General features: G+C 66.6%; 49 protein-coding genes and 2 tRNA genes (2 of these 51 only partly in view). 26 read left to right on the top strand and 25 right to left on the bottom strand.

Annotated features, from left to right (window positions below; translation table 11 throughout):
* The 8 genes from alr to BLQ77_RS17505 all read left to right on the top strand — a co-directional run.
* On the top strand, positions 1-543 hold the 3' portion of the coding sequence (alr, locus tag BLQ77_RS17545; protein WP_089961561.1) for an alanine racemase. It extends 495 nt beyond the left edge of the window; 543 of the gene's 1038 nt are visible here — the last part of the coding sequence; its start codon lies beyond the left edge, outside the window; its stop codon occupies positions 541-543.
* Complete coding sequence (locus tag BLQ77_RS17540; RefSeq protein WP_089961559.1) at positions 540-1322, top strand: MlaE family ABC transporter permease; 783 nt, start codon at positions 540-542, stop codon at positions 1320-1322. Before alr ends, BLQ77_RS17540 begins: the two co-directional genes overlap by 4 nt.
* Before the next feature lie 17 nt (positions 1323-1339).
* Positions 1340-2086 (top strand): ABC transporter ATP-binding protein, encoded by a 747-nt coding sequence (locus BLQ77_RS17535; protein WP_089961556.1) that lies wholly within the window; start codon positions 1340-1342, stop codon positions 2084-2086.
* Between the two features lie 72 nt (positions 2087-2158).
* Entirely contained in the window at positions 2159-2542 is a 384-nt protein-coding gene (locus BLQ77_RS17530) for a hypothetical protein (protein WP_089961553.1), read from the top strand.
* Between the two features lie 52 nt (positions 2543-2594).
* Positions 2595-3026: a paraquat-inducible protein A gene (locus tag BLQ77_RS17525; RefSeq protein WP_207545854.1), complete on the top strand. Its 432-nt coding sequence runs from the start codon at positions 2595-2597 to the stop codon at positions 3024-3026.
* A gap of 154 nt (positions 3027-3180) precedes the next feature.
* A complete protein-coding gene (locus tag BLQ77_RS17520; protein ID WP_089961547.1) occupies positions 3181-4059 on the top strand; it encodes a DNA repair protein in 879 nt (292 codons plus the stop codon).
* Between the two features lie 186 nt (positions 4060-4245).
* Positions 4246-5610 (top strand): DNA repair protein RadA, encoded by a 1365-nt coding sequence (gene radA / locus BLQ77_RS17510; protein WP_089961543.1) that lies wholly within the window; start codon positions 4246-4248, stop codon positions 5608-5610.
* Positions 5611-5644: 34 nt separating this feature from the next.
* The gene (locus tag BLQ77_RS17505) at positions 5645-6217 is read left to right on the top strand and encodes a CvpA family protein (protein ID WP_008883643.1); all 573 of its coding nucleotides are present in this window, start codon (positions 5645-5647) and stop codon (positions 6215-6217) included.
* Positions 6218-6281: 64 nt separating this feature from the next.
* Here BLQ77_RS17505 and BLQ77_RS17500 read toward each other — a convergent pair whose 3' ends face one another.
* The 3 genes from BLQ77_RS17500 to BLQ77_RS17490 are packed head-to-tail and all read right to left on the bottom strand — an operon-like array spanning position 6282 to position 8876.
* The gene (locus BLQ77_RS17500; RefSeq protein WP_089961540.1) at positions 6282-6386 is read right to left on the bottom strand and encodes a DUF2474 family protein; all 105 of its coding nucleotides are present in this window, start codon (positions 6384-6386) and stop codon (positions 6282-6284) included.
* A complete protein-coding gene (gene cydB / locus BLQ77_RS17495; protein WP_089961539.1) occupies positions 6386-7402 on the bottom strand; it encodes a cytochrome d ubiquinol oxidase subunit II in 1017 nt (338 codons plus the stop codon). Before cydB ends, BLQ77_RS17500 begins: the two co-directional genes overlap by 1 nt.
* A 13-nt stretch (positions 7403-7415) precedes the next feature.
* Positions 7416-8876: a cytochrome ubiquinol oxidase subunit I gene (locus BLQ77_RS17490; protein WP_089961537.1), complete on the bottom strand. Its 1461-nt coding sequence runs from the start codon at positions 8874-8876 to the stop codon at positions 7416-7418.
* A 242-nt stretch (positions 8877-9118) separates the two neighbouring features.
* Here BLQ77_RS17490 and purF point away from each other — a divergent pair, with 242 nt between their 5' ends.
* From purF to BLQ77_RS17460, 6 genes are all read left to right on the top strand, one after another.
* Positions 9119-10588, top strand: a complete 1470-nt coding sequence (purF, locus tag BLQ77_RS17485; protein WP_165617144.1) for an amidophosphoribosyltransferase — start codon at positions 9119-9121, stop codon at positions 10586-10588.
* A gap of 174 nt (positions 10589-10762) precedes the next feature.
* Positions 10763-11026 carry an amidophosphoribosyltransferase gene (locus BLQ77_RS17480; RefSeq protein WP_089961532.1) on the top strand — a complete coding sequence of 88 codons (264 nt, stop codon included), beginning with the start codon at positions 10763-10765 and terminating at the stop codon, positions 11024-11026.
* A gap of 40 nt (positions 11027-11066) precedes the next feature.
* Positions 11067-11729, top strand: coding sequence for an SDR family NAD(P)-dependent oxidoreductase (locus BLQ77_RS17475; RefSeq protein WP_089961529.1), 663 nt, complete (start codon positions 11067-11069; stop codon positions 11727-11729).
* A 200-nt stretch (positions 11730-11929) separates the two neighbouring features.
* Positions 11930-12715: a 5'/3'-nucleotidase SurE gene (gene surE, locus BLQ77_RS17470; protein ID WP_089961528.1), complete on the top strand. Its 786-nt coding sequence runs from the start codon at positions 11930-11932 to the stop codon at positions 12713-12715.
* Positions 12712-13356 (top strand): protein-L-isoaspartate(D-aspartate) O-methyltransferase, encoded by a 645-nt coding sequence (locus BLQ77_RS17465; protein ID WP_008883741.1) that lies wholly within the window; start codon positions 12712-12714, stop codon positions 13354-13356. The genes surE and BLQ77_RS17465 overlap by 4 nt, the downstream gene beginning before the upstream one ends.
* A gap of 60 nt (positions 13357-13416) precedes the next feature.
* On the top strand, positions 13417-14634 hold the full coding sequence (locus BLQ77_RS17460; protein WP_008884547.1) for a peptidoglycan DD-metalloendopeptidase family protein: 1218 nt from the start codon (positions 13417-13419) through the stop codon (positions 14632-14634).
* Between the two features lie 139 nt (positions 14635-14773).
* Here the strand turns inward: BLQ77_RS17460 and BLQ77_RS17455 are convergent, their stop codons facing one another.
* The 4 genes from BLQ77_RS17455 to tatA are packed head-to-tail and all read right to left on the bottom strand — an operon-like array spanning position 14774 to position 17264.
* Positions 14774-15568 carry an ATP-binding protein gene (locus BLQ77_RS17455; protein ID WP_375360210.1) on the bottom strand — a complete coding sequence of 265 codons (795 nt, stop codon included), beginning with the start codon at positions 15566-15568 and terminating at the stop codon, positions 14774-14776.
* Between the two features lie 41 nt (positions 15569-15609).
* On the bottom strand, positions 15610-16560 hold the full coding sequence (tatC, locus tag BLQ77_RS17450; protein WP_008886317.1) for a twin-arginine translocase subunit TatC: 951 nt from the start codon (positions 16558-16560) through the stop codon (positions 15610-15612).
* Positions 16557-17039: a Sec-independent protein translocase protein TatB gene (tatB, locus tag BLQ77_RS17445; protein ID WP_008885830.1), complete on the bottom strand. Its 483-nt coding sequence runs from the start codon at positions 17037-17039 to the stop codon at positions 16557-16559. Before tatB ends, tatC begins: the two co-directional genes overlap by 4 nt.
* 6 nt (positions 17040-17045) lie before the next feature.
* Positions 17046-17264: a twin-arginine translocase TatA/TatE family subunit gene (tatA, locus tag BLQ77_RS17440; RefSeq protein WP_008885031.1), complete on the bottom strand. Its 219-nt coding sequence runs from the start codon at positions 17262-17264 to the stop codon at positions 17046-17048.
* Positions 17265-17472: 208 nt separating this feature from the next.
* Between tatA and BLQ77_RS17435 the strand changes: the two genes are divergently transcribed.
* Positions 17473-18144, top strand: coding sequence for a helix-turn-helix transcriptional regulator (locus tag BLQ77_RS17435; protein ID WP_008884175.1), 672 nt, complete (start codon positions 17473-17475; stop codon positions 18142-18144).
* 301 nt (positions 18145-18445) lie between these two features.
* Here BLQ77_RS17435 and BLQ77_RS17430 read toward each other — a convergent pair whose 3' ends face one another.
* Entirely contained in the window at positions 18446-19021 is a 576-nt protein-coding gene (locus tag BLQ77_RS17430; protein ID WP_089961522.1) for a YceI family protein, read from the bottom strand.
* Between the two features lie 704 nt (positions 19022-19725).
* Here BLQ77_RS17430 and rpsF point away from each other — a divergent pair.
* From rpsF to BLQ77_RS17410, 4 genes are all read left to right on the top strand, one after another.
* Positions 19726-20082, top strand: coding sequence for a 30S ribosomal protein S6 (rpsF, locus tag BLQ77_RS17425; protein WP_008885383.1), 357 nt, complete (start codon positions 19726-19728; stop codon positions 20080-20082).
* 25 nt (positions 20083-20107) lie between these two features.
* On the top strand, positions 20108-20335 hold the full coding sequence (gene rpsR / locus BLQ77_RS17420; RefSeq protein ID WP_008883620.1) for a 30S ribosomal protein S18: 228 nt from the start codon (positions 20108-20110) through the stop codon (positions 20333-20335).
* A 12-nt stretch (positions 20336-20347) separates the two neighbouring features.
* A complete protein-coding gene (gene rplI / locus BLQ77_RS17415) occupies positions 20348-20959 on the top strand; it encodes a 50S ribosomal protein L9 (RefSeq protein WP_089961519.1) in 612 nt (203 codons plus the stop codon).
* Positions 20960-21287: 328 nt separating this feature from the next.
* A complete protein-coding gene (locus BLQ77_RS17410; RefSeq protein WP_089961518.1) occupies positions 21288-21617 on the top strand; it encodes a helix-turn-helix transcriptional regulator in 330 nt (109 codons plus the stop codon).
* 98 nt (positions 21618-21715) lie between these two features.
* Here the strand turns inward: BLQ77_RS17410 and tig are convergent, their stop codons facing one another.
* Positions 21716-23047 carry a trigger factor gene (tig, locus tag BLQ77_RS17405; protein WP_089961513.1) on the bottom strand — a complete coding sequence of 444 codons (1332 nt, stop codon included), beginning with the start codon at positions 23045-23047 and terminating at the stop codon, positions 21716-21718.
* A gap of 198 nt (positions 23048-23245) precedes the next feature.
* Between tig and BLQ77_RS17400 the strand changes: the two genes are divergently transcribed.
* The 3 genes from BLQ77_RS17400 to BLQ77_RS17390 all read left to right on the top strand — a co-directional run bounded on the left by BLQ77_RS17400 (position 23246) and on the right by BLQ77_RS17390 (position 27139).
* A tRNA-Gly gene (locus BLQ77_RS17400) sits at positions 23246-23319 on the top strand.
* 86 nt (positions 23320-23405) lie between these two features.
* Positions 23406-24536: a metallophosphoesterase family protein gene (locus BLQ77_RS17395; protein ID WP_089961509.1), complete on the top strand. Its 1131-nt coding sequence runs from the start codon at positions 23406-23408 to the stop codon at positions 24534-24536.
* The gene (locus BLQ77_RS17390) at positions 24533-27139 is read left to right on the top strand and encodes an AAA family ATPase (protein WP_089961506.1); all 2607 of its coding nucleotides are present in this window, start codon (positions 24533-24535) and stop codon (positions 27137-27139) included. The genes BLQ77_RS17395 and BLQ77_RS17390 overlap by 4 nt, the downstream gene beginning before the upstream one ends.
* 281 nt (positions 27140-27420) lie before the next feature.
* Here the strand turns inward: BLQ77_RS17390 and BLQ77_RS17385 are convergent, their stop codons facing one another.
* The 7 genes from BLQ77_RS17385 to purC form a co-directional block, all read right to left on the bottom strand.
* Entirely contained in the window at positions 27421-28755 is a 1335-nt protein-coding gene (locus BLQ77_RS17385) for a sigma-54-dependent transcriptional regulator (RefSeq protein WP_040384003.1), read from the bottom strand.
* Between the two features lie 44 nt (positions 28756-28799).
* Entirely contained in the window at positions 28800-30566 is a 1767-nt protein-coding gene (locus BLQ77_RS17380; protein WP_089961503.1) for a sensor histidine kinase, read from the bottom strand.
* 37 nt (positions 30567-30603) lie between these two features.
* Positions 30604-31272, bottom strand: a complete 669-nt coding sequence (purQ, locus tag BLQ77_RS17375) for a phosphoribosylformylglycinamidine synthase subunit PurQ (RefSeq protein ID WP_008884103.1) — start codon at positions 31270-31272, stop codon at positions 30604-30606.
* A 227-nt stretch (positions 31273-31499) separates the two neighbouring features.
* Positions 31500-32537 (bottom strand): zinc-binding dehydrogenase, encoded by a 1038-nt coding sequence (locus tag BLQ77_RS17370; protein WP_089961500.1) that lies wholly within the window; start codon positions 32535-32537, stop codon positions 31500-31502.
* Positions 32538-32621: 84 nt separating this feature from the next.
* Positions 32622-34532: a methyl-accepting chemotaxis protein gene (locus tag BLQ77_RS17365; protein WP_089961497.1), complete on the bottom strand. Its 1911-nt coding sequence runs from the start codon at positions 34530-34532 to the stop codon at positions 32622-32624.
* Positions 34533-34612: 80 nt separating this feature from the next.
* Entirely contained in the window at positions 34613-34843 is a 231-nt protein-coding gene (gene purS / locus BLQ77_RS17360; RefSeq protein WP_008885718.1) for a phosphoribosylformylglycinamidine synthase subunit PurS, read from the bottom strand.
* Positions 34844-34930: 87 nt separating this feature from the next.
* Complete coding sequence (purC, locus tag BLQ77_RS17355; protein ID WP_008884775.1) at positions 34931-35692, bottom strand: phosphoribosylaminoimidazolesuccinocarboxamide synthase; 762 nt, start codon at positions 35690-35692, stop codon at positions 34931-34933.
* A gap of 160 nt (positions 35693-35852) precedes the next feature.
* Between purC and BLQ77_RS17350 the strand changes: the two genes are divergently transcribed.
* The gene (locus BLQ77_RS17350) at positions 35853-36167 is read left to right on the top strand and encodes a DUF1476 domain-containing protein (RefSeq protein WP_008883998.1); all 315 of its coding nucleotides are present in this window, start codon (positions 35853-35855) and stop codon (positions 36165-36167) included.
* A gap of 407 nt (positions 36168-36574) precedes the next feature.
* On the opposite strand, the gene BLQ77_RS17345 is transcribed toward BLQ77_RS17350, so the two are convergent.
* On the bottom strand, positions 36575-37855 hold the full coding sequence (locus BLQ77_RS17345; protein ID WP_089961494.1) for an ATP-binding protein: 1281 nt from the start codon (positions 37853-37855) through the stop codon (positions 36575-36577).
* 42 nt (positions 37856-37897) lie between these two features.
* On the opposite strand from BLQ77_RS17345, the gene BLQ77_RS17340 reads away from it, so the two are divergent.
* The 3 genes from BLQ77_RS17340 to BLQ77_RS17325 all read left to right on the top strand — a co-directional run bounded on the left by BLQ77_RS17340 (position 37898) and on the right by BLQ77_RS17325 (position 41176).
* Entirely contained in the window at positions 37898-38812 is a 915-nt protein-coding gene (locus BLQ77_RS17340; RefSeq protein WP_089961492.1) for an MBL fold metallo-hydrolase, read from the top strand.
* Between the two features lie 81 nt (positions 38813-38893).
* Positions 38894-38968 (top strand) — tRNA-Asn (locus BLQ77_RS17335).
* Positions 38969-39889: 921 nt separating this feature from the next.
* The gene (locus BLQ77_RS17325) at positions 39890-41176 is read left to right on the top strand and encodes a site-specific integrase (RefSeq protein ID WP_089961487.1); all 1287 of its coding nucleotides are present in this window, start codon (positions 39890-39892) and stop codon (positions 41174-41176) included.
* A 98-nt stretch (positions 41177-41274) separates the two neighbouring features.
* Here BLQ77_RS17325 and BLQ77_RS17320 read toward each other — a convergent pair whose 3' ends face one another.
* From BLQ77_RS17320 to BLQ77_RS17290, 8 genes are all read right to left on the bottom strand, one after another.
* Positions 41275-41715 carry a hypothetical protein gene (locus tag BLQ77_RS17320; protein WP_131822033.1) on the bottom strand — a complete coding sequence of 147 codons (441 nt, stop codon included), beginning with the start codon at positions 41713-41715 and terminating at the stop codon, positions 41275-41277.
* A gap of 76 nt (positions 41716-41791) precedes the next feature.
* The gene (locus BLQ77_RS17315) at positions 41792-42199 is read right to left on the bottom strand and encodes a hypothetical protein (protein WP_089961483.1); all 408 of its coding nucleotides are present in this window, start codon (positions 42197-42199) and stop codon (positions 41792-41794) included.
* A 270-nt stretch (positions 42200-42469) separates the two neighbouring features.
* A complete protein-coding gene (locus tag BLQ77_RS28460) occupies positions 42470-42880 on the bottom strand; it encodes a hypothetical protein (protein ID WP_131822032.1) in 411 nt (136 codons plus the stop codon).
* Positions 42881-43059: 179 nt separating this feature from the next.
* The gene (locus BLQ77_RS17310; RefSeq protein ID WP_207545853.1) at positions 43060-44523 is read right to left on the bottom strand and encodes a hypothetical protein; all 1464 of its coding nucleotides are present in this window, start codon (positions 44521-44523) and stop codon (positions 43060-43062) included.
* Positions 44520-46463, bottom strand: coding sequence for a site-specific integrase (locus BLQ77_RS17305; RefSeq protein WP_242661766.1), 1944 nt, complete (start codon positions 46461-46463; stop codon positions 44520-44522). The genes BLQ77_RS17310 and BLQ77_RS17305 overlap by 4 nt, the downstream gene beginning before the upstream one ends.
* Before the next feature lie 232 nt (positions 46464-46695).
* Positions 46696-47073, bottom strand: coding sequence for a helix-turn-helix domain-containing protein (locus tag BLQ77_RS17300; RefSeq protein ID WP_089961479.1), 378 nt, complete (start codon positions 47071-47073; stop codon positions 46696-46698).
* A 921-nt stretch (positions 47074-47994) separates the two neighbouring features.
* A complete protein-coding gene (locus tag BLQ77_RS17295; protein WP_089961477.1) occupies positions 47995-54087 on the bottom strand; it encodes an ICP22 family protein in 6093 nt (2030 codons plus the stop codon).
* A 19-nt stretch (positions 54088-54106) separates the two neighbouring features.
* A protein-coding gene (locus tag BLQ77_RS17290) for a DEAD/DEAH box helicase (RefSeq protein WP_089961475.1) crosses the window boundary here: on the bottom strand, positions 54107-57671 show its 3' portion. The gene runs 1376 nt beyond the window's last position; 3565 of the gene's 4941 nt are visible here — the last part of the coding sequence; its start codon lies beyond the right edge, outside the window; it ends in the stop codon at positions 54107-54109.

Here is a 57671-nt window from a genome sequence, read left to right as displayed (position 1 = left end):
AACGCGTTCCAGCTGCGGACCTTCCGCGAGATGACCGATGGGCTCGACGTGCCGCGCTCGCTGTCCGCGACCGGCGGCATCCTGCTCGGGCCGGACTATCATTTCGAGCTCACCCGCCCCGGCGTCGGGATCTACGGCGGCCAGCCCTTCGCCGACGCCCGGGCTGTGGTCGAGCTGATGCTGCCGGTGATCCAGGTCCGCGACGTGGCCCCCGGAGAATCCGTGGGCTACGGCAACGCCCACGTGGCGCGCGTGCCGACCCGCGTCGCGACGGTCGCCGCAGGCTATGCCGACGGCATCCACCGCGCGCTTGCTGCCAAGGGCGCGGTCTGGGCCGGCGACACCCGCTGCAAGATCATCGGCCGGGTGTCGATGGACCTCATCACCGTCGATGTCACCGCGCTGAACAAGGTGCCCGAGCAGCTTGAACTGCTCGGCCGTCACCAGACCGTCGACATGGTCGCCGATGCGGTCGGCACCATCGGCTACGAGATCCTGACCGGCCTCGGGGCGCGCTACGCCCGGGTCTACACCGGCGCATGAGCCTCACCGCTCCCCTCGGGCTGATCGGTCGCTCTGTCCTGCGTGCGTTTGCCGGCGTCGGGCGGGTGGCGATCTTCGCGGCCCGCGCCGCCTCGCACATCTTCCGCGCGCCCTTCTATGGGCGCGAGGCGCTGAACGCGCTGCTGCAGATCGGCTGGCTGTCTCTGCCGGTGGTCGGCATGACCGCGCTTTTCACGGGCGGCGCGCTGGCGCTGCAGATCTACTCGGGCGGCGCCCGCTTCAGCGCCGAGGCCGTGGTGCCGCAGATCGTCGCCATCGGCATGGTGCGCGAACTGGGCCCGGTGCTGGTGGGGCTGATGATCGCCGCCCGCGTGACCTCGTCCATCGCCGCCGAGATCGCCACCATGAAGGTGACCGAGCAGATCGACGCGCTGGTGACGCTCTCGACCAACCCGATGAAGTACCTCGTGGCGCCGCGGCTGCTGGCGGGGCTCGTGGTGGTGCCGCTGCTGGTGGGCGTCGGCGACGTCATCGGCATCTTCGGCGGCTGGTTCGTCGCCACCAGCTCGCTCGGCTTCAACCCCGCCGCCTATCTCAAGAACACGCTTGATTTCCTCGAGCCGCTCGACGTGATCTCCTCGCTGGTCAAGGGCTGCGCCTTCGGCGGCATCGCGGCGCTCATGGGCTGCTACCACGGCATGCACTCGGGCCGCGGCGCGCAGGGCGTGGGCCGCGCCACCAAGGGCTCGGTCGAGGCCGCGGCAGTGCTGATCCTCGCCGCCAACTTCCTGCTCACGGGGGTGTTCTTCTCGATATGACGAACGACGCCACACCCATGATCGCCCTCGAGGGCGTCTCGAAATCCTTCGGCCGGAAGCACGTGCTGCGCGGGGTCGACCTGATCGTGCCGAAGGGCACCTCCATGGTCATCATCGGCGGCTCGGGCACCGGCAAGTCGGTGACGCTGAAATGCGTGCTGGGCCTCGTCGAGCCCGACGCGGGCACCATCCGCGTCGACGGGCGCGACATGCACGAGGGCGACCGCGACGCCTTCCTCGCGCGGTTCGGCATGCTGTTCCAGGGCGGCGCGCTCTTCGACAGCCTGCCTGTCTGGCAGAACGTCGCCTTCCGCCTGCTGCGCGGCGCGCTCAAGCGGCCCCGGCGTGAGGCCCGCGAGATCGCCATCGAGAAGCTGCGCCGCGTGGGGCTGACGCCCGACGTGGCCGATGCCTTCCCCGCCGAGCTCTCGGGCGGCATGCAGAAGCGCGTCGGTCTCGCCCGCGCCATCGCCGCAGATCCCGAGATCATCTTCTTCGACGAGCCCACCACCGGGCTCGACCCGATCATGGCCGGCGTCATCAACGATCTGATCCGCGAGATCGTCACCGAGATGGGCGCCACCGCGATGACCATCACCCACGACATGTCCTCGGTCCGTGCCATTGCCGACCACGTCGCCATGCTGCATGACGGGGTGATCAAGTGGACCGGGCCGGTCTCGGAGATGGACAGCGCCGCGGATCCGTTCCTGCAACAGTTCATCCACGGCCGTGCCGAGGGTCCGATCGCGGCGGTCAGGTAGCCGACGGCCGCCCGCCGCTCGCACGCCCCGGACGCAAACCGACTTAGACTGACGTAGACAGACGAGAGAGTGATGTTCGAACCCACCCCGGTCCTGCTCGCCTTCCTGATCTTCAAGCGCTTCGTGTTCCTCGAGCTTGTCGCCGCGCTGGCGCTGGCCCGGGTGATCCGCGCCACCGGGCCGTCCCGGCTTGCCGCCCTCGGCGCGCTGTTCCTCGCCTCGGTGGGCGCGGCGATCCTGCTGGCCCCGATGGCGGGGCTCGACCACGGCCCGGTCTACGCCGCCGGCGCACGCTTCATGGCCATGGGCAGCGGCATGCTGCCGCTTCTGCTGCCCTCGGTGCTGCTCGCGCTCAGCGCCTACGTGCCGGGCTCGCGTCACCGTGGCATCGACATCGCCCATATCGTCGCGCTCTGGGTCCTCGTGGGGCTATGGCTCGCCAGCGTGATGCTCTGAGACCGCTGGCCCCTCGCGTTCCGTGCCGAAGACGGGCACAACTCTCGCCGTGATGCTGAAAGCCCTGAACCTCGCACTCCTCGTGCTCTACCCGGTCGCCTGGACCGCGCCGCTGATGCGCGCCGGGCTGCTGCCGCTTTTCGGCCTCTCCGAGATCAGCGTGCTGAGCGGGCTGCAGGCGCTCTGGGGCAGCGACATCTTCCTTGCCATGGTGGTCACGATCTTCGCGATCTTCGCGCCGTGGCTCAAGACGCTGGGGCTGGCGCTGCTGCAATTCGGCCTGCTCGACCGCCGCGTCCTGCCCGCGCTCGAGATCCTCGGAAAGCTCGCCATGGCGGACATCTTTCTCATCGCACTTTACATAACGCTCGCGAAGGGAATCGGCGTCGGCCGGATCGAGACCGCCTGGGGGCTCTATCTCTTCACCGCCTGCATCCTCGGGTCGATCCTGATTTCCCACATGGAATCACGGCGAAAGCCCTGATCGGCCCGTTACCACTGGTGGCGTGTCAGGGGCGGCACCGCAGGGATTCGGGACCTCGCGACCCGCATTCAAAAAAATCTAGGTGAAAGCGCAACCTTCGGCGTATTATTGCCGTTGTGTATTCAATTAACTCGATTTTGCCGGGAGTTTTACGATGAATACGTCTCTGCGCGCCACCGGTCAGCTCGTGCAATACCTCATGCAACGCATCGCCTTCCTGATGGTGCTCACGCTCGGGCTCGGGCTCTCGGCCTATGCGGTGGCCGCAGCACTCGGTGTGGTTCCATGGCTGGTGATGCCGCTGCAATTCGGCGACACCGCCCCGATCGAGGCCGGCATGGCGGTGCAGCTCGGCATAACCGCCCTCGCCTTCTGCCTGATGTTCTTCCTCCCCGCGAACTCCCGGATGATGGCGCTCGAGACCTCGCACCGCCGCTTCCACATGGGCATGCGCGACGTGGCGCGCGCCTATTCCGCCGCCCACCGTGCCGACCGAGAAGGTGTCTTCACCATGCCTTCCGAATTCGACTCCGTGCGCGAGCGCATCGCGTTCCTGCGCGACCACCCCGATCTCGGCGATCTCGAACCGTCGGTGCTCGAGGTGGCGGCGCAGATGAGCCATGTCTCGCAGGAGCTGGCGCAGGTCTATTCCGACCGCAATGTCGCCCGCGCCCGCGATTTCCTCATCGCCCGGCAGCAGGAGGTCGAAGACTTCAACATCCGGCTCGAGGAGGCCAAGCGCGTCGCCAACGAGATGCACAGCTGGCACACCCGGCTGTCGCTGGAAGAGGACGTGGCCGAATCTCAGCTTGCCCGGCTCTGCGAGGTGCTGGAAACCATCCTGCCCGAGCTCACGCACGCGCCCGACCCCGCCCCGGCCCATGCACATGCCGAAGCACAGGACGTTTCCACCCCGCTGGTGTTGCGCAACCACGCGCATGGCTCCGGCTGGGTCGGCGGCCCCGCTCACGCCGGGGCCGGAATCGAGGATCAGCGCATCGTCGCCATGGTGAGCCGCCGCGCCGCCGAGTGAGCCACCGGCACCCTCTGCCTCTCTGCTGCCGCCAAACGGAATAAGGTCAGCAGGATGAGGGACCTGTCTTCTTCATCTTGCCAGATAAACTCCCGCCGGAGGCGATCCCGCCCCATCCTCCCTTCCCCAACCTCCGAGGTCGGTACGGCGCTTGCGTCCGTCTCCGGGCCGGGGCAAAAGGCCCTCATGGCGCGCACCGCATCCACCTTCGTCTGTCAGGCCTGTGGCAACAGCACCTCCAAGTGGTCGGGGCGCTGCGAGGCCTGCGGCGAATGGAACACCATCGTCGAAGAGACCCCGCTGTCCACCGGCCCCACCGGCAAGAGCCTCGGCAAAGCCAAGGGCCGCGCCGCGCGGCTCACCGACCTGTCGCACCCCGAAGCCCCGCCGCCGCGCACCGCCTGCGGCATCGGCGAGCTCGACCGGGTGCTGGGCGGCGGGCTGGTGCCGGGTTCGGCCATCCTGGTGGGCGGCGATCCGGGCATCGGCAAATCCACGCTGCTGCTGCAGGCTGCCGCGGCCTTCGCCCGCGCCGGGCTCAAGGTGATCTACGCCAGCGGCGAGGAAGCCAGCGCGCAGGTGCGGATGCGGGCGCAGCGGCTCGATCTCGCGCAGGCGCCGGTGCAGCTCGCCGCCGAGACCAACCTCCGCGACATTGTCACCACGCTCGAGCAGGAGCGCCCGGCGCTCGCCATCGTCGACTCGATCCAGACCATGTGGGCCGACAACGTGGCCTCGGCCCCGGGCTCGGTGGCGCAGGTCCGCGCCGCGGCGCATGAGCTCACCACCTTTGCCAAGAGCCGCAACACCAGCGTCATCATGGTGGGCCACGTCACCAAGGACGGCCAGATCGCCGGCCCCCGCGTGGTCGAGCACATGGTCGACACGGTGCTCTATTTCGAGGGCGAGCGCGGCCACCAGTTCCGCATCCTGCGCAGCGTCAAGAACCGCTTCGGCCCCGCCGACGAGATCGGCGTCTTCGAGATGACCGGCGCCGGGCTCGCCGAGGTCGGCAACCCCTCGGCGCTGTTCCTGTCCGAGCGCGGCACCCCGGCGCCCGGCTCGGTGGTCTTCGCAGGCATCGAGGGCACCCGCCCGGTGCTGGTCGAGTTCCAGGCGCTGGTCGCCCCCACCCCGCAGGCGCAGCCGCGCCGCACGGTGGTCGGCTGGGACGGCGGGCGGCTCGCGATGATCCTCGCGGTGCTCGAGGCGCGTTGCGGCATCCCCTTCGGCGGGCTCGACGTCTATCTCAACGTCGCCGGCGGCATGAAGGTGAGCGAACCGGCCGCCGATCTCGCGGTCGCGGCGGCGCTCCTGTCGGCGCGCGAGGACGTGGCAGTGCCCCCCGAGACGGTGGTTTTCGGCGAAATCAGCCTCTCCGGCGCGCTGCGTCCGGTGGGCCAGACCGAAAACCGGTTGAAAGAGGCGCAAAAACTTGGTTTCTCCACCGCAATTCTGCCCCGCGGCGGAAAGGCGAAATCGAAGGGCATGAAACTGACCGAGATGCCCGATCTCGCCACCGTGGTTGGCGAGGTCTTCGGCGCCGGCTGAACGCGGGCGAGAGGTCGACAAAGGACGGGAACGGATGGAAGGTTTCACTATAGTAGACGGCGTGGTCGCCGTCGTCATCGTGCTCTCGGCGCTGCTGGCCTACTCGCGCGGCATCGTGCGAGAGTCACTGGCCATCGCGGGCTGGGTCGTCGCGGCCATCCTCGCCTACATCTTTGCGCCGCAGGTACAGCCGCTGGTGCAGGAGGTGCCGGTGATCGGCGAATTCCTGACCGACAGCTGCGAACTTTCGCTCATCGCCGCATTCGCCGCGGTGCTGGCGCTGGCGCTGGTGATCGTGTCGCTCTTCACCCCGGTGTTCTCGAGCATCGTGCAGCGCTCGGCGCTCGGCGGGCTCGACCAGGGGCTCGGTTTCCTCTTCGGCGTGGCGCGCGGCGTGCTGCTCGTGGCAATCGCCTTCTTCGTCTACGAGACGGTGATCACCGCGCAGGACATTCCGATGATCGAGGATTCGCGCTCGGCCGCGGTGTTCGCGCAGTTCACCGACCGCATCGAAGAGCAGAACCCCGAAGCCGCGCTGGGCTGGATCACCAGGCAGTACGAACAGCTCGTCGCGGTCTGCCAAGCACCGACGCCGAACGACGCCTGATCGCGTCTTCGCACGGACTGACAGGAACGCGCGGCCCCTCGGGTCGCGCGTTCTGCTTTGCGGCCTAGAGCAGCATCAGCCGGATCAGCCAGGCCACCGTGCCGACCGCGGCGACGCCGCCAAGGTAGAGCAGCGCGAACCAGCCCAGCTTCTGAAACCCGCCGCGCATCAGTGGTAGCCCTCGTCAGGGTCGAGCTTCCCGCGGAACACCCAGTACGCGTAGGCTGTGTAGGCCAAGATGATCGGCACCAGCACCACCGCCCCAACGAACATGAACATCTGCGAGGATTCCGGCGCCGCCGCGTCCTGCAACGTCACGGCGGGCGGGATCACGTAGGGCCACATCGACACGCCCAGCCCCGCGAAGCAGAGCAGGAAGAGCCCCAGCGCCAGCAGCATCGGCAACCAGTCGGGCCCCTTGCCGGAGGTCAGCGCCCGCGCCAGCCACAGGGTCAGCGCCGCCACCAGCACTGGCACGATGGCGACCTCGAGGATCCCCGGCCAGGCCAGCCAGCGCTCGAAATAGGCGGTCTCGAGGAAGGGGGTCGCGGCGCTCACGCCGACGATGCCCGCGACCGTGGCCAGCCCCGCCACCCGGGCGGCGACACGGGCCCGGGCCTGGATCCCGCCCTCGGTCTTGATGTTGAGCCAGCAGGCGCCGAGCAGCGCGTAGCCCGCCACCACCGAGACGCCGCAGAGCAGGGTGAAGGGCGTGAGCCAGTCCCACCAGCCGCCCGCGTAGGCGCGGCCTTCGACCTCGATCCCCTGCAACAGCGTGCCGAGGATCATGCCCTGGCAGAGCGCCGCCAGCGTCGAGCCTCCGATGAAGGCGCCGTCCCAGACCCAGGCCGAGAACGGCCTGCCCGCGCGCCAGCGGAACTCGAAGGCCACGCCGCGGAAGATCAGCGCCAGCAACATGGCGACGATCAGCGGATAGGTCGCGGGCAGGATGATCGCATAGGCAAGCGGAAAGGCCGCGAAGAGCCCGCCGCCGCCCAGCACCAGCCATGTCTCGTTGCCGTCCCAGACCGGGGCGACCGAGTTCATCATCAGGTCGCGGTCCTGCTTTTTCGGGAAGAACGGGTAGAGGATGCCGAGCCCAAGGTCGAAGCCGTCGAGCACCACATAGGTGAAGACCGCGAAAGCGAGCAGCAAGGCCCATGCGAGGGTGAGATCGATTGCCATGGTGTCTGCCCTCCTATTCCGCCGGACGGGGGGCGCCCCGCCCAGTCTCGGCCTGCCCGTCTCCGGCCTGCCCGTCCTCGACCATCTGATGAGGCGTGAGACCCGCGGTGCGGATCGGCCCCTCGTCCGGCCCCTCGCGCTCGTTCAGCTCGGGCGGTTTGCTCATCAGCCGCAGCAGGTAGACCACGCCGGCGCCGAAGACGGTGAAGTAGATCACCACGAAGGCGATCAGCGACCAGCCGACCGCGCTCGCCCCCAGCGGCGACACGGCGTCGGCGGTGCGGAGCTGGCCGTAGACCACGTAGGGCTGCCGTCCGACCTCGGTGGTGATCCAGCCCGCGATCACCGCGACCAGCCCCGACGGCCCCATCGCCACCATCGCCCGCCAGAGCATGGGCGTTGCGTAGAGCGCTCCGCGCCAGCGCGCCCAGAGCCCCCAGAGCCCCGCGCCCACCATCAGGAAGCCGAGCCCGACCATGACGCGGAACGACCAGAAGATCACCGCGACCGGCGGCTCTTCCGCGTCGGGAACCACGTCGAGCCCCTCCATCGCGCCGTTCCAGCCGAGCCCGAAGATCACCGAGCTCAGGTGCGGGATCGAGATCTCGTAGCGCATCTCTCCCGCCGCCTGGTCCGGCAGACCTAACAGGATCAGCGGCGCACCGTCCGGGTGGCTCTCGAAATGGCCCTCCATGGCGGCGATCTTCACCGGCTGATGCTCCAGCGTGTTGAGCCCGTGCTCGTGGCCAACCATGACCTGCAGGGGCGCGGTGACGACGATCATCCACATCGCCATCGAGAACATGGTGCGGACCCCCGGGTTGTGCCCGTGCCCGCGCAGCAGGTGCCACGCCCCGGTGCCGCCCACGATGAAGGCCGTGGTCAGGTAGGCTGCGGTCAGCGTGTGTGCGAGGCGATAGGGAAACGACGGGGTGAAGACGATCGCCCACCAGTCCTCGGGGATGAACTGCCCCGCCTCGTTCATGCCGAAGCCCTGCGGGGTCTGCATCCACGAGTTCACCGACAGGATCCACGTGGCCGAGATCGCCGTGCCCACCGCTACCATCAGCGTGGCGAGCATGTGCAGCCCCGGCCCCACCTTCCTGCGCCCGAAGAGCATGATCCCGAGGAACCCCGCCTCGAGGAAGAAGGCGGTTAGCACCTCGTAGGCCATGAGCGGCCCCACCACCGGCCCCGCCTTGTCCGAGAAGCCCGACCAGTTGGTGCCGAACTGGTAGGACATGACGATGCCCGAGACCACGCCCATGGCAAAGCTGATGGCGAAGATCTTCACCCAGAAATTGAAGAGCCGCAGGTAGGTCGCGTCCCGTTTCCACAGGTAGAGCGCATTGAGCACGGCGAGATAACTCGCCAGCCCGATGCTGATCGCCGGGAAGATGAAATGGAACGACACCGTGAAACCGAACTGGATCCGGGCGAGGATCGTGGCGTCGAGACCGAGAAAGCTGTCCATGCGGCTTCTCCTGCGCGAATGAGACCTTTACTTGCATCCTGTGGTAGAAAAACTAGGCGGACCCGCCGCAGCGACCAGCCGAAAACACGCGGCCTCCTGTCGCGGCGCCTCTTCACATTGCTGTCAGGCACTCCATATGGTTCAGAGGAATAAGATGTTTTCGTGACACTTCCCTTCCGAGGTCTTAAAGAGACCGCATCTCCCATATTCAGGATTCGGAGCTGCCCTTGTCCGAGCGCACCCTGCACCCCGCTAATCCCTTTGATTCCGACGATCTGGAAGGAGACAAGCTGCACGAGGAATGCGGCGTCTTCGGCATCCTCGGCGTCGCGGACGCGGCGAACTTCGTGGCCCTAGGGCTGCACGCCCTGCAACACCGCGGCCAGGAGGCGGGCGGTATCGTCTCCTACGACCCCGACGAGGGCTTCAACTCGGCCCGTCGCTTCGGCTACGTCCGCGACAACTTCACCAACGCCACCCTGATGAGGACGCTGCCCGGCGCGCTGGCCATCGGCCACGTGCGCTACTCGACCAGCGGCAAGAAGGGTGCGGTGATCCGCGACGTGCAGCCGTTCTTCGGCGAGTTCGCCATGGGCGGCGCCGCGATTGCCCACAACGGCAACCTCACCAACGCCATCCAGCTGCGCCGCGAGCTGATCGAGCGCGGCTCGATCTTCCAGAGCTCGTCGGACAGCGAATGCATCATCCACCTGATGGCGCGTTCCATGGGCCGCACCATCCCCGACCGGATGAAGGAAGCGCTGCGCCAGTGCGAGGGCGCCTTCTCGATCGTCGCGATGACCCGCTCCAAGCTGATCGGCGTGCGGGATCCGATGGGCGTCCGGCCTCTGGTCATGGGCCGCCTGGGCGACGCGATGATCCTCGCCTCCGAGACCTGCGCGCTCGACATCATCGGCGCCGAGTTCATCCGCGAGATCGAACCGGGCGAGATGGTCGTCATCAGCGAGAAGGGCGTCGAGAGCTTCCGCCCGTTCGAGCCGCGCCGTCCGCAGCCCTGCATCTTCGAATACGTCTACTTCAGCCGCCCGGATTCGGTGCTCGGCGGGAAGTCGGTCTACGAGGTGCGCCGCGAGATCGGTCGCCAGCTCGCGCGTGAAGCCCCCGTCGACGCGGACATGGTCTGCCCGGTGCCCGACAGCGGCACTCCCGCGGCCATCGGCTACAGCCAGGAATCCGGCATTCCCTTCGAGATGGGCATCGTCCGCAACCAGTACGTCGGCCGGACCTTCATCGAGCCCACCGAGCAGATCCGCAACATGGGCGTGCGCCTCAAGCTCAACGTGAACCGCGCCCTGATCCGCGGCAAGCGGGTGATCCTGATCGACGATTCCATCGTTCGCGGCACCACGTCGCGCAAGATCCGCGAGATGATCCTCGAGGCCGGCGCCGCCGAGGTGCACTTCCGCATCGCGAGCCCGCCCACCGTGTGGCCGTGCTTCTTCGGCATCGACACACCGGACCGCGAGCAGCTCATCGCCGCGCGCATGTCCGAGACCGAGATCCGCGACTACCTCGGGGTGGATTCTCTGAACTACATCTCGATCGACGGGCTCTACAAAGCTCTGGGCGAGGAGAACGGCCGCGATCCCAAGGCGCCCGCCTATTACGACGCGGTGTTCACCGGCGATTATCCAATCGCTCCGGTCGACATGATCGAGAAGGGCTTCAAGCTCAAACCCGCCGCCGAGTAAGGCGCGCGGACGGGGGCGCGCCGCTTCAGGCGCCCCCTCGCCGATGACGGCGGCTGCTTTCCGCCACCCGTCGTGACGTCGCAGATTCGTGACGTCACGGCCCTCTTTCGCCCTCCGGCGCGCCTGTCTATCTCCCGCGGCGCACCAGCAGACACAGCGAAAGACATGGCCAGAATGGCACAAGACCAATCCAATCCCATCGTGGCGAAATCGGCCACCACCTCCGCCAGCCTCTCGAGCCGCGGCATCGTCCTGCTCGGGGTCTTCGGCAAGGAATCCGCCCCCGGGGCGCTGCTCCGCGTGCCCGGCGGCCGCATCGAGAAGGTCGGCGTCGGCTCGCGCGTCGGCAGCCACCGCGTGGTCGCCATCGACGACAGCCGCGTCGCGCTGTCGCAGGGCGGCCGGGCCGAGTGGCTCAGCCTGCCCGGCTCCCGCTGAGCACGTTGACAAACCGCCCGCGGGCGGCGATGCATCGCCCATGACCGACCAGATCGCCCCCGAGCAGATTGCAATTGTCACCGGTGCCTCGCGTGGACTGGGCTTCGCCCTGGCCGAGGCGCTCGCCCCCCGTTTCCACGTCGTCGCCGTCGCCCGTACCGTGGGCGGGCTCGAGGATCTGGACGACCGGATCAAGGCCCGTGGCGGCGCCGCCACGCTCGCGCCCATGGACATCACCAAGCAGGATGCGATGGCGCAGCTCTGCCGCTCGGTCCATGACCGCTGGGGTGGCGCGGCGCTCTGGCTTCACACCGCCGTGCATGCCGCCCCGCTGGCCCCCGCAAGCCACATGGACGCCGCCGACTGGGAAAAGTCGGTGAAGACCAACCTCACGCCGATGGGCTATCTCGTGCCCTTCATGGCGGCGCTGCTCGGCCCCGAGGGCCGCGCGGTGTTCTTCGAGGACGACCACTCGGGCGCCAAGTTCTACGGCCATTACGGCACCACCAAGGGCGCGCAGATCGCGCTGGCCCGGAGCTGGCAGGCCGAGAGCGTCAAGACCGGCCCGCGGGTCGACATCGTGACGCCCGCGCCGATGAACACCACCACCCGGATGCGGTTCCACCCGGGCGAGGACAAGTCAGTGCTCACCAGCCCCTACGCCGAGGCCGCGCGGCTTCTGGCGGAGCTCGAGCTCGGCTGAACGACGGCGCCTCCTCTCGGGGAGGCGCGCCACATCCTGCCGCCTCTTCGCGGGGAGGCGCGCCAAGCCCCACTGCCGGTGACAAATGCGGCGCCCTGCGGTTGCGCTGACAGTTCCGCAACGCTCTTGGCGGCATCGGTCTCAGCCGCCTTGCCCCGTCCTGCCACATTGCCTATTCAGGCCGAAAGACAGGGGGTTCCATGCGTATTCTGATCACCAATGACGACGGCATCAGCGCCCCCGGGCTGAAGGTGCTCGCGGCCATCGCCGCCGATATCGCTGGCCCCGAGGGCGAGGTCTGGACCGTTGCCCCGGCCTTCGAGCAATCGGGCGTCGCCCATTGCATCAGCTACACCCACCCGATGATGGTCACCGAGATGGGCCCGCGCCGCTGGGCGGCCGAGGGCAGTCCCGCCGATTGCGTGCTCGCGGGCATCCATGACGTCATGTCCGACACGACGCCGGATCTCGTGCTTTCGGGCGTGAACCGCGGCAACAACTCGGCCGAGAACGCGCTCTACTCGGGTACGCTGGGCGGCGCGATGGAGGGCTCGCTGCAGGGCATCCCCAGCATCGCCCTGTCGCAGTTCCTCGGGCCGGAGACCCGCGATCTGCCGACTCCCTTCGAGGCCTCCGCCACCCATGGCGCCGAGGTCATTCGCCGGATCCTCGCGCTGACGCCCGCAAGTGGCGGCGACTACCCGCTGTTCTGGAACGTGAACTTCCCGCCGGTGCCCGCCGCGCGGGTGAAGGGCACGCGGATGGTGCCGCAGGGCAAGCGCCGCGGCACCTGCTTCACCACCGAGCCGCATCTCTCGCCCTCGGGGCGCCGCTTCCTGTGGATCCGTGGCGGCGACCAACGCGTCGCGGCGACGCCGGGCTGCGATTCCGAGGCCAATCTCGACGGCTGGATCTCGGTCACCCCGATGCGCGCGGATCTCACCGCGCACGATGCGCTGGCCGATCTCGGGGATGCCTTCGCATGAGCTTCACGCCGGAAGCCAAGATGCAGTTCCTCTATGCGCTCCGTTCCCACGGTGTGACCGAGACTGCCGTGCTTCAGGCCATGGAGAAGATCGACCGCGGCGCCTTCGTGAAGGGCTACTTCAACGAACGCGCCTACGAGGACATGCCGCTGCCGATTCCCTGCGGCCAGACGATCTCGCAGCCGTCGGTGGTCGCGCTGATGACCCAGGCGCTGCGGCTCACCGGGCGCGAGAAGGTGCTCGAGGTCGGCACCGGCTCGGGCTACCAGGCGGCGATCCTCAGCCTGCTGGCGCGCCGGGTCTACACCGTCGACCGCCACCGCAGGCTGGTGGCCGAGGCCCGCGCGGTCTTCGATGCGCTCGATCTCGTCAATATCACCGCCTTCACCGCCGACGGCAGCCACGGGCTACCGGACCAGGCGCCCTTCGACCGCATTCTCGTGACTGCCGCCGCCGAGGATCCGCCCGGCCCGCTCTTGGCCCAGCTGAGGATTGGCGGTATCATGGTCTTGCCCGTAGGGCAGTCCGACACCGTGCAGCACCTGATCCGCGTCACCCGCACCGATCAGGGCTACGATTATGACGAAATGCGCCCCGTGCGTTTCGTGCCGCTGGTGGAAGGGCTGGCCAAGGACAGCTAGACACGCCGGCACATTTGCCGTGACGTCCCGGGAACAAGGGGCGCATCAGAGGATATCGAGATGGACAGCACATTCCGCCCGCTCCCCCTGCGCCTTGGCGCGCCCATCGCCCTACTGGCGGCGCTCGGCGCCTGCTCGGGGCCGCTCGACTACGACATGCGCGGGCGCATGGGCGGTCCGGTCGACACCAGCCAGGCGGCGCTGACTGCGGTCGAGGACCGGCCCGCCGCCGATAGTCGGGGCATCATCTCCTACCCGAATTACCAGGTGGCCGTGGCCCGCCGGGGCGACACGCTGAGCGACGTCGCCACCCGCATCAACCTGCCCGCAGGCGAGCTGGCGCGCTACAACGGCATCCAGCCGGACGACCAGCTGCGCGACGGCGAGATCATCGCCCTGCCCCGGCGCGTGTCCGAGCCCTCGCCCTCCACCGGCGCCGTGGCCACCGGCCCGATCCAGCCCGCGGGACAGGTCGACATCACCACGCTGGCAAGCTCGGCCATCGACCGTGCCCCGGCCTCGCCCGCGCCTGCCGCCTCGACGGGCTCGAGCGGCGTCGAGCCGATCCGCCACCAGGTGACCCGCGGCGAGACCGCCTACACGATCGCACGGCTCTACAACGTGACGCCGCGCTCGCTGGCGGACTGGAACGCGCTCGACAGCAACTTCACCGTGCGCGAAGGCCAGTACCTGCTGATACCGGTGGTCGACAGGACCGCCACCACAAGCCGCCCGGTCACGACCTCGGCCGCTGCGACCACCGCGCCCGGTGCCGGCTCGCCCACGCCGCAGCCGCCGTCCTCGACGCAGCCGCTGCCGCAGAACCAGCCTTCGGTTGCCGAGACCCAGGCCAAGGCCGCCTCCGCGACCGCCGCCGCCCCGGTGGCCGACATCGGCCAGAAGCAGGCCGCCGCGAGCGCCAGCTCGAATGCGCGCATGGCGATGCCGGTCAACGGCGCCATCATCCGCGAGTATTCCAAGGGCAAGAACGACGGCATCGACATCTCGGCCCCGGCCGGTACCCCGGTCAAGGCCGCCGAGAGCGGCACGGTCGCGGCGATCACCACCAACACCGACAATGTGCGTATCGTGGTTGTCCGTCACGCCGACGACGTGCTGTCGATCTACACCCACGTCGACAACCTGACGGTCGAGAAAGGCTCGTCGGTCAGCCGTGGCCAGACCATCGGCAAGGTCCGCTCCGGCGACCCGAGCTTCCTGCACTTCGAGGTGCGCAAGGGCTTCGACAGCGTCGATCCGATGAGCTACCTGCGCTGAGCCCTGGCCTGCGGGTCCGAAGGCATCGCACAGACCGGAAACGGGAAAAGGCGGGGCACATCACCCCGCCTTTCTTCTTTTCCCGCGATCCTGATTCTGGATGGTCCCGACAAGGCCAGGACCACGGCCGACGCGTGGCTCAGATCGCCACGCCCTTGCGGCCCGCGAGGTCGGTGAAGAACTGCCACGCCACCCGGCCCGACCGCGCGCCGCGCGTCGCCTGCCATTCGATAGCCTCGGCCCGCAGCACCTCTTCCTCGACCTCGACCCCGTGCGCCGAACAATAGCCGCGGATCATCTCGAGATACTCGTCCTGCGAGCACGGGTGGAAACCGAGCCAGAGGCCGAAGCGGTCAGACAGCGAGACCTTCTCCTCGACTGCCTCGGACGGGTTGATCGCCGAGCTGCGCTCGTTCTCGATCATGTCCCGCGGCATCAGGTGACGCCGGTTCGAGGTCGCGTAGAACAGGACGTTGTCAGGGCGCCCCTCGATGCCGCCGTCCAGCACCGCCTTGAGGCTCTTGTAATGCTGGTCGTCGTGGCTGAACGACAGGTCGTCGCAGAACAGCACGAAGCGCCGGTCGGACGCCCGCAGCAGGTTCAGCAGCCGCGCCACGGAGCCGAGATCCTCGCGCTGCAGCTCCACCAGCTTCAGGTCCTGCCCCCGGGCCCGCACCTCGGCACAGACCGCCTTCACGAGGCTCGACTTGCCCATGCCGCGCGCGCCCCAGAGCAGCGCGTTGTTCGCCGCGAGGCCACGGGCGAACTGCTCCGTGTTGGCCAGCAGCGTGTCGCGGGTGCGGTCGATGCCCACCAGCAGCGGCAGCGGCACCCGGTTCACCTTGGCCACCGGCTCGAGCCGGTCCGGGTCGACGTGCCAGACAAAGGCCTCGGCAGCGTCGAAATCAGGTGCGGCGAGCGGCGCCGGAGCCATACGCTCCAGCGCCGCCGCGATCCGTTCAAGTTGGTCTTCGGTCACGTCTTTTCCTTGCCCTCGCCGTCCTCTGCGGCGTCTTCTTCATCTTCGTCGAACCACAGACCCTGTGCCCGCAGCTCCTTCTCGCGCTTCCTCTCGACCATGCGGACGAGGAAGATCGAGATCTCGTAGAGCCCGTAGACCACCGTGAACAGGATGACCTGCGTGGTCACGTCCGGCGGCGTCACCAGCGCGGCCAGCACAAGGATTGCCACGACCGCATACTTGCGCACGCTGCCGAGACCGGCGGCCGACACCAGACCGGCCTTGCCCATCAGGGTCAGCAGCACCGGCAGCTGGAAGCAGAGCCCGAAGGCGATGATGAACTTCAGCGTGATGTCGAGGCTCTCGTTCACCTTGCCGAAGAAGGTGATGCGGATGCCTTCCGTGGTCTCGGGCACCATCGCGGGCTCGGCTGCGGGCACGCCCGCCACGCCGTCGCTCACCCGGTCGGCCGCGGTCGAGAGCAGGTTGGCAAAAATCGACGACACGTCCGCGAAGCCCAAGAAGAAGGCCATCGCCAGCGGCGTCACCACGAAATGCGCAAAGCTCGCGCCCAGCAGGAACATGACCGGCGAGGCGACAAGGAACGGCAGGAACGCGCCCTTCTCGGACTTGTAGAGCCCCGGCGCCACGAAGCGCCAGAGCTGGTAGGAGATCACCGGGAAGGCCAGCCCGAAGCCGAACACCATCGAGATGCGGAACAGCGTGAACAGGTATTCCTGGGGGCTGGTGTACTGCATCGTGGGCGACGGATCGCCAAGATTGCGCAGCGTTTCCTCGATCGGTCCCAGCAGGAACTGCAGGATCGGCTCGGCCACGGTGAAGGCGAGACAGATCCCGATGATGAACGCGATCACCGAGCGGATGAGCCGCGTGCGCAGCTCCGCCAGGTGCTCGATCAGCGGCGCCGAGCTGTCTTCGATCTCGTCATGGTCTGCGTGGCTCATGCCTCACCGTCTTTCTTGAGCGCCGCTTCCATCTCCTCGGCCTTGGCGGCGGCTTCCTCGGCGCGCTTCATGGCGGCCTCGGCATCGCGCCGCTGCCGGTCGGCGGCAGTCCGCGCCGCACTGGCCTCGATGCGCTTCTTGGCCTCCTCACGCTCGGGATCGAGCGCGGCGGGGTCTTCCTTGAGCGACGTGGTCTTCTTCGCGGGCGCGGGGTCGGTCATGGTGCGCGCCGCGTCCCGAACCCCGTCCATCGCCGAGCCCAGCGGGTTCGTCGCGGTCTTGAAGGTCTTGGCCACGTCCCGCACTCCGCTCTCGTCGGCGGCATCGTTCATGGCGCGGGTGAACTCGCGGGCCATCCCGCGCGCCTTGCCCATGAACCGTCCGACATTGCGGAAGAGCACGGGCAGGTCCTTCGGCCCGACCACGATCAGCGCCACGATTCCGATGACCAGCAGCTCGGACCATCCCAGATCCAGCATGTGGGCTTACACCTTGTCTTTTTCGGTCTCGGCCGGGGTGACGTCCTTGGCGCTGTCCGCCTTTTCGTCCTCGAGCTCCTTCTGGCCGTCGTTCACGCCCTTCTTGAAGGCGGTGATGCCCTTGCCGACCTCGCCCATGAGGTTGGAAATCTTGCCGCGGCCGAACAGCACCAGAACAACGATGGCGATGAGAAGAAGGCCGGGAAGGCCGATGTTGTTGAGCATGTCTCTAGTCTCCTGTCGCGGGCCACCTGCTCCGGCGCCCGTGCATCAATTCTGTCCGATCTCTAGAACGGCGCTTGCGCCACAGGAAGCGGGAAAGCCCACCGCGCCCGCATCGCCACACGGAATTCGCCGCGCTCTTTGACAAAAACCTGTCAGTTGTTCAAACTCATCGCTCCCCGACGCACCCAGCCCCAGCCCGACGAATCGCATGAAGAAGACCGACCGCCTCTATGCCCTGATGACCCGCCTCAAGGATGGCGGCGTGCACACCGCCGAGGCGCTGGCTGCCGAGCTCGGCGTCTCGCAGCGGACGATCTACCGCGACATGGACACGCTCGCCGCCTCGGGCATCGCCATCGAGGGCACCCGCGGCCGCGGATACGCCGCCCGCGCCAGCCTCACCCTGCCGCCGCTGAACCTGACCGAGACCGAGCTCGAGGTGCTGCACCTCGGCCTCGCTGCGGTGGGCGCCGGCGCCGGCGACCTGCCGGAACTGGCCGAGGCGGCGCGCTCGCTGTCGCGCAAGATCGACGCGCTCCTGCCCGAGGACGGCACCGCAGAGCCCGGCAGCTTCGGCTTCGCCGCCTACCCGTTCCACGAGGCCGCGCAGGGCTTCCGCCACATGCCGGCGGTGCGCGCCGCCATCCGCGCCCGCCAGAAGCTCCGCGTCACCCTGCGCGACACGCCCGCGCCACAGGACCTGCGGCCGCTCGCGCTGGATTACTGGGGCCGGATCTGGACCTGCACCGCCTGGAATGAGACCCAAGGCGACTTCACCACGCTCCGCCTCGACCGCATCACCGCCCTCGCCCCGCTGCCCGGCCTCTTCGTGGACGAACCCGGAAAGCGCCTGGGCGACTACACCGCCACCCGGACCTGAGCCCGCACCCGGCCACATCCCCCCTCGGACCTTCCCCCCCTGGCGATCCCGCCAGCGCCCTCTCCCGCATCCCGGCCCCTCACCCCTCGCAACCCCGCTCCTTCATCTTGCCAGATAAACTCCGGGGGTGAGGCGCGGCACGCGCCGAGGGGGCAGCGCCCCCTCTCGCCCCTCCAACAAAGCCCGACGCCAAACACGAAAAGACCCCCGAAGCATACGCCCCGGGGGTCCCGCAGTCTGTTCTCGATCATTCCGCCGGTCGGACCATCACCCGGTCAAACAAGCGAACGGACAGGACCGATCACTCGGCCTTCATCGCCTCGACCGAGATCTCGACCTCGACCTCGTCGCTCACGTAGGGCGCGAACATGCCGAGATCGTAGTCCGAACGCACCAGCGTGGTGGTGGCGTGGAAGCCGAGCCACGGCTTGCCTTCCATCGGGTGCTCGCCGGCCTTGGTCAGGACGGTGTCGAGCACCACTTCCTTGGTCACGCCGTTCAGCGTCAGGTCGCCGGTGATCAGCGCGGTGTCGTCGCCGGTCACTTCGATGCCGGTCGAGGTGAAGGTCACCAACTCGCTGTCATCGGTGGCGCCGAAGAAATCGTCGCTCATGAAGTGCTCGAAGCGGGCTTCCCAGCCGGTCAGCATCGAGCGTACCGGGAAGGAGACCTCGACGGAGGACGCGGCCGGATCTTCGGCGTCGAACGAGATATCGCCCGTGAAGCCCGAGAACATGCCGTAGCCGGTCGAGAAACCGAGGTGGTTGTAGGAGAAGACGATCTGGCTGTGGCTGCTGTCGAGCGTGTAGCTCTCGGGGGCTGCGACTGCGGCGAGGGGAGTGGCCGCGATCAGGCCGGCGAGAAGAAGCGATTTCATGTCGGGCTCCGTCAGGATGAAAAGGGGTCGTTCGGGCAGGATCCCAGTGAGCCTGCCGATGACGGATAGATGGCGGTTTGCTGCGCTGCCGCAACTGCCGCTCCCCCCACAGAAACTGTTCGAAAACGAACACTTGTCTTGCAGATTTCCGCGCAGCCGGGCGTCCGGGTCGGCGTCGCTCCGCGCGCAGGCAGGTCGGACTGCAGCGCCCGGCGATCAGCGTGGAGACCGAGAGTCCCGCCCGCATGAGCCCCGCCTCCTCCGTCCGAGGCGCGGGCCGGAGTCCCATCGCCACCATGACGAGCCCCGCGCCCCGGCGGAAGCGGTCATCAGCACCCCCCCAGCCACAGCGCCCCCGCGGCCGACCCATTGGCAGGCCAGTCTGGTGGATCTCTGCGGCGCCAATCATCGCTCGGCTCCTGTCGCGGCACGGGCGTTCTGCCCTTGATCTTCTGCCGCGAGCCTCGGCATCAATCCCGCCGGGTATGCTGCGACATGCGGCGGACTTCCGGGCAAGGCCCCGCCCCCGCAGACACCGCACCAAAGGCCCGGCCCGACGCGGCCGTTCGCGCTTGATCCTGCCGCTCATCGGTGTATATGGGCGCATCCCTTCGCGTGAACGTTTCAACCGCGCAGTCTCTCGTGGGCAGGTGCGGAGGGTGAGCCTGTCCTATGAAATGCGCCCAGACAGAAATGGAGCTCACATGCCGCTTTACGAGCATGTTTTCATCGCGCGTCAGGACCTGTCCAACGCGCAGGCCGAAGGCCTCGTCGAACATTTCGGCACCGTCCTCTCCGACAACGGCGGCAAGATCGTCGATTCCGAGTACTGGGGCGTGAAGACCATGGCCTACAAGATCAACAAGAACCGCAAGGGCCACTACGCCTTCCTGCGCACCGATGCGCCCGCCGCAGCCGTGCAGGAAATGGAGCGCCTGATGCGCCTGCATGACGACGTGATGCGCGTCCTGACCATCAAGGTCGAAGAGCACGCCGAAGGTCCGTCGGTCCAGATGCAGAAGCGCGACGAGCGCGAAGGCCGCCGCGAGCGCCGCAACTAATCACCTGAAGAAGAGGAGTTAAACCATGGCTGCAAAACCGTTTTTCCGCCGCCGCAAGGTCTGCCCCTTCTCGGGCGACAATGCACCTGCCATCGACTACAAGGACACGAAGCTGCTGCAGCGCTACATCTCGGAGCGTGGCAAGATCGTTCCGTCGCGCATCACCGCAGTGTCCGCGAAGAAGCAGCGTGAGCTGGCCCGCGCCATCAAGCGCGCCCGCTTCCTCGCCCTTCTCCCCTACGTCGTGAAATAAGGAGACAGGCACATGCAAGTCATTCTTCTTGAGCGCGTGGCCAAGCTCGGCCAGATGGGCGATGTCGTCGACGTCAAGGCCGGCTACGCCCGCAACTACCTGCTCCTGCAGGGCAAGGCGCTGACCGCCTCGAAAGAGAACATCGCCCAGTTCGAAGCGCAGAAAGCTCAGCTCGAGGCCCGTAACCTCGAGACCAAGCAGGAAGCCGAAGCCCTCGCCGACAAGCTCGACGGACAGCAGTTCGTCGTGATTCGCTCGGCATCGGATGGCGGCAACCTCTACGGCTCCGTCACCACCCGTGACGCCGCCGATGTCGCGACCGCCGAAGGCTTCTCGATCGACCGCAAGCAGGTCATCATCCGCCAGCCGATCAAGGAACTGGGTCTGCACGACGTCGAGGTGCACCTGCACCCCGAAGTGATGTGCGTGGTCACGATCAACGTCGCCCGCTCGCCGGAAGAGGCAGAGCTGCAGGCGTCGGGCAAGTCGATCCAGGAACTCGCTGCCGAGGAAGAGGCCCAGGCCGAATTCGAGATCTCCGAGCTGTTCGACGATCTCGGCGCAGCCGGTTCCGACGATGCCGACATCGTCGACACCCCGGAAGGCGACGACGGCGCGAACTGATCCCAGGGATCTTGATCGCGGCGGTCACGCCAATGCCAAAAAAGAGACCGCGCCGGCAAACCCGGCGCGGTTTTTTTATGCACCCACTCCCGTTTTGCGAGACTTACAGCAAAAAATAGAATCGCGTACGGTTTGTTTCGGCAATTATTCGCTCCTGAATGTGCCGAATGTTCTCTTTCCTGATCGAACTCCGTCACCAAAAAACTAAGAATTAAACAGGATTACATCTAAAACTTGCTCCCCGTCGTGACAGCGTGCACCTCCCCCCGGTCCGACACCGGACGCGGTTTCCGGGCAGCAAGTAGAAAGGGCAGAAAAAGACGTGACGTTGGAACAACGCATCGCAGCACGAGTTCGCCAGCATAGGCAAGCCGCAGGGCTCACCCAGTCGGAACTGGCGAACAAGATCGGGGCACACACCCAGCAGATCTATCGGTACGAGACAGGCGGCGGGCGGATCCCCGCGACCCATCTGTGCGAGATCGCCCGTGTGCTTGCGCTACCGCTCGAGGCATTCTTTGACGAACAGACTGATATCGGCACCGACGACGAACTTCTCCTGCGCGACACGCGCACCGTCGCCATGCTGCTCCGCTCGCTCTCTGCAGAGCGCCGCAGCGCCATCATCGACCTGTTGAGGGCCATGGCCGCGGAGTGACCGCCCGCCGCCTCTGAGCCAAGCAAAAAGGCCGCCCCTTGGGGCGGCCTTTTCGTATTCTGGCGGGCGATCCGGAAGACCGCCCGGTGATCCCGGGATCACTCCTCGTCGAGCGCCTCGACGGCGGTCTGGAGCTCGTCCTTAGAAACTTCCTTCTCGGACACCTTGGCCTGAGCCGCGATGTGATCGATAACCTTGTCCTCGAAGATCGGCGCGCGCAGCTGCTGCTGCATCTGGGCGTTCTGGCGCACGAAGTCGAAGAAGGCGCGTTCCTGGCCCGGGTACTGGCGGGCCTGGCTCATGATCGCCTGGGTCATCTCGGCGTCGGTCACCTCGACCTCTGCCTTCTGGCCGATCTCGGCGAGCAGCAGGCCAAGGCGCACGCGGCGCTCGGCGAGCTTGCTGTGCTCTTCGGTCGGCTCGATGGCGCCGTGGTCGTGGCCGTGATCTTCCGGGTGCTCTTCGTGGTAGAGCTGGTGGGCGATCTGCTTGGCCTCGGCGTCGACGAGGGTCGGCGGCAGCTCGAAGCTGACCAGCGCGTCGAGCTTGTCGAGCAGGTCACGCTTCATCACCTGGCGCGCGGCACCGGCGAATTCCGCCTCGAGGCGCTCGCGGATCTGGCCCTTGAGCGACTCCAGGTCCTCGGCGCCGAACTTCTTGGCGAGCTCGTCGTCGACCTCGGCCTCGACGGGCTCTTTCACGGCCTTGACGGTCACATCGAAGACGGCCGCCTTGCCGGCGAGGTGCTCGGCACCGTATTCCTCGGGGAAGGTGACCTCGACGGCTTTCTCTTCCTCGGCCTTCACGCCCACGAGCTGCTCTTCGAAGCCCGGGATGAAGGAGTCGGAGCCCAGCACCAGCGGGTAATCCTCGGCGGCGCCGCCGTCGAAGGGCTCACCGTCGACCTTGCCGACGAAGTCGATCACGACCTGGTCGCCATCCTTGGCCTTGGTGCCTTTCTTGCGGTCCTTGAAGTCCTGCGCGGTCTTGGCGAGCGAGGCCAGAGCCTCGTCCACCGACGCGTCGTCGGCCTTGACCACGAGCTTCTCGATCTCGACGCCCGAGAGGTCGACCTCCGGCACGTCCGGGAGCTTCTCGTAGGACATCTCGACGTTCACGTCGTCGCCTTCTTTCCAGTCCTCGTTGGTCATCTTGACCTCGGGCTGGAGCGCGGGACGGTCGCCGCTCTCTTCGAAGTGCTTCGACATCGCCGCGTCGATCTCTTCCTGCATGGACTCGCCGAGCAGACGCTCGCCGAACTGCTTCTTGAGCAGCGGCATTGGCACCTTGCCCTTGCGGAAGCCCTTCATTTCGATCTCGGGCTGCGCTTCCTTGAGCTTTGCGTTGACCTTGGCGTCCAGTTCCTCGGCGGTGAGGATGAGCTCATAGGCGCGCTTCAGACCTTCATTCAGCGTCTCGGTGACCTGCATGTCATCTTCCTTGGTTCTTGCGCGGCCCCGTCTCTCAGCGCCGCCTGTACTCTGTCGAATTTGCGGTCTTCTATGCGTCCGCGCCCTTGCGCGCAAGGCGGATTTGCGTGCCGCGCTGCGGCATCTCCATGGCTCGGCACGGGACCGCGAAACAACCGCTTGCCAGCCGCCCGGTGCTGAAGTAATCAGACCGCCGATGCGGGTGTAGCTCAATGGTAGAGCAGGAGCTTCCCAAGCTTAAGACGAGGGTTCGATTCCCTTCACCCGCTCCACGCCCCCCGGCCTTTCCGACACACGGCAGCCGCAGCACGCTGACCCTTGCCAAGCGCGCCCTGCCCGGTCACAGATCGGGGCAGCCATGACCTTCCGTTTCGTACACAGTTCCGACCTTCACCTCGGCCGCCGCTTCGCGAACATTCCCGAGCCGGCCGACGGCAACATCCGTGGCCGCCTGATGGAGGCCCGCCACGCGGCGCTCCTGCGCCTCGCCGAGGCCGCGCGGCAGAGTGGCGCGCAGCATATCCTGCTGGCGGGCGACAGCTTCGACACCGCCACGCCCTCGCCCACGCTGATCCGGCAGACGCTGGGCGCCATCGCCGAGGACGAGACGCTCACCTGGTGGCTGCTGCCCGGCAACCACGACAACCTGCGCGATGCCGAGCCGCTCTGGGACACGCTCCGCCGCGATGCACCCGCCAACCTGCACGCGCTGACCGAGCCCGCGCCGGTGGCGCTGGCGCCCGGTGCCACGCTGCTGCCCGCGCCCGTGGCCTTCCGCGCCTCGGGGAGCGATCCGACCGCCACGCTGGCGCAGACCGAGACGCCCGAGGGGTCGCTCCGCATCGCGCTGGCCCACGGCGGCATCACCGATTTCACCGAGAGCGGCGGCGCCATCGCGCCGGACCGGGACCGCAGCGCGCGGCTCGACTACCTCGCGCTTGGCGACTGGCACGGTCGGATGACGGTCTCGCCGCGCACCCACTACCCCGGCACGCCCGAGCAGGACCGTTTCAAGCACGGGCGACGCGGCGTCTGTCTCTGCGTCGCCATTGATGGCACCGGCGCCGAGCCGCAGGTGACCGAGGTCGAGACCGGCAGCTTCCTCTGGACCGAAACGCCGCTGGTGCTGCACCCGCGGCAGGACGCCGCCGGGGCGCTTGCCGCGCTGCTGCCTCCGACCGGGCGCCGCGACATCCTGCTGCGCGTCGCCGCCGAGGGCTGGGCCGGGCTCGCCGACCAGCTGGCGCTGCGCCGTGCCGCCGAGCGTCACGGCCCCGAGTTCGCTCATTTCGAGCTGCGCACCGACGCGCTCGGCACCCAGATCGAGGCCGCCGATCTCGACGAGATTGACCACGGCGGCGCGCTGCGCCTCGCCGCCAACACGCTCAGGGCCGAGACCACCGACGAGACGCTGCCGCAGGCCGACCGGCAGGTGGCGGCGGACGCGCTGGCGCGGCTCTACGCCTATGTGAACGAGGGCGAGGCATGAGGCTCCGCAGCATCCGGCTCGAGAACGTCCGGCGCTTCACCAGCCCGGTGCTGATCGAGGGCATCACCGACGGGCTCAACGTGCTGAGCGAGCCCAACGAATCCGGCAAGTCGACGCTCTTCGACGCGATCCAGGCGCTGTTCTTCATCCCGCACGGCTCGAAGAACCGCGAGATCGCCTCGCTGCGCCCCCACGCCGGCGGCGCCCCCGAGGTGGCCGTCGAGATCGAGACCGACGCCGGGCGCTTCACCGTCGCCAAGCGCTGGTTCTCCAAACCCGAGGCGACCGTGCATCAGGGGTCCCGGCTGGTCGCGCAATCGGACGAGGCCGAGGCGTGGCTCGCGGACCTGCTCGGTGGCGCCGAGGGCGGGCCTTCGGGTCTGATCTGGGTGCGGCAGGGGCTGACCCATCTTGGCGCCGCGACGCCCAAGGAAGAGAAAGCGGCGCTCGAGGCGCGGCGCGATCTCATGTCGTCGATCGGCGAAGAGGTCGAGGCGATGACCGGCGGGCGGCGCATGGACGCAGCGCTCGACCGCTGCCGTGAAGAGCTCGCCCGCTACGCCACCGGCAAGAGCCGCCGTCCGCAAAAAGGTGGACCGTGGTTCGCCGCGCAGGAACGGTTCCAGACGCTCGACGGCCAGCGCGCGACGCTTGGCGCGACCGCGGACGCGCTGCACGAGGCGCTCGCCGCCCGCAAGCGCTGCCGCCGCGAGCTGGCAGAGCTGGAAGACCCCGACGCCACGCGCGCCCGCGCCGACCGGCTGGAAGCGGCGCGCGCCGCCCTCGTCACCGCCGAGCGCCATGCCGAGGAGCTGGACACCGAGGCGCGGCGGCTCGAGACCGCGCAACTCACGCTGTCCACCGCCCGCGACCGTCTCGACCGCTTCCGCTCCGCAGCAGCCGAGCGCGACGAGGCCGCGGCAGAGGAACGCGCGACCTCCGAGGCCGCCGCGGCCGCCCGCGCCGCACAGGACGCGGCGCAACAGGCACGCGATGCGGCCGAAAGCGGGGCGCAGGCGGCGCAGGCCGCACTGGAAAAGGCCGACGCCGCCCATCGCCGCGCCGTGCGGGCGCAAGCCGCCCGCGACGGCGCCGCGCGGCGCGACGATCTGGTGCAGCGCATCGCCGCCGCCGAGGCCGCGCGCAAGGAGATGGAAGAAGCGGCTGCCGCTGCTCGGCGCGGCCCGGATGCCGCCGCCATGCGCCGGCTCGAGGCTCTGGTCTCGGCCCATGGCGCCGCCGTTGCCGCCCGCGACATCTCGGCGCCCCGGGTCACTGCCCGCTACCTGCCCGGTGCCGAGGGCCGCATCCGCCACGACGGGCAGGCGCTCGGGGACGGCACACCCCTTCCCCTTTCCGGCGCCGCGCGGCTCGAGATCGACGGCATCGGCACGCTCGACATCCACCCGGGCGAGACCGGCACCGCCGCCGATACCGTCGCGAAAAGCGAGACGGCGCTGCGCGAGGCGCTCGCCCAGCTTGGCGCCGAGACCCCCGACGCCGCCCGCGACGCGGCGGAGGCCCGGGCGCTGGCGGACCGCAAACAGGGCGAGGCGCAGGCTGTGTTCCGCAGCCTTGCGCCCGAGGGCATCGATCCGCTGCGCGAGGCGCTGGCACTGATCCCCGAGGACGAGGCCGCCGAAGATGCGGGCGACGCCGACCGGACCCGCGCGGCGCTTCGCGAGGCGCAGGATACTGCGCAACAGGCCCGCGCCGGGCGCGACCACGCCGCCGAGGCTCTGGCCGAGGCGCGGCTCGAGGCGGTCCGCCTGACCACGGCACTCACCAGTGCAGGCGACCGCCAGAAACGCGCGACCGAGGTGCTCGCCCGGTTCGGCGCCGAGGACGAAACGGCGCTTAACGAGGCGCTGCAACGCGCCACCACCGCCTGTGCCGCCGCCGAGGCCCGGCTTGCGGAAAAGTCCCGCGCCGCGCCAGATCTGGCTTCGGCAAAGGCCGCCATGCAACGCGCCGAGTCGGTGGACCGCCGCGCCCGCGACGACCTCGCCCGGCTGAAACCGCAGCTTGCGACGCTGGACGAGCGCATTGCCCGCAGCGCCGGCGAGGCGGTCGAGGAACGGCTGGCGGAAACCGAACAGGCGCTCGACGCCGCCCGCGCCGATCTTGCCCGGATCGAACACGAGGTGGCGGTGCTCACCCGGCTCGAGGCGGCGCTGGAAAGCGCCCGCAGTGACGCCCGCGAGCGCTACTTCACCCCGGTCGCCGCCGAGCTGCGCCCGCTCCTGCAACTGCTCTGGCCCGAGGCCGAGCTCACCTGGGGCGAGGAGACGCTGCTGCCCGAGGCGCTGGTCCGCGACGGCACGCACGAGCCTGTCGACATCCTCTCGGGCGGCACGCAGGAACAGCTCGCGCTGCTGGTGCGGCTGGCCTTCGCGCGGATGCTGTCCGCGGCCGGGCGCCCCGCGCCTGTGATCCTCGACGACGCGCTGGTCTTCACCGACGACGACCGCATCGAGCGCATGTTCGACGCGCTGACCCGGCAGGCCGGAGATCTCCAGATACTGGTGCTGACCTGTCGCCAGCGGGCCTTCCGCGAACTGGGTGGCACGGCCCTGCAACTGGCGGCGCCCGACGGGTCCTGAGACCCACACGGTCAGGCGCGGGAGCAGGATCGTTTCAGTAGCGCTTGCCGCGAATGAACTGCGACAGCATCCCGTTCCTGGCGGGCAGGAAACAGCAGGCAAGGACGAAGCGGAACGGGTCGATGACCATCATGGCGAGGATCCCTCACGTGGCGCTGGCACAGCACGGCGCCACCGCGGCCCCGGCTTGGCGCGGACCGTAGGATCGCGAAGAATCGATTCCGTGACGATTCGCAGACAGTTCTGCGAAACGGGCCGGAACGATGTCCGGCCCGGTGCAGTCAGAGGTAATCGGCCCGCTGCAGACCGTATTTCGCCATCTTCTCGTTGAGCGTCCGGCGCGGCAGGCAGAGCTCGTCCATCACCGCCGAGATCGACCCCTTGTGGCGCCGCATGGTGTTGTCGATGAGCATGCGCTCGAAGGCCTCGACGTATTCCTTGAGCGGCTTGCCCTCGGTGGTCATCACCGGCTGCATGTCCTCGTGGTCGTTCATCAGCAGCGACGCGATGGTGCCCTGCCCGCGCCGCGATTGCAGCACCGCGCGCTCGGCGAGGTTGATGAGCTGACGGACGTTGCCCGGCCACGGCGCCTGCAGAAGCTGCGCCGCCTCCTGCGCCGAGACCTTGGGCGCGTCGCAGCCGTACTCGTCGGCGAACTGGTCCGAGAGCTGGGTGAAGAGCCGCAGGATGTCCTCGCCGCGCGCGCGCAACGGCGGCACTGTGATCTTCAGCGCCGCGAGGCGGTAGTAGAGATCCGGACGCAGCGCGCTCTCGCAGGTGCGGCCCTCGTCCTGCAGGTTGCAGATGGCGACGATGCGGGTCTCGGGCGGGGTGCCCTGGTCGTTGATCACAGACAGAAGTCGCGCCTGCGCGCTGTCGGTCAGGCTCTCGATGTCCTCGAGCACCAGCGTGCCGCCGCGCGCCTCTTCCATCGCCGGAAGCCGGGTGTCCTCGGGCTGCATCGGGCCGAAGAGACGCTGCATCAGCGCGTCCTCGTCCATCGCCGCGCAGGAGAGCAGCACGAACTTCTTGCCGGCGCGCGACCCAACAGCGTGCAGCGCGTGCGCGATCAGCGTCTTGCCGGTGCCGGTCTCGCCCTCGATGAGCACGTGCCCGTCGGCCTGCCCCAGGTCGAGCACGTCCTCGCGCAGGCGCTCCATCGCCGGGCTCTGGCCGATCAGCTTGGACATGATCTGGCTGCCGTCCGACAGTTCCTTGCGCAGGGCGCGGTTGTCGAGCGTCAGGCGGCGGGCGTTGGTGGCCTTCTTCGCCAGCTCCGACATCCGGTCGGGGTTGAAGGGCTTCTCGAGGAAGTCATAGGCCCCGATGCGCATCGCCTCGACCGCCATCGGCACGTCGCCGTGGCCGGTGATCATGATGACCGGCAGCGCGCTGTCGTTGCCCATGAGCTTCTTCAGGAACTGGATGCCGTCCATGCCCGGCATCTTGATGTCCGAGATCACGATCCCCGGGTAGTCCGCCCCGAGCGCGCCGAGCGCCTCTTCGGCGCTGGCATAGGTCTCGGTGTCGTAGCCCGACAGCGCCAGCCACTGGCTGATGGACTGGCGCATGTCCTTTTCATCGTCGACGATGGCGATCTTCATGGCTTTTGTCATTCTCGTCTTTCGCCCTTGTTCTGCCTTCGGTGCGGTCGGAGTGGTCATTCCGCCGCCTGGTGCGTTTCATTCAAGATAGGAAGCTGCATCTCGAAAACAGCCCCGCCGTCGGATCCGTTCCGCGCCGTCAGGCGCCCGCCGAGATCCGCAACGATGCCCGAGCTGATCGCGAGCCCCAGCCCGGTGCCGTCGCCGGGCTGCTTGGTGGTGTAGAACGGCTCGAACAGCGCATCGAGATCCTCGATGCCGTGGCCGTTGTCGCGCACGCTCAGGACCGCGGTCTCGCCGCTGGCGAGGATGATCTCGATCTCGGGGTGCGCCTCGGATTTGGTGGCGTCGATGGCGTTGCGCAGCAGGTTCACCAGAACCTGCTCGATGCGCATCCGGTCGCCCATCACCCGGACCGGCACGTCTGGCAGGATCTTGGCGATGCGCACGCGCCGCGCCTTGAGCTGAGGCTCCATCATCGACAGCGACGAGGCCAGCGCCTCGCCCATGTCCACGGGCGAGAGCTGCGACTGGCCCTTTCGGGCATAGGACTTGAGCTGGCGGGTGATGGCGCCCATGCGCTCGATCAGGTCGTCGATGCGGTGGAAGGCGGTCATCGCCTCTTCGGGCCGGTTGCGGCGCAGCAAAAGCCGCGCGCCGGCGAGATAGGTCTTCATCGCGGCCAGCGGCTGGTTCAGCTCATGGCTCACCGCCGCCGACATCTCGCCAAGCGCCGCGAGCTTGGAGCTCTGCTCGAGCGTCTGCTCTGCGCTGGCGAGGTCCTTCTGCACCTTCTCGCGCTCCGCGATCTCGCGCTGGAGCCGTGCGTTCAGGCGCCGCAGCTCGGCGGATTCCCGCTGGAACAGGGCCATGCGCAGCGCCGTCTTGCGGCTGAGCGCGTAGAAGGCCAGCGCCGCGAGCAGCGCGAAGCCCATGATCTCGAGCGCCAGCACCGCGTTCACCTTCTCGCGCACCGAGGCGTAGGTGGTGAAGGTCGCCATGGTCCAGCCTCGGAATGGGATGCGCCCGTCGACCTGCATCACCGCCTCGCCGCGCACGTAGGCGTCCGGGGGCAGCGCCGTCCAGTCGGCGGTGGCCTTGATGGCGCGCTCGATGGCGCTTTCCGGCGACTGTCGCTCAAGCGCCTCGTCCATGGTCCGACCACGCCAGCGCGGCTCGGTCGCAAGTACGATGGTGCCCTCGGAATCGAGCACCGCCACCGCGTCGGTGATCCCGACCCAGGCGCGTTCGAACTTGGCGAGGTCGACCTCGACCACGATGACGCCGATCACCGTGTTCTGGCTCTCGACCCGCCGCGAGTAGGTGAAGGAATACCCCCCCGCCTCGCGCGCCTGCGTGGTGAAGACCGTCGTGTTCGAGCGCAGCGCATTCACGAAATAGGGCGCACCTCGGTGCTGTTCGCCAAGGCGGTTGCGGTCGGTCGCGGCGACAGTGCGACCGTCGCGGTCGAGCAGCATCAGCGAGGCCGCGCCGATCTCGTCCACGTAGGAAATGAGCCGCTGCGACGACTGGCTGAAATCGCCCGAATTCAGCGCCCCGATCAGCGCCGGGTCGCGGGCCAGCAGCTGCGGCACGATGGCGTTGCGCCTGAGCTCTGACAGGATGTTGCCCGAATAGAGCGCCAGCCGCAGCTCGGCCCGGTTTCGGGTGGATTCGGTGAAGCGGTCGGTGAGCAGACGGTTGGTGGTCCAGACCGTCGCCACGGCAAGCAGCACGAGGATACCCAGCGCCAGCCGTACGCGCCAGCCGAGCGGGCCGCTGCGCCTCACGCGCGGCAATCTTTCCGAGGTCGGTTCCGACATGCGGCGCAGACTACGCCTGCGCGCTCAGGCGCTCAAGTCAAGCCTCCGCCAGCGCGGCGGTCAGATGGGCGAAAAGGCGCGCACCGTCCTCGTTGCCCTGCGCGGGATCGCAGGCCCGCTCGGGGTGCGGCATCATGCCAAGCACACGGCGGTTCGACGACAGGATGCCCGCGATGTCGCGATCCGAGCCGTTGGGGTTGTCGGTATAGCGGAACGCGACGCGGCCCTCGGCCTCGAGCATGTCGAGCGTCTCGGCATCGGCGGTGAAGTTGCCGTCGTGATGCGCGATCGGGATGCGGATCGTCTCGCCGGCCTCGTAGCCGCGGGTGAAGATCGACTGGCTCTCGGCGACCGACAGGCCGATGGTGCGGCAGATGTACTTCAGACCGCCGTTGCGCAGCAGCGCGCCGGGCAGGATCTTGGTTTCGGTCAGCACCTGGAAGCCGTTGCAGATCCCCAGCGCGTAACCGCCGCGCTCGACGTGGGCCTTCACCTCGCGGCAGATCGGCGAGTTGGCGGCGATGGCCCCGCAGCGCAGGTAGTCGCCAAAGGAGAAGCCGCCGGGGATGCCGACGATGTCGATGTCGGAGGGCAGCGCGGTGTCCTTGTGCCAGACCATCTGGACGTCGAGACCCGCCTTGCGGAATCCTTCGGCAAGATCACGGTCGCAGTTCGACCCGGGGAAGACGATGACGGCGGCTTTCATGGGGAACTCCCTCGGCAGGCTCAGGGCTGATTGCGCACCGCATAACGACTTTTGCGACGCAGCGCAATCGGCCCCTGCCTGCTCCTGCCGGCGGCATCGGTGGATGCCGCCTTGCGGGGTTTTCGGTCGGATTGCACCGAGTGTTTTGTCGCTGTGGCGGGCCGTTTTCGACCGTGGGGCCTGGGCTCGTTTACGCTGTGCGGTCGTATTTCACGCCGGGGTCCCGGTCACGACTGGAAATCGGTGATCACCGCCACGCCCGGCGGCGTGGGTCCGTTGAAGGCCGCAAGCTCGGCGCTGGCCCCGCTCAGGCCGATTTCGCGCGCGATCAACGGCGAGAGGTCGACCTTGTTGCGGGTGATCAGCCCCAGCAGCGACGGGTAGCGATGCGCCGGCATGCCCCGCGTGCCGTAAAGCGCGAGGTTGCCCATGTAGACGGCGGACATGTCGACGTCCATGTGGGCGGTGTGACCCACCGGCATCCCCACCTGCACGTGCCGTCCCAGCGGGCGCAGGCAGCGCAGCGAGGCGTTGACGGTAATCGGAATGCCAAGCGCCTCGATGCTGACATGCGGGCCGCCGCCGGTGATTTCGCGGATCTGCGCCGCCGCGTCGCCCTCGCTGGCGTTGACCGCCGCGTCGACGCCGAGTCCCAGCGCATGGTCGAGTTTTTCCTGCACCACGTCGACCACCACCACATGCGCCCCGAGCGCGCGGCCGAGCAGCGCCGCCGAGAGCCCGACGCCGCCGGTGCCATGCACCGCGAGCCACTCGCCGCCCTGCAAAGCCGCGCGCCCGGTGAGCGCGTGCCACGCGGTGGTGACCCGGCAGCCGAGCCCCGCCGCCAGCGTCGGCGACATGCCCTCGGGGAGCCGTGCGAGGTTGAAGTCCCGCGGCACCGCCACGTATTCGGCGAAGGCTCCGGGCTCGATGAAGCCGGGCAGGCGCTGGTCCGAGCATACCGTCTGCTGGCCGGCGCGGCAGCTCGGGCACGTGCCGCAGGAGAGGATGAAGGGCGCGACCACCACGTCGCCGCGCTGCCATTGCGACCGGGGCCCCGCTTCGATCACCTCGCCGCAGTATTCGTGGCCGGGGATCTGGCCGGGCTTCACCCGCGGATGCTCGCCGGTCCAGCCGTGCCAGTCCGAGCGGCAGACGCCGCAGGCGAGGACCCGCAGCACCACCCCATCCTCGGGGCAGAGCGGCTCGGCCACCTCCTCCAGCGACAGATCCTCGTTATAGGCCCGCAGAACCGCAGCACGCATGTGAACTCTCCTCCCGTTGTTCGGGAGGAGGACACGTCATTCTGCATGGAAGATCAAGCGACAAGCGCCAGGTCCGCAGGTTGGTCAGAAATCCGCCCAGCCGTCGTCGGTGCCGGTCGCCGCCAACGCGGGCCGGGGCTGGGCCGGAGCATCCCAGGCGTCGGGCGCGGGGCGTGCTTGCTCGGGCGCCTTTCGCGTCTCGGCGGTCTTCTTGATGGAACACGGAGCACCGTTTGCACCTTCGAAGACCTCGAGCGTCTCGGACAGACGCTGCGCCTCGGTGTTGAGGCTCTGGCCCGCCGCATTCAGCTCTTCGACCACCGCGGCGTTGTGCTGGGTCATGCCCTCGAGCTGCTGCACGCTGCCGTTGATTTCGCTCAGCCCGTCGGTCTGGGTCCGCACCGACCCGGCGATCTCGGAGATCAGCTTGCCCAGCGAATCCACCTGCTCGAGCACCTGCCCCAGCGAGGCGCCGGTCTGCTGCACCAGATTGCTGCCCTCGCGGACCTCGTCGTTGGAGGCGCGGATCAGTGTCTTGATCTCTTGCGCCGCCTCTGCCGCGGTCTGGGCGAGGCTGCGCACCTCGGAGGCCACCACCGCGAAGCCGCGGCCCGCCTCGCCGGCACGCGCCGCCTCGACGCCCGCGTTGAGCGCGAGCAGGTTGGTCTGGAACGCAATGTCGTCGATGGCGGTGATGATGTTGTTGATCTTGGACGAGGCATCCTCGATCCGCGCGATCGCCTCGATGGCCCGGCCCAGCACGGCTTCGCTCTCGGACGAGAGCCGCCGGCTGTTGGTCGCGAGACGGTCGGCCTCTTCCGCGTTGGTGGCGATCTCTGCACCGGCGCCCGCCAGCGCATCCAGGGCCGCGGCGGATTTCTCGAGCGTCGCCGCCTGCTCCTCGACCCGGCGGGCGAGATCGTCCGAGGTCGAGCCGATCTCGGAGGCCGCGCCCCGCACCCCGAAGGCGACGGTCTCGACCTCGGCCATCGCCTGCGCGAGGCTTTCGACGCCGATGTTGAAATCCGCCCGCAGCTCTTCGTAGTCGGGCGGCATTTCGGCGCTTTCGCCAATGCGGGCTCCGAGGTCGCGGTTCGCCAGCCGCTCGAGCCCCTCGCGCAGCGCTGCCACCGCGCGTTCCTGCGCCAGCCGCCGGCGCTCGAGCTCGGCGTCCTGTTCGTGGGCGCGCGCGAGCTTGGTGCGGAACTCCTCCACCACGCGGGCGGTATCGCCGATCTCGTCTCCGCGCGACTGGTGGGGCACGTCGCTTTCGAGATCGCCATCGGACATGTGCCCGAGCCGGGCCGTGACCTGCCACAGCGGTCCGAGGTTGCGCGACAGCAGGAAGATCAGCGCCAAGATGCCAAGTGCCAAGAACGCCAGCGACAGCCCCACCCCGACCAGCCGGTCGCGCGCGACCTGCGCGTCGATCACCGAGCGGTCGACGCCCACGTAAAGAATGCCGATGACCTCGCCGCTGGGGGAAACGACGGGCTCGTAGACTGTGAAGTAGGGCTTGCCGAGGATCACCGCCTCGCCCCGGAACGTCTCTTTCCGCAGCATCGAGGCGTGCACCGGGTTCTGCTTGCCGAGCCAGGTGCCGACCGCGCGGCTGCCGTCGGGCTTGATGATGTTGGTGGTGAGCCGGATGAAATCCCCCTCGGCCGCGTCCCAGCCGAAAAGCGTCGCCGTCTCGCCCGAGATCCGCCCCACGCGATCGATCACCGCATGGCCATCAATCTCGGGCAGGGCCGCCCATCGCAGCTCGTCGATCTGACCGTCGGGCGACATCTCGACCTCGATCCCGTCGTAGACCGACGAGAACTGATCGACCAGGATCCGCAGCGAAGTGTCCTGCCGCGCCTGCGCAGCAGCGATCATCGAGCGCTGGGTCTGAAAATCGAAGGTGGCGAACATCGCGCCACTGCAGACCAGCAGCAAAAGCGCAAGGCTCAGCGCGAGCCGAGCCTTGAGGGAGAATTTGGGAAGTTTCATGGGCGGACACCGTCCCGTTGCATGGCAGACGGGAGGTTCCTAACCCCAAAAGTCTAAACAGAGACTGAAACCAGCCCCGATCAGATCAATTCGATGCTGTAACTCTCGATCACCGTGTTGGCGAGCAGCTGCTCGCACATCTCGGTGACGGTCGCCTCGGTGGTCCCCTCGGCGAGTTCGATCTCGATCACCTTGCCCTGACGCACGCCACCGACGCCGTCGAAGCCCAGCCCGTGCAGCGCGTGGCGCACCGCCTCGCCCTGCGGATCGAGCACGCCGTCCTTCAGCATCACATGCACACGTGCCATCATGGCGACCACTCCGTTCCCTTCGAAAGGCCAGCGCCTTTCATCTTTCCACAAATCCTGATGTCACGCCCTGACGGGCGCGACACTGTCTCAGTTGATGAGCTTCGGCTTGGCCATGTGGGTGGCCTGCTTCGGCATCACCCCAAGGCGCTGCGCCACCTCGGTATAGGCGTCGGTGAGCGAGCCGAGGTCGCGCCGGAACACGTCCTTGTCGAGCTTCTTGCCCGTCTCGATGTCCCACAGGCGCATCGAATCCGGCGAGATCTCGTCGGCCACGATCAGGCGCTGGTAGTCGCCATCATAAACCCGGCCGATCTCGATCTTGAAGTCGACGAGGCGGATGCCCACGCCGTACATCAGGCCCGACAGGTAGTCGTTGACCCGCAGCGCGAGACTCAGAACGTCGTCCATGTCCTGCTGGCTGGCCCAGCCGAACGCGGCGATGTGCTCTTCGGTGACCAGCGGGTCGCCCAGCTTGTCGTCCTTGTAGCAGTATTCCACGATCGGGCGCGGCAGCGGCGTGCCTTCCTCGAGCCCGAGGCGCTTGGCAAGCGAACCGGCGGCGAAGTTGCGCACGATGATCTCGAGGGGGATGATCTCGCAGGCGCGAACCAGCTGCTCGCGCATGTTGAGGCGCTTGAGGAAGTGGGTCGGCACGCCGATGTTGTTCAGCCCGGTCATGAAGAACTCGGACAGGCGGTTGTTCAGCACGCCCTTGCCCTCGATCACGTCCTTTTTCTGGGCGTTGAAGGCGGTCGCGTCGTCCTTGAAATACTGCACGATGGTCCCGGGCTCCGGGCCTTCGTAGAGAATTTTCGCCTTGCCTTCGTAGATCTTCTTGCGGCGTGCCATGGCAATCCTTTCAGAGGGGCGCGCAGAGGGGACCCCTGCGTCCTGCGAGGCCCTATAAATCAAGCCCACGCGCGTCGCAAGCGGACGGTTGGGGTTGCGCGGCCCCAAGGGAGTGAATATCTTTTCAAACGAGCGATTGAACGCGGGGGGAGCCGTATCCATGACCACTTTCGACGAGCGTGAAAAGGCGTTTGAAAACAAGTTCGCCCATGATGCGGAGATGAGTTTCCGTGCCGAGGCCCGCTGCAACAAGCTGCTGGGTCTGTGGGCTGCCGACCTGCTCGGCAAATCCGGTACCGAGGCCGACGACTACGCCCGCGACGTGATCAAGGCCGATTTCGCCGAAGCCGGGCACGAGGACGTGGTGCGCAAGGTCGCCGACGATCTCGCTGGCAAGGCCGACGCCGACGCCATCCGCGCCAAGCGCGCGGAACTTCTCGTCGAGGCCAAGGGCCAGATCCTGCTCGAGGGCTGAGGCCCTTTCACCGTCCCACCGGCCCACCGGCCCCGGTTCAGGGATGTTCTAACGGCCCCACCTGCATGATGCGTCTGGCGTCACGGCTTTTGCCGGGCACAGCCCGAGAGCATGCGACACGCCACAAGCGAAACACCGGCGGCCGTCCGGCGGGGGCAGAGGCCCTACCGGGCGGCCGCCGGACGACCTCTTGCGAGGCCAAGGCTCGGCGCGGTCGGGACCACCGCGCTTCGCCCCCGGCGATCGACGTGAGATCGATGGTGGCAGTGACATGTGCCGGAGCGGTCGCAACCTCCGCGCCGGCCTTCAGAGGTTTCGTGCAGAAAGCGGTGCCGAACTCCGGCACCCGGCGGGCGAAATGATGGCAAGTCGTTCCAATTGAACAAACCGACGCGACCGCCCTGCCCTTACCGCGCGATCACGATATCCGCCCGCAACCCGCCGAGGCTGTCGCTCTGCCCCAGCCGTAGCACCCCGCCATGCGCCCGCGCGATGTCGGCGGCGATGGCAAGCCCCAGCCCCACGCCGGTGCCCTTGTCCTGGTTGCGCGCCGGATCGAGCCGAACGAAGGGCCGGAGCGCATCCTCGCGCCGCTCGGGCGCGATCCCGGGCCCGTCATCCTCGACCCGCAGGCGCAGGCTCTTCTCGGTCAGAGCGACTGACACCTCGCATCGGGTGCCGTAGCGGACGGCGTTGCCGATCAGGTTCTCGAGCGCCCGCCGCATCGCCGCGGGCCGCAGCGTCACCTCGCCCGCCCCCTCGGCGGACGCGACCGTCACGTCCTTGCCGGCGCGCCGCGCGTCCGCAACGATGCCCTCGACCAGCTCGATCGGGTCCGTGGGCTCGGCTTCGCCGCCCTGGGTGTCGCCGCGCGCGAAGTCGAGGAAGGCGTCGATGAGCCGCTGCATGTCCTCGACATCGCGCTCGAGCGGCTCGCGCTCGTCATCCTCGAGCATCGAGAGCCCCAGCTTCAGCCGGGTGATCGGGGTCCGCAGGTCGTGGCTCACCCCCGAGAGCATCATGGTGCGCTGCTCGATCTGCCGCTCGATGCGGTTGCGCATGTCGAGAAAGGCGCTGCCCGCCGCCCGCACCTCGACCGCGCCCGCCGGCGCGTAGGGCTCGTGACGACCGCGCCCGAAGGCCTCGGCCGCCCGCGCCAGCTCGGTGATCGGGCGCAGCTGGTTGCGCAGGTAGAGGAAGGCGATGACCGTCATCAGCACGCCGAAGACCATCATGTTCACGAAGAGCTGGTGCGCATTGGTCGGCGAGGCCCGGCGCCGCGAGAAACGCACCTGCGTGAGAGTTTCGCCGTCACGCAGGTAGAGTATGACGTAGTCGTCGTCGGGCAGCAGGATGCGTTCGGTGCCCGACACGAACCGCTCGAGCGTGCGTGTCACCACGAGCCCGGAGAAGTCGTACCACCGCCGCTCGTTCTCGGCCGGCAGCGCGGATTCTGGCACGGTGATCAGCTCCAGCGCGAGCGGCTCGGCCAGCGCCGGCTGCGCCACCGCCAGTTCGATCTCTCGTGCGAGCTCCCGGCTCATCTGGCTGGAGACATCCTCGAAATGCCGCTGGACGAAGACCACCGACACCACGAGCTGCAGCGTCACCACCGGCAGCAACAGGATCAACGCCGCCCGGCCGTAAAGCCCGCGGGGCATATAGTGTTTGAGCCAATGGAAGGACATGCGCTACCTCAGGATGTGAGCACAGCCAGAAAGCCCCGAAAGATGCAGGACCCGCAACCCGATTTTCAGCCCCGCCCCGGTGTGCCCGAAGAGCTCGGCCCCGGGCTGCGCCGGGTGCTGGCGCCCAACCCCTCGGCGATGACCTTCCGCGGCACCAACAGCTACCTCGTGGGCACGCGCGGCATCGCGGTGATCGATCCGGGCCCCGACGACCCCTCCCATCTCGAGGCGCTTCTCTCGGCGCTGCGCCCCGGCGAGCACGTGAGCCATATCCTTGTGACCCATGCCCATCGCGACCACTCGCCCCTCGCCCGCGCGCTGTCGGAGGCGACTGGCGCGCCGGTGATGGCCTTTGGCGACGCCGGATCGGGACGCTCCGAGCTGATGGAGCGGCTCGCGACCTCGGGCATGGTCGGCGGCGGCGAAGGCGTCGACGCGGGCTTTGCGCCCGACCGGTCGCTCGCCGACGGCGCGGTGATCGAGGGCGACGGCTGGCAGCTCGAGGCGCTGCACACGCCCGGCCATTTCGGCAACCACATGGCCTTCGCGCTGGGGGACGTGCTGTTCTCGGGCGATCTGGTGATGGGCTGGGCCACCTCGCTGGTCTCGCCCCCCGACGGCGACCTCACCGCCTTCATGTCCTCGCTCGCCCGGCTGGCCTCGCGGCGCTGGCAGGTGTTCCACCCGGGCCACGGCGCGCCGGTGGAGACTCCCGCTGAACGGCTCGAGACCCTCGCCTCGCACCGCCGCATGCGCGAGGCGCAGATCCTCGCTGCACTGGAGGACGGCGCCTCTGATGCCGCGGGGCTGGCCGCCCGTATCTACACCGATACGCCCCCACAACTTCAGTCTGCCGCAGCCCGCAATGTACTCGCTCACCTGATCGACCTCGCCCGCCGCGATCTGGTGACGTGGCGGCAAGGCACTTCAGAAACGTCCGTTTTTTCATTGGCTTAGAAGGAATTTCGGAAAAGCTGAAAAAATGTGACAAATGGCTCTGGACAAGGTTCGAAGCCTGTTGCTATACGCCCCACATGTTCCGGCGTAGCTCAGCGGTAGAGCAGTTGACTGTTAATCAATTGGTCGTAGGTTCGATCCCTACCGCCGGAGCCAAAATATCCTGAGAGACTGATCTCCAAGGATTTTCTCCGTATACATTCGGAGAATTATTGGCGTGACACATATCCTGTCCCACCGCGTGGCACAAACGCTGGCACAGGAGTCGCAGACTTGCGTTTCACGACCGCATCCCAACCGCATCTCGAATACCGCCCGAGCGGGTTCCATTGGCGTCGTCGCTGGCCCCAGGCCCTACGGGCCTGGGGTCCGGAGGTCTCTCCAAAAAAAAATGTCACTGCTCCTCTCGCTTCGATCCCATGTCCTCCCCGACGCGAAGGCCTTGGCTCAGAAACTCACCCTTCTGAGTGACATTGCCTTCGCCGGTGTGACGGAGAGGACGATGGCGATAGCGCCGGACATCATGGAGAGGCTCCTGGACGGGCTCAGCCGGTTTCTCATCGACGTGGCCGAGACCGCGCGCGAGGTCGCCCCCGTACGCACCCCGGAGGTGGCCGCCTATGAGTTGCAGTGTTCCGACGCCGCGATTGCGACCGTCCGTGATGCAATCCGGCTTCGGGATCGGGACATGGCTCGGGATCCACTCCGGCAAGTGGCCGACCGCCTCGGAATCCCGCTCGACGAGACAGACCCGGACTGGCAGAGGCTGGCCTACCGAGCCTTGCGGGTCATCCTTGATGCGAACGAAGAGAACTTCCGCCGGGATCACGGGGCCTACTCGACACCGACGGCCGTGTTCTCCCGGGCATTGACCAGCCAGATAGCTACACGCTCCATCTCTCAGCCCTATTCAGCGCCATCCCTTACGCAGAACGATCACCTCCCGCTCCAGTGTATCCTGCTGCGCCCGTCGCGCCTGTTCCATCGTATCCCGTGTTGGCGCCCGACCCCGCCGGGGGCGCCGCGGCACGGCCGATCGAAAAAGAAACGCCAAAAGACGTCGCTCCGGAGATCTCAGTGGCGCCGGTTCAGGAAATCTGCAAAACACACGACACCTCCCCCGGCCCAACGATCCTGGACACGGCCGAGGTTTATATCGAGAAGCGCTCGCGGGGCTACAGAACCTTCAAGTTCAATGAAAACCCGAACCCGAAGGGGGGCGAGAGCTGGGCAAAGAACTCGGCGGCGAATGTCCGATCAACGGCACGATTGATGGAGCGCATCCTTGGGGCCAAGTCCCTGAATGATGTCGTGCACGAGGAGCTCACTGCTGCTTTCACACTCATGCAGCGCATTCCACGAAACTACCAGGCCAAGACCGACAAGCGGTCCCCGCAGGTGGCTGCCGATGAGGCCGACGAACAAGAACGGCGGAACGAGGAGATTACCCGGGCCAGAATGACGAGAAAAGGCGAGAGCCCCGGCAAAATCGAGATCACTATCCTGCGCGAGAGGCTGCCGCGGCTCAAGGCAGCGACGATCTACCGGCACATGCAGGATTTCCAGCGTGTCTTCAAGTTCGCCGTACGTCAGGGTGAAGCCCGGGAAAACATGATGGCGGATCACATCTGGGAGTCCGCCGAAGTTGAGCGCCGCATGCTCCTTGAGGATGATACGGAGCGGCAGACGTGGTGCGGTCACCTTGGCAAGCTGTTCCGAACGCCAATCTTCCAAGACAAGCTCAAAGATTCCGGAGATCCCATGTTCTGGGGACCGCTGATCGCCCTTCACATGGGTCTCCGCAGCGAGGAGGTCTTGCAGCTGCATACGGATGATATCCAGGTCATTGACGAGATCCCCTGCATCGTCCTCAAGCAAGGCCCTGGGCAAAGCCTGAAGAGCATGGCCGCGCGAAGGACCGTGCCGATCCATCGCAACTTGCTCAAGCTTGGCCTGATGCAGCTCGTCGAAGACCGCCGGCGCGCCGAAGAGCCGCGTCTCTTCCCGTGGCTGGAGCGGAGCGCCAACAAGAAGACCTTTACGGAAACGTTCTCGAAGCGCTTTACCCGCTATCGCAAAGACCACGAATGCTATGATCCGCAGCGAGATTTCCATTCCTTCCGGACCACATTCAACCATCTCCTGATCGAACTCGAGTGCCAGGACAGCCACCGGAAGTACCTGATGGGGCATGTGGAACGTGATGTGAACATCACCAACTACAACCCGCATGGTTTCGCCAAGAAGACCTTGCAAAAATGGGTCAACATGATCGAGATCGACATCTCAATGATCCGGAAACCCTTTGGCGACATGCCTCTTGCTGACGTCACCAACCTGGCGGATCGCCGGGTGTCCGCATGACTTGAGGGCTGAGAGGACGCGCCCCACGAAATACAAACAAACACCGACCGACCCACCCCGTGCCAGAAGGGTGGATCGGCTTGGCTGTGAGGAGCGGATCAGACCTGCAGGCGCAGGTTAACGATTCTCTCCGCCTTGATCCGCGCGTCCGCGACCTCGAGCATGCATTGCAGCCGCCGGAGGCTCTGCAGCATGGAAGAAGCGGCCTCCCCACGCGCCGTCAGCTCCCGCCGTTTCTCCACCGATCCGACCGCTCCGTGATCCGGATCGTTGTGGCCATGGAATACCTGCGTGATCATTGTCGTCTCCGCGTCGAGTTCCGCCTCGAGAATGCGTATGATCGGATCGAGATTCTTACCCGCCTCGGTGCCGATCCATTTATGGCCGGAGAGCATCGCGAGGTCCCGTAGGAAAGATGCCCGCTCCATGGCACCAGAAAAGACATCGAGATGCCTCAGACCGTCGCTGATCTGCCGGGTTTCCAGCAGGATGTTCGCGAAGAGATCCTCTACCGGCATTTGAATGTAGCATTTGAACATGACCACTCCTTGGGTTTTCCGGCGGCGCACCATGCGACCGCCTTTCAAGGCGCCGGCGCGTACGCCGGCGGAGAGGTCAGGCCGCGTCCCGGCCCGCATCGTCTGTGTGCTCCGAGACGGTTTGTGTATGCTCTCTTTCGATTTCGGCGAGCAGGTCACCAAGCGCGTCGGCAAGGAGGCACAGACCGTTGACCGCCGGATCGTCCGGAGAAAGATCACAGAAATATGGCGCGTCTGTGGAGTCGGGATCACTGCCGACTTGCAGGCAAAACAAATCGTGCAGCCATCGCAGTTCGCGCCAGCAATAGCAGTCCATGCGATTGGCGCGCCGCAAGCGGGCGGTCAAGCTCACGCAACGACACTGCGCGCCGACGCCGCCGAGCAGTCCTGCCCCATGAACGAGGTCCTGGTAATTCCGGGTGACGAACCCTTCGGCGGCTCGCATCGCGGCTTTGCTGCGCGCCGCATTTGATGTTGGGGACATCTCAAATTCCTTTTCTTTGCGCGGACAGTCGTGCCCGCATCAAGCGTCCTTTCTCTCCTTTCTTGGACAGGGTTTCGGGTCGGCGTTCCCAGTAGCAGCCAGAGGAATTCCAATGGCCGACCCTTTGTTTCATCGTGCGCTGGCCGGATGAGACCGGCGCGCCCTCAGCGAGAGGGGCGCGTCGGTTTCTGCAGGCAGCATCTTGCAGGCTTTCATTGTTCGCTGCCGCGCGGCGTTACGCATTCTTGGGCATTCATCACCCTGATTGCATCAACAACCGCCCGGGCCATTCTGATGTCGACCTTGATTGCTTGAAGTTGAGGTTAGGCCCCTTGCCCGGAAGAATGCCAGCGCTTGCAGGCATTCATGCGCTGAGAGACGCCGTGCGAATACGAACGCGGTCGGGTAGCGCGCATACCATCGGTCTGGAGCTGGATGGTGACCCATGGTGGCGAGAGCATCGAGCGCGGTTTCGCGCAATGGTCCGCAGTCAAAATAGTACTCGGCTTCTTCAATCCCGGGATCAAATCCGAACGTCTGATCGCCAAGATCCAGGATGCCTGAAACGAGCGTGAATGGTTTAAGATCGGAGTGCACATATTCGCACCATGCCCATGCCTTGCCGAGATCAGTGGCGAGGCGGGTCTTGTCTCCAGTGAATGGCGCAGATCTGCCAGTCATGACATCCTCCCGATAATTGGGCGTTCCCGGTAGCAGCCAGAGGAATTTCAATGGTCGCCCTTTGTTTCGTCATGAGCTGGCCGGATGAGACCGGCGCGCCGACAACGAGAGGGGCGCGTCGGTCTCCAACGGCCTTGCCCTACGCATTTACTCGTGGGTTCAGCAGTCTCTGTCTGTTCTTATCCGGTCCGCCTCCGGGATCGACCGGGAAGTCGGACAGGCCGACCGATGCGACCGGTCACGCCACGGGGCTTCGGAATCGCGGGCTTTTTCTTCTTCTTGGCGATTTTGGCTGCTTCTCTGGCATTGCCATCTGTATCGGCGATCATCCCTCTTGCGGATTGCCAGAGGCGCTGCGCCGAAGTGCCGATGCACTCGGTCGCGTAGGCGTCTCCCGCCCTGTCGGTGGCATGCCCGAGATGGGTTCTGATGATCTGGGCGGCACGAGCCGGATCATGACGACGCAGGTAGTCTGCCGCGAGCGTGCGCAGATCATGCGACGGAACGCCGATCAGCGACTTCGTAAGTTCAGACGGGAGATCGCGGTAGGGCGTCTCAGCGGAGAGAGACAGCCAGTTGTGGCCGGTGAGTTCCAGATATCGGTGGACGACCAGTCGGTCTGGCCTGCCGCCGAGAATCCAGCGATCGAGCAGCGCGCAGACCTCCGGCCACAGTCGGCCAGATTCGGTCTCATGACCGGTCTTTTCCTGCATCCAGGTCGCACGCCACACACCGTCCGGATCCCGCACAAGTTCATGACCGAAGCGCCACCGCACGACATCACCCTTGCGCGGCGGCTTGTTCATCAGCACGAGAGAGAGGACCGCCGCTTGCAGTTTGCGCCGACCAGCGGCGCTGTGCGATGGAAGCAGGCGGTTCTTTTCGATCGCATCGCCGGCTCGGTCCACGACGTAGGAGAACCCGCCGCGCTCCATCAGCTTGGCGATGCGCACCTCCTTGTTCTTGCACTCAAGATCCGCCCGGTCACGCAGGTCTTTCGACACACATCGCATCGCGTCCAGACTGTCTCGGTTTTCTCCCCCAGCCCGACCGAGAGCGATCAGGCCATCAAGGTAGTTCGGGGCCGTCACCGTCTTTATGCGCCTGTCGGCATCGGGATGGTTCAGAAATGCGTCCTCCAGGTCCATCGCCGTGATGAAGCCGAAATCCGCCGTCGCCCGCCCCTCCGACACGGCTTCTACACATCGATCTACACTCGCTATGTAGCGCTGGCGGCTGGACTCCTTGATCTTGGCTTTCTGCAGTGCATTCAGATGTTCTCTCCACCGGTCAGGCCATTGTTGACCTTCCTCCCGGAGCGGCGACTCGGCTGTCTTGGGCGGGGGGCGCCGACGCGCATACCATTCGTCGCTGACCTCGACCGCTTCCGCCGTGCAAACATGCGGCGCATGGCGCGAAAGCGCGCGCAGGAGTGTCCGGAATGTGGATTCGGATTGCGCCGCCTCGCGGAAGCACTGCGCCGGCGGCATCGAGATCGAAACGCGGTGTTTGTGCACGGAGGCGAACAACCTGCCGACCACGGCGGCAGCCCCGGGCTCGAGATCATGCCGGTCCTCCAGCAGGAGGCGCCGGATCGCCGTGGGTGCAGGGGCGAGATGCTCTTCGATGGTCTTCCGTGTCATTTGATCCTCCCCTTGAGACGCTTGAAGATGTCCGGATGATGGGCGAGGAGCGCCTCACGCACGGCCGCAGCCGCGGCTTCGCCCGAGTCCTTCGCGTAGTGGGCGCGGGCGACAGCCTCGGTGTTGGCAAGCACCGAGGCCACGCTGGCGAAATTGCCGGGATCGACGGCCAGCATCAGCGTGCCGGTCGCGTGACGGCACTGGTGCGGGGTCAGGCCGAGGCCGAGATGGCGATCTCCGAGGTCCCACAGCTCTCCAATAGCTGCACCCGACATGGCGCCTGTCGGAAGTCGCAGGCCGGCCTTGCGCAGGCGCGGCATAGCTTTCCCTGGGAAGAGGTATGGCGATCTCTCGAGAGCCCGGAGCTTTGCCAGACGGGGCCGGTGGACCATCTGCCAATCCCACAGGATCTCTGCATCGCGGCCGACCACCTCCACGGTAAGCGCGTTGCGGTTCTTGACCTCACCCGCAACGAACCGGATTTCGGCAAATGCGCGATCCTCAATCCAGTGCACGTTGCGTGGGCATTTATCCGCTCCAGAAATGCGGGAAGTGAACAGGTTTCCCGGCCGCAGAGGCCGCGACACCTGGATCGCGTACGCGGCCGCGACCGCAAAGAGCCTCAGCGCTCGTTCTTCACCATCGGTGGTCGTCGCCTCGGCAAGTGCCTGTCTGGCAACGGCGTGGAGGCGAGACGGGGCATGCACGTAGGTTGCGGCCAGATGCGGATTCTTGCGGAGCCTGTCACAGACAGCCGTCGCCTCGGCGGTCATCTCGTCCGGCGGCAGGATGTAATCCTCGTAAACAAGCTTGATTACATTGAGCAGCGCGACCTTCTCCGGATCCTGAAGACCATGCCGTGCCAATGTCATAAGGTTCGTGAAGCGCGACCACAGGGTCGAGCTTTCATCCGCATCCTTGAGCGTGTCGGACGCGGCACAACGCGTGATCTGGGATTTGCACGCCGCCTCCAAAGCCTCGGCCATGAAGAGCGCATCGAGCGTCGAGAGCTCGTCGAAGTCCATGGACGGCAACACCTGTTCGCGCAGCAACCACGTGATGGCCTGCCGATATCCCGCTGTGGCCGTTTTCGCGTTCTTCGGTGAACGGCCCCGCTGGCGTTTCCGTTCGGCAACCTCTTTGTCGATGTCGACCGCCGGGCGCCCTGCGGCGATTTGCTCCTTCGCCCAAGACTTCAGGCTGCACGGGAGAACCATGGCCCGCTCGAATACCCGCTCGGCGTCGGCGCGGAATACCTCCGGCAGGTCCTTCCAGAGAATCCGGCGCGCCCGATGTAGTCCCGGCGAAGGCGGCGTGACGAGATTGCAGGACGGGAGAAGCTCGGTGATTTCCGGCCAAAGATTGTGCCCGTTTCGAAGGCGTTCGATCAGGTTCGGGATCTTGCGCAAGGATTTCCGGACTCCCGTCGTCGCTTCTCCCCAGACACGATCGAATTCCGACTGGTCGAGTTCATCGAACGGCACAAGGCATCGCGCGCGCAAGGTCAGAAGGGGCTTGTGAAACGAAGTCGGCAGAGGGTCGCCCCGATCTGCAAACCCTTCATGGGCCCTCACGAGGTCGATCACTTTCGTATAGGTCGCACGGTCCTCCTGCGCGGGCTGCGCACAGCCACGGGCGGCCCAGAAACGCTCGATCAGGGCGCGAAGGCGCGCATTCCCTCGACGCCGCGCAGCATCGAGATCCGCCGCTCGCGACACCATTCCGTACGGCGCGGGCGCCACGTTCGTTTCGAAGTAAACCGGGTCGGCTGATATCAGATGGAGTTCTTCGTCGGCATAACTCATGCGCGCGGGCACCTTCTTCAATTCCAGGACCGCGTATCGGTCTTCGCCGGCCTCCTCGGCCCATGAAAGGAGGGCGGACATCGAGGCGCTCGATTTCGAGGCGTGCGTAGAATTTTGGCTTGTATGATAGGTCATGTGTTCTCCTGAGCTTGAGCCGCTTCGGCAGCGCCCTCGATGTGAGGGGCGCCGCCGAAGCGCTCAGGAGATCGGGCCCGAAAGCCCGGTTCGCACAGCTTGTCGCAATTTTCCTTCGGCTCGCACGAAGGACCCCAAGCATAACGCCGATTTATGCTTGGGGTCCGATGTGCAACGAGCCGGGATTGTTCCATTGAGACGCAGAAACCGATGGTCACACTGTGCGACGGCGTCAGACATGATCGAAGAAATCCTCCGGCAGGTCGATGTCGAGTTCGGCCATCAGCCAGTCGCGGGCATCCGCACGGTTCATCCGGACGCTTCCAAAGACCGATCGTGTCGGCAAACCGGCATCGATCCAACGCTCGACCGTCTTGATGCAGACGTTCAGTCGACCGGCGAGGTGGCGTTTGCTCATGAGCGGCTGCCGATAGTGGTCCATCCGGGCACCGCGCGGAAAGGTCCCGTTCTCGAGCGCCCAGACATCCTGCCATTCGATACGATGGTGGCCATTGAGGATGATACTGGGGAGGTCGCCGTCACTGATGTAGCGCCGAACAGTCTCCGGCCGCAGCTGCCAGTGATCGGCAACTTCTTTGACTTTCAACATTTCCTGCCTCCTTTGCTATTGTTGCCAGAGGCAATTAGTCGCGACTTCCCACGCTCTGAAATGTAAATCCAAAATTTTTGGAAACTGCCACGAACGGAGCGATGGCGTCGCTCGACATCTACCGTCGGCGCAGGGAACAAAGAAGCGACATTGGATGAACCATGCAGGGTATCAACCACGTGAGCCCGGCGCCTGCAGTCCAAGGAAATCTCGTAATACCGCGGGGTTTTTGCGTCAAAATGCGGGGAAATCTCGTCATCCCGGGGGGAAATTGCGTCACAACGCGGGATTTTTGCGTCATACTGCTACGCAACGGCTTGATTTAATGACGTGAATTCACCCCTGAATCAAGAGAATCTTGAATCCCCCTGAAAGAGCCTTGATGCTTTGCTCAACCTCTCTTGTGCACGCTTCAAGCAATCGGGTGTCGAAAGATTTGTCGTCGGTGAAGAAAAATCGCTTCTGGCTTTTTCTGTCCGTTCGAGACGACCCATTTACTGCCTGAGCGAGAGAGCAATTCACGCAAACGGACAGATAAAGTCTTCGCGGCGCGCAGCTGAGATGAATTCAGTCCCAAGCGTTCTGGCCAGGTCGCTCACCTTCGGTCACCTTGCGTGGCCCATGAAAGCGCAATGCGCCGTGAAGGCGCATTGCAACCACTGGGGGCTTGTCCCCTGACTTCGGCGCCGGAGTCTATCGGGGTCGGAAAACGGAGCCGTGCGGCGCGCAGCACGATGATGTTTTTCGACCTCGACCAGTCTGAATGCGGCAAGGCGACATGTCCGTCTATCCATACCTGTTCTCACCCTGACACACCGGAGCAACGCCTCACTCGCATTACATTAAACCCCGTATGGCACAGTGGAAGTTACCAGAGGCGCCAATAAGTCTCCTCGGAGTCCAACGAAATGATCGGTGTCGTTACGACTCCAGTGTTCGTGATATCAGGTCGCCCAGGGCAGACCGCCGAATGCGGCCTACTTTGGGGCTCCATCCGGCTACCAACCCAGTGGCGACAAGATCGGGCCCGATGGTGACCAGGTCACAGCCGGTCTGTTCGCGCATAAGATCGTCGAAGGTCTGGTAATCCTCACCCTCGCCGAGTTCGAGCAGCAGAAGGGCCTGGCCCAGAAACCCCTTGGAGATGGGATCCGGAAAGCGCTGGGAGACGCGCCATTCCCTGGCCACCTCGATAGGATCGTTCGCCTTGGACATCTTGCGGATGAGTTCGATCGTTTCCGACGGAATGCCGCCGGCGGCCGAAAGAATCGCCTCCCACGTTGCCGGCTTGTCGAGTTCCAGCTCCTCGATCATATGCAGATGCACCCGGATCATTTCCGCGCCCCAGGCCGAGAGGAACTGTGCCTGATCCGAGCGACGGTTGGCCAGCTCCCGCGAGGCCGAGTCGGCCGCGTCGAGGATGATCACGGGACGGACATGTCCGCTGATGACGCGCGGCTGACGCTCGAGCCAAGACACCTCTTCGATGGCGTCCTTCGCACTGCCCGGTGTGTGCACGACGATCGTCATCCTGCCGGCGCCGACCTGGGCCTTGTCGATGCGGGCCCGCAGGTCCTTGCGATTGTCGACCAGGTGGACGGGAATGTCGGTGTTCGGCGCGCCCGGCAGGCGGGCCGTTTCCGATATGGCCTTCAGTGCCCGACCGACCTTGGACAAACCAAGCGGCTCGAGGCCGCAGACCAGCTGAACGGGCGGCGACTCCCGGTGAACGATGCGCTCGATCTGCAGGTCGGTGAGCGGGCTATAGGGCAGGTCTTGCTGTGCGTGGAGGTGGCCACCGGTCGCGTAGCGCCGCCGGTGCACGGACCGGTCGTAGGCGACCGTGGGATCCTTCTCCTCGATCTCGCCGAGGGCATGGTAGATGTCGTCGATCGAGCCCAGCATCGCGGCAACCTGCCGCGTGCGCAGGAGGTAGGTGTAGCGGCTGGTCTGCGGGATCGGCACCCGGCCGAGCACGCCGAGATCGAAGAGTTCCTCCAACAGTGCCTCGAAGGCGGCCTGCGAGGGCTGTTCCGCGGTCCGGGGCCAGAACGCCGCTGCCTCGTCGAGGAGCTCAGCCGGGGTGAAGCCGGACACCAGGGACTTGTGCTCGAACCCTTCGGCGTTGAGCCGCGCGAGCGTGTAGGCGACGAGCGCGTAGCGCGGATCGAGATCCAGCGTCAGGTGAAACTTCTCCCGGATGCGGGTCTCGATCTGGTGATAGCCCCGGTGGGTGAAGAGATCGCCCGTGGGGATCGTCCAGAGCGGGCCGTCATCCGACAGGCGGTAAGCCTTCCCGCTGCCTTGGCCGTGCATGGAGGCGAGAAGCCCCTTGGCGTATTCCTGGACGAGCGAGGGATAGTAGTTGGCCCAGGCGAGGATCTCCTCGACCGCCTCCATGGACTGGAAACGGAACCCCGCGGCCCGCATCGGCTTGACGACCAGGTCATGCGCGGCGCGCTTGTCGTCCTCCGTGCGGTTCAGGGGCCCGATGCAGATCGGCTGGCCGAGATGGGCGAGCGGCGAGTTGGGCTGTCGGTGCATCCGCTGGACGTTGTGAAGGCCGGCGAAGACCACCTTGAAAGCCCGCCCGGTGTCTTCCATCAGTTCCTTGAGGCGGCTGAGCTCGGGATAATCGGCCTTGGTGTCTGCGGCCATGAAATGGTCGGTCTCGTCGAACATGCACACGACCTGCGCCTCGGGCCTGGTCGAGAACCAGCCCTTGATGTCGCGGCAGATGCTGTCGGCATCGCGGCTTGCCGGCTTGACCACGTTGTGCGGCACCAGCATCGCGTTGAGGTGCGACCAGATTTCGGACGTCTTTTCCGCGTTGCCGAGGGGTTTCACCTCGCGCCGCACCACGATGCGGCTTTCCTCCGGCGCATGCCGCGTCTTGGCCACGTGGTTCAGGAGTGCCGATTTGCCCAGCTGGCGCCCGCCGTAAACGAGGCAGCCATCGGCGGTTTTCGACATTATGTAGCGGATCTCCTCCTCCCGGCCGAAGAACATCTCCGGCGGGATCTGGCCGGCATCCGTGGTGTAGGGTTCGACGCGCCCGTAGGGCAGGCCGCACTCGAAGAACGTGCGCGCCCGGGTGTCGCGCCGGGTCGCGGCAAAAGCGACCAGAGCCTCGTCGATCAGCAGTGCCGGAGTGGCGGTGGCGCGCAGGCGCTCGGCGAACTCGTGGCGCCGGGCAGCATCGGCGACGCCGGCCACGAGCAGGATGGTGGGCATGTCGCCGGCCGCCTTGAGGGCCGCCTCGGGCAGAATGTCCGGGCCGATCATCAGCAGGCGGTAGCCGGCCGCGGCCTTGGAGCCGAAGACCGGTGGCAGGAACCAGCCATCGGTCCGGATCGTGCCGGTCATCCTCGCCTGCCAGGCCTTGGTGCGTCCGATCTGCTTGCTGTCGTGAAGCTTCACGTTCTCGAAGCCGATCTCTTCGAAGAAGGCCCGGATGTCGTTGATGGCCGGCTTGCGCGACACCATGGCGTGCATGATGTCGCGGTAGAGCGAGATAAATTCCAGGCCAGCCTTGCGACGGTCCTCGTCGATGGCGAGCGGCCCCTCACCCTTGAGTGCGGCCTGGAACTGGGCCGGGGCGGCCGGCCAGCCGGCCGAAGCGGCATAGGTGATGAACTCGGGGGTGAAATGCTTGATGAGACCCTCGAGCTCGGTCTCGAAGGTCGCCGCGGAGCGGCCGTCGCGCAGCTGCGCGATCCGGTCCTCGATCGCCTCGATCGTCAGGTCGTCGAGGGCGCCTGTGAGCATGTCCGCCTCGTCGACGTTCCGGTCGTTTCGGTATTGCCCGATCCGGGCGACCTGGTCGTCGCGGATGTTCGACTCGATCGTGCCGGAGATGTCGTCGAGCTCGACGGCATGGACCGGGATGTCGGCCAGATCGTGGATCTCCGACCCGGAGCCGACCGCAGCGAGGCGCTCGAGCGCAATCTGGCACCAGTTGAGGCGCCGCGTGATTTCGTCCTGGTGGTTGTAATCGACCTTTGCCAGCGTCTTGAGGCGACGTTCGCGCCGCTCGATCTCCGCTTGCCATGTTTCGGCGAACACCGACATCTCGCGCCGGATGTCCGCGTCCGCATCGATCGAGAAGCGCGCGGCGAGGCGCATGGCGGTGTCGAAGGCGGCCTCGTGCCTGGCGCGGTCCACCGCCTCCGCGGGACCGGGGATGCCCTCCGTCAGGGCCTCCCGGAAGGCATCGAAGCGCAGGCCGGGCGCGTTGATCGCATCGCGCGTGGCGGCGGGAAGCAGGTCGCGCTCGGCCGTGATCGCCTCCTCCAGTGTGGCGAAGGAGCCGGAGTCGGACCCTTCGATGGCCCGGATGGCTTCGCGGGCCTGCAGGGCGATCCATCCTGCAAGGGCGCGCCCCACCGGATCGCCGTCGTTCCCGGCCTCGGCTTCGAGGGCGCCGGCCGCCTTTTCGAGGCGGGTCTGTAGGTTGCCGATCGTCGCGCGCAGCTTCGCGTCGGATTTCTGCCCCTGGCTGCCCTCGCGTTCCGCGGCCTTCAGCCAGCTGTCGAGAAGCCCGAGCGGCTCGTCGAACTGGCGATGAAGATACTCGATCCCCTTGGGATGAAGCCGGGACGCGTTGCGACCGGCTTCGGCCGCGAATTCGACGGAATGCGCCTCGATGTCGGAGTGGGAATCCAGCTGGTCGATGGCCTGGCGCGCCAGCTCCGGAGCCTCCGGGGCGTTCTTCTCGATGGCCGTCCGGGCCGCGCCGATCAGTCCCTGGTCCGAGACCACATGATGCATGAACATGGTCGCGAAGTGCCAGCGGGAGGTCTTCTGCGAGTAGGTTTCGCACCAGTCCGACAGCTGGGTCGCCAGCCGCTTCTTGAGCGGGACGCGCTGCGCGCCGGAAATCCGCGCCAATTCGTCCGGGTCGGGCGGGAAGTCATAATCGAGCGCGGCGATGGACTCGGCGGCCGGCAGAAGGTGCTGGCCGAGGCTGCCCCGGCAGAGCTCGGGAAGCACGCTGCGAAGACCCGAGGAGGCCTCGAGGATGGTGGGCCGGATGAGCGCCCCGAGCAGCATGACCGAGCCGCTCTCCCCGGGCTTCTCCGAAAGCGCCCGGTTTGCGATGGAAAGAAAGCGCTGGGTGTCGAGGCCGTATTCCCGGTGGGGTGCGCGGGAGCCGGCAGCAGTGCGCAGGACGGAGGCCTCGATCGGCCAGGCATGGCCGCCTGCCTCGAAGACTTCGGCGGAATCGGCCGCCACCCCGATGAGGTTGCGCGCGATGAGATCGACGAGGGTTTCCTCGGGAACCGGCGCAGGGGATGTGGTGGCGCGGGTGCCATCGGAGCGGGGAGCACCATCCGTCTCCGCGGCCGCAGGGATGGGTGCCGCCTCTTCGAGAGGGAGGCCGTCTTCGCCGGGACCGGACTCCTCTGCCGGATCCTCCGGTGACTTCTCGTGCGCGCCCTCGTCAGCCGCGTCCGTGGACGGCTCGGAAGGCGCAGGGGCGGCGGACTCATCCTCCCCGTTCAGGGTGTCCGCGACGTCAGCGTCCTCGCTCTCCGTGGTCTCTTCGGATGCCTGCGTATTCTCGGGAGCCGGTGCGACGGATTCGAACGCGTCGGTCACCGCCGCTTCGGAGGGTTCCGCCCCGGCCCCGCTCTCGTCGGCGCCCGCCTCGGTTTCCTCGTCCGGTTCCTCGTCGGCCTCCTCTTCGAGACCGTCCGTGTCGCCGCGGAACATGTCGCGCGCGGCGTGATGGGAGGCTTCCTCCTCGGCGAAATCTTCGATGATGAGCTCGCGAATGTCCTCGGGAAGATCGTCCTCCCTCTCGATCGCTCCGGCGATGATCTTCTCGATCATATCTGCGTAGCTGTCGCGTGCCTCGGTGTCGGCCTCGAGCCGAGCCTTCGTGTCGCGCGCTTCGGGGACGAGTTTTTCCAGCGCGTCGTAATCCTCTTCCTCGTGCGCCCTGGCGATCTTCTCCCTGGCTTGCTTGGCCCGCTCTTCCGTCTCCGGAAGCCTGTCCTGCAGGTCAACGAAGCGCTCGAGGATGCCCGCAGAGCGCAGTCGTCCGAGAAGCTGCAAGCCGGCCTTTGGGACGGTGCTGCCGTCGATGGTGAATCCTGCGCTCCTGTAGGATTTCAGCAGGACTTCGGTGATGATGCCCGCATGGTGGTGCGCATGTTGCGCGCCGATCTCCGCCAGGCGGGCGAGGCGGGAAAAATCCTCTGTCGGCGAGGTGAGATCGAGCATCCCGGCAAGGACTTGCATCGTGGTCGTGAGGTGTTCGTGGTAGGTTAATGACCGTGCCCGAGGATAGTCGGTATGGATCTCGATCAGGTCATCGGCATGAGCGCGCCAGTCGGTGATCTCGTCGAGATCGTCGAGAAGATCGTTCACAGAGGCGATTTCATCCTCCGGCACGAGAACTGAATAGGCCGCCTGGGTAAGCGCCACCGTGTCCATTTCCTCGAGCTTGCGGTAGTAGGCTTGGATTGCGTATTCGCAGAAGGCGCCGATCGCGACCTCGGGGTCGGGATCGGGCATGCCGAGTTCGTGCGCCCGGTGGTGAAGGTGTTCGTTGGATCTCAGCCGGAGCTTCATCAGCGGAAGCTTCATGAGGACCTTTCCGATCCTGTCGCGTGAACTGCTCCGTCCGCGAACCTTCCCCTTGAGGCGCGCAGTGCCGACCTCCACCTCGAGCGCCGGCATCGCCCAGGGGGCGTTCTCGCAGGCGTCGAGAATGGCGCCATAGACGCCGACGGGGTCCTTGGGGTCGGTGTCGAGCTCCATGTAGTCGATGATCGTCCGCAGGTCGCGCACCGAAAAATGCGCGGCACTGGCAAAACGCTCCGCGGCATCAGGGCAGATCTTTCGCAGCGGAAAGGCTCCGAAGATCGCCGGTGGCTCCCATTCCTCCATGTTCCAGGCCATCATCTGCGTGATGGCTGCTGGCGTGCCGGAGAACTTGGGGGGTCCGGAGGCCGGGCCTCCGAGGGTCGGGATTGCCGTGGCAGGCTTCGCGTCATCGAGCGTCATGAGGGTCTTTCTGTCTTTCTCAGGCATTCCATTGCGGGTCTATCCGGACGCCGGCGTCGATAAGGATCGCCTCTATCCAGGCAAGAGCAGGCCTTCGATCGAATTCCGGCCAGTATCTCTGGTTGGAATAGTCATTGAGGCATCGCGTGCAGCTCGTCGCGCAGTCGGGATTCTCGCAGGCGAGCAGCGTCCGAGCCGAGAGCAGGAGATCCCGCGCCAGGAAGCCATCTTCCTGCGTCAGGCGGGTGGCATACCCGGCCCCGCCGGATACCGAGTCGTAGAGCACCACGACAAGGTATCCGTCGAGACGCTGCACGAGGGCGCGAAGGTCGCGCGGGTCTGTTTCGAGCAGTTCCGCCGCGCCGAGACGCATCGCTTCCTGAAGCGTTCGGTCGAGTCCCGACCCAGGAGCGATCGCGGAGCCGTCCGGGGCCCGCGGGACAGCCTCGAAAAGGATACCGCGCACGTCGGTCTCGAAGACATGCGCGAGATCTATGGGGTACACAGGCTGCGCGGGGTCGAAACGACAGGGCTGGCCGCTGCGCGGATTCTCGTGCGGCTCGATCCGGGAGGGCTGTTGCCAGGCATGCTCGGGACCGTGGCCGCGGACCGGAACGGCATGCTCGCAGTTGCGGCACCATGCGAATCCGCCGCGATGCCGGCCGCGGTTCACGGTGATGATGCGCCCGAGTTCGTGGTCCGGGCGGTTCGACCCGGGTGCATGGAAGGTGAGGATGCCGGGGAGATCCGTCGGCTGGTATTTGATCCTCGGGGCCTCTGTCAGCAGCAGCGCCTCGTCCGAAACCGTCGGACGCAGGCGGCTGGCGCCGGGATCACGGCCCTGCCCGTCGGAGACGGAGGTGAGAAACCCGTGCGGCCGGATGAAGGCGCGTGTGGCATTGATCCTGCTGAAGGCGGATCCGCATTGCTGGCATTCGGGTTCCGGGTCCATGCCTTGCGGAGTGACCTGCGGAGATCGGCAGAACTCGCAGATCCGGTAACGGGCCCGTTCGATGAAGGCGTCGTCTCCGGTGAACTTGGATCGCTTGGAGATGCCGGCGCTGGTCCAGACACGCCCGCCGGCGACGACCTCGGCCCCGGGCGCATATTCGGAAATGCCGATGGAGCCGTCCCGGTCGAGCTCGAGTATGGTGTTGTCGGCGGTCTGGCCGGCAGTGTTCAGGACTTCCAGGGATACCGAATGGACCGGGAAGGAATAGGTGGGAATGACTGCGCGCCGGGAGAGCTGGTCGATGAGGAACTGGTTCATGTAGAGCCGTTGCTGGGTGCGCAGAACGCCCAGGGAGCGGTCGATTTTCTGGAACTGGTCGGCTGCCGTCCTGTCGAGCGCGGCGCGGCGCTCCTCAAGGTCGTCGATGGCTTCCTGCATCAGGCCCCACCGGCCCCAGATGGCATCGGCGAAGGCCCTGATGCGGCGACGCAGCGTTTCGGACAGGCCCGGCGCATCGAGCGCGATCGTCCGATTCTCCGCCGGCAAGCGCCGACCGAGGTTGGCGGCCTCTTCGATGTGTGATCCGGCATTGGAGAGCCAATCTTCGAAGTCGGCATCGAAAGCCGCACGCTCAGCCTCTGTGAGCGCCTCTGCGAACACATCACGCAGCCGTGGAGATCCGGGCCTCTGGTATTGCGCGAGTCGGTGCTCGAGAAAGCGCGCGAGCAGCATCGAGAGCTGGTGGCGCTGAAAGAACCCGGCATTGTCGAGGCTCAGGTAGGGGATGATCGGCTGCGCGGCGAGATACTCCGTGAATTTCTCGTAGACGGCGCGGTCGTAGCGCCCGGAGCGCGCGGTGGTCAGGACGATCGGGGCAACCTGGGCGCGCCGCCCTGCCCGACCGGCCCGCTGCTGGTAGTTGGCGATCGAGGGCGGGACATTCTTGCAAAGGACCGCCTCGAGGTCGCCGAGATCGACGCCCATCTCCATCGTCGTCGTGCAGGAAAGCAGGTTGACCTCGCCGGCCTTGAAGTCCTCTTCGATATCCGTGCGAACCTCGCCCGCGATCGCGGCCGTGTGCTCGCGGGCGATGCCCATTAGGGGATGTTCGTTGTAGCGTGCGACGTAGTGGTTGCGCCGCGCGAGATCGGCACGTTCGTCCGGCGTGATCTCGCGAAGCCTGCCGTCGCAATACATGGCCTGGCAAACGCCGGCCGTGTCGAACTGGGTGCGGCTTCCGCAGGTCAGGCACTGGTAGAGGCTGACCTCGGATCCGGGCACGACGATGAGGGACCGGTCGAGCTTCAGTCCTCGGCCAACTCCGTGCTTTGCCGTCATCGAGCGCGGGTTCTCGATCGCCTTCCAGAACTGCGTCAGCGCGTCGCGCGCCTGGTTGTCGTCGATCGTCGTGCCGCTTGCGGCGGCCATTTTACCCAGGAGCGCGGTGAAACGGTTCGCCCGGCCCGCCGCCGGGACGAGGACCAGCGGAAGGTTGGTGTTAGGATTGCGCTCGCGCGTGACGCAGCGGTTTTTCTGGGCAGCGATACGTGTCCAGATCGACTCGTCGACGAGATCGATCATGCCGGATTCCTTCTCGGCGATCGCGCGATGTTCCCGGATCATCTTCAGGATGTAACGCACGAAGGGCTCGGCGTAATCCTGGAGCGCCGCGGGCAGCACTTTCCGAACGGCATGCACGGGCCGTTCGATCTGGGCGTAGTCTATCCCGACCAGGCCGAAGCCCTCGAGGCTCAGGCGCCCACGCCCGAAGACGGTGATCTCGGCTGCCATGAGCGCCTTGAGACGGAGCAACTCGTTGGGCCCGGTCTCGAGTTCGGGCACCACGCCGGGCCGGTAGAGACGAAGCCCGTCCCGGCGCAGCTCGCGGGCGACCGCCCCGACGAGGTTGTCGATGTCCGCCCGCCCACCATCGGCGATCGCCCGCAGGATGGCACTGCGCAGCGCCTGTTCCCGGGAGGTGCGCTCGAAGAAGGGGGCAAAGAAGGCCGCGTCCTGGCGGTTGTCGGAGAAGACGAGCAGGTTGCGACCACCCATGGGCGGGCTGGTGCCGGCTTCCTTCCCAGGCAGGGCCTCGAGCAGGGTCTGCGACGCGACGGCAGCAATCGCCTCGTCGCCGGGCCGGACGGTCGTCACCGGCTCGAGATAGCGGGTCGAGCGGTGCCCGCAGGCGGCACAGCGCGCCATGTAGCGAGACCCGTCGTCAGGATCCTCTTCGAGGCGGACATCCTCGAGGGAGACCGATCCGGCGTCGTCCGGATCCATCGGTTGGCCCGTGAGGGGATCGATGCCGATGATCTGGCCCTGGTCCGAGGAATCGGTTTCGTGGTCTTCCTCGACCGCAATGCCGCCGGGAACGAGGCGGAGAAGGCGCCGGCTTCCGGACCCGGGAAGAGGATCGAGGCCCGCCGGGCCCTCCCACGCCTCGAGATAGGGCTCGCCGCAGTTCCGGCAGACGAAAAGTTCGTAGGCGGGTCGTCCATCGCCGTCATGTTCGGCGCCGATGACGATCCCGGCAAGGTTTTTTGGACCATCGGCACGAAGCGAGACACCGGTGCGGTCGGGCGCGCGCGAGATCAGGTGATAGCGCGCCGGCAGGAGCGGGAAGACCGTG

Source organism: Salipiger thiooxidans (genome assembly GCF_900102075.1).
Classification (GTDB): domain Bacteria; phylum Pseudomonadota; class Alphaproteobacteria; order Rhodobacterales; family Rhodobacteraceae; genus Salipiger; species Salipiger thiooxidans.
Note: the sequence above shows the minus strand (reverse complement) of the source record. Positions and strands in the feature narration are given on the sequence as shown.

Coding starts and splice junctions, on each gene's coding strand:
- cydB (WP_089961539.1), bottom strand. CDS start 7,402: ATGGCAATCGATCTCACCCTCGCATGGGCCTTGCTGCTCGCTTTCGCG.
- BLQ77_RS28460 (WP_131822032.1), bottom strand. CDS start 42,880: ATGACTGGCAGATCTGCGCCATTCACTGGAGACAAGACCCGCCTCGCC.
- rpsR (WP_008883620.1), top strand. CDS start 20,108: ATGGCTGCAAAACCGTTTTTCCGCCGCCGCAAGGTCTGCCCCTTCTCG.
- BLQ77_RS17505 (WP_008883643.1), top strand. CDS start 5,645: ATGGAAGGTTTCACTATAGTAGACGGCGTGGTCGCCGTCGTCATCGTG.
- purC (WP_008884775.1), bottom strand. CDS start 35,692: ATGGCACGCCGCAAGAAGATCTACGAAGGCAAGGCGAAAATTCTCTAC.
- radA (WP_089961543.1), top strand. CDS start 4,246: ATGGCGCGCACCGCATCCACCTTCGTCTGTCAGGCCTGTGGCAACAGC.
- BLQ77_RS17320 (WP_131822033.1), bottom strand. CDS start 41,715: ATGTTCAAATGCTACATTCAAATGCCGGTAGAGGATCTCTTCGCGAAC.
- BLQ77_RS17300 (WP_089961479.1), bottom strand. CDS start 47,073: ATGTTGAAAGTCAAAGAAGTTGCCGATCACTGGCAGCTGCGGCCGGAG.
- BLQ77_RS17480 (WP_089961532.1), top strand. CDS start 10,763: ATGGCACAAGACCAATCCAATCCCATCGTGGCGAAATCGGCCACCACC.
- BLQ77_RS17500 (WP_089961540.1), bottom strand. CDS start 6,386: ATGCGCGGCGGGTTTCAGAAGCTGGGCTGGTTCGCGCTGCTCTACCTT.
- rplI (WP_089961519.1), top strand. CDS start 20,348: ATGCAAGTCATTCTTCTTGAGCGCGTGGCCAAGCTCGGCCAGATGGGC.
- BLQ77_RS17430 (WP_089961522.1), bottom strand. CDS start 19,021: ATGAAATCGCTTCTTCTCGCCGGCCTGATCGCGGCCACTCCCCTCGCC.
- purS (WP_008885718.1), bottom strand. CDS start 34,843: ATGATGGCACGTGTGCATGTGATGCTGAAGGACGGCGTGCTCGATCCG.
- BLQ77_RS17345 (WP_089961494.1), bottom strand. CDS start 37,855: ATGTCCTTCCATTGGCTCAAACACTATATGCCCCGCGGGCTTTACGGC.
- BLQ77_RS17295 (WP_089961477.1), bottom strand. CDS start 54,087: ATGACGCTCGATGACGCGAAGCCTGCCACGGCAATCCCGACCCTCGGA.
- BLQ77_RS17475 (WP_089961529.1), top strand. CDS start 11,067: ATGACCGACCAGATCGCCCCCGAGCAGATTGCAATTGTCACCGGTGCC.
- BLQ77_RS17530 (WP_089961553.1), top strand. CDS start 2,159: ATGTTCGAACCCACCCCGGTCCTGCTCGCCTTCCTGATCTTCAAGCGC.
- BLQ77_RS17370 (WP_089961500.1), bottom strand. CDS start 32,537: ATGCGTGCTGCGGTTCTGCGGGCCTATAACGAGGATCTGTCGCTGGAG.
- tatB (WP_008885830.1), bottom strand. CDS start 17,039: ATGCTGGATCTGGGATGGTCCGAGCTGCTGGTCATCGGAATCGTGGCG.
- BLQ77_RS17350 (WP_008883998.1), top strand. CDS start 35,853: ATGACCACTTTCGACGAGCGTGAAAAGGCGTTTGAAAACAAGTTCGCC.
- BLQ77_RS17380 (WP_089961503.1), bottom strand. CDS start 30,566: ATGTCGGAACCGACCTCGGAAAGATTGCCGCGCGTGAGGCGCAGCGGC.
- BLQ77_RS17455 (WP_375360210.1), bottom strand. CDS start 15,568: ATGGCTCCGGCGCCGCTCGCCGCACCTGATTTCGACGCTGCCGAGGCC.
- BLQ77_RS17465 (WP_008883741.1), top strand. CDS start 12,712: ATGAGCTTCACGCCGGAAGCCAAGATGCAGTTCCTCTATGCGCTCCGT.
- BLQ77_RS17390 (WP_089961506.1), top strand. CDS start 24,533: ATGAGGCTCCGCAGCATCCGGCTCGAGAACGTCCGGCGCTTCACCAGC.
- BLQ77_RS17340 (WP_089961492.1), top strand. CDS start 37,898: ATGCAGGACCCGCAACCCGATTTTCAGCCCCGCCCCGGTGTGCCCGAA.
- BLQ77_RS17540 (WP_089961559.1), top strand. CDS start 540: ATGAGCCTCACCGCTCCCCTCGGGCTGATCGGTCGCTCTGTCCTGCGT.
- BLQ77_RS17395 (WP_089961509.1), top strand. CDS start 23,406: ATGACCTTCCGTTTCGTACACAGTTCCGACCTTCACCTCGGCCGCCGC.
- tig (WP_089961513.1), bottom strand. CDS start 23,047: ATGCAGGTCACCGAGACGCTGAATGAAGGTCTGAAGCGCGCCTATGAG.
- BLQ77_RS17310 (WP_207545853.1), bottom strand. CDS start 44,523: ATGACACGGAAGACCATCGAAGAGCATCTCGCCCCTGCACCCACGGCG.
- BLQ77_RS17535 (WP_089961556.1), top strand. CDS start 1,340: ATGATCGCCCTCGAGGGCGTCTCGAAATCCTTCGGCCGGAAGCACGTG.
- BLQ77_RS17520 (WP_089961547.1), top strand. CDS start 3,181: ATGAATACGTCTCTGCGCGCCACCGGTCAGCTCGTGCAATACCTCATG.
- BLQ77_RS17305 (WP_242661766.1), bottom strand. CDS start 46,463: ATGACCTATCATACAAGCCAAAATTCTACGCACGCCTCGAAATCGAGC.
- BLQ77_RS17435 (WP_008884175.1), top strand. CDS start 17,473: ATGAAGAAGACCGACCGCCTCTATGCCCTGATGACCCGCCTCAAGGAT.
- BLQ77_RS17365 (WP_089961497.1), bottom strand. CDS start 34,532: ATGAAACTTCCCAAATTCTCCCTCAAGGCTCGGCTCGCGCTGAGCCTT.
- BLQ77_RS17490 (WP_089961537.1), bottom strand. CDS start 8,876: ATGGACAGCTTTCTCGGTCTCGACGCCACGATCCTCGCCCGGATCCAG.
- BLQ77_RS17460 (WP_008884547.1), top strand. CDS start 13,417: ATGGACAGCACATTCCGCCCGCTCCCCCTGCGCCTTGGCGCGCCCATC.
- BLQ77_RS17525 (WP_207545854.1), top strand. CDS start 2,595: ATGCTGAAAGCCCTGAACCTCGCACTCCTCGTGCTCTACCCGGTCGCC.
- tatA (WP_008885031.1), bottom strand. CDS start 17,264: ATGCTCAACAACATCGGCCTTCCCGGCCTTCTTCTCATCGCCATCGTT.
- BLQ77_RS17385 (WP_040384003.1), bottom strand. CDS start 28,755: ATGACAAAAGCCATGAAGATCGCCATCGTCGACGATGAAAAGGACATG.
- surE (WP_089961528.1), top strand. CDS start 11,930: ATGCGTATTCTGATCACCAATGACGACGGCATCAGCGCCCCCGGGCTG.
- rpsF (WP_008885383.1), top strand. CDS start 19,726: ATGCCGCTTTACGAGCATGTTTTCATCGCGCGTCAGGACCTGTCCAAC.
- purQ (WP_008884103.1), bottom strand. CDS start 31,272: ATGAAAGCCGCCGTCATCGTCTTCCCCGGGTCGAACTGCGACCGTGAT.
- BLQ77_RS17315 (WP_089961483.1), bottom strand. CDS start 42,199: ATGTCCCCAACATCAAATGCGGCGCGCAGCAAAGCCGCGATGCGAGCC.
- tatC (WP_008886317.1), bottom strand. CDS start 16,560: ATGAGCCACGCAGACCATGACGAGATCGAAGACAGCTCGGCGCCGCTG.